This is a genomic window from Parerythrobacter aurantius (assembly GCF_045291475.1).
In the GTDB taxonomy this organism is placed as follows: Bacteria; Pseudomonadota; Alphaproteobacteria; order Sphingomonadales; family Sphingomonadaceae; genus Parerythrobacter; species Parerythrobacter aurantius.
On record NZ_CP147985.1, the window covers coordinates 1,007,584 to 1,061,309 of the forward strand.

Consider the following 53,726-nt stretch of genomic DNA (forward strand, 5'->3'; position numbering starts at 1 on the left):
TCGAAAAGCTGAAGGCCGAGGGCTTCGACCTCGCCCGGCGCACGGTGGCGAAGTACCGCGAGGCGATGGGGATTGGCTCGAGCGTGCAACGGCGCCGGGCGAAGAAGATCAAGGGGTTGTAGGCGAACTCGATCGCGGCCTTTGCCCGCCAGTCGAATACGGCGTCCTACAGACCAGCCTGCGGGTTAATACCGCGGCGGCTCTTTCCATCGTCGATCCCGCACGTGGCTTCGCACCTTCGTCTTCCTTCCAACGACGCGCAATCGAGGCACCCCGGTACTTCGCGCTGTTGGGTTTTGGTGTGAACTTAGTGTGACCTTCCGCGCGCCGGAGACCGCGCTTTCGCCGCCAACCAATGTCGCGCGCCCCCTGCGCCGCGCCTTAACCGACTTAAATCGCCGCCTTTTCCGGCGCGCCCATGTCGGACAACCCTCGGGAATCGTTACGTTTACACGATATTAACCTTTTCCGTTCAGATGTTTTGTGGTTAATCCGGGGCAACACTTCCGAACGGGGTGTTACCGCGCCCTCCGGGGCACGAGACTAGGGGTAAGGGGGACCAACCCGATGCGTGTACTGCTGATCGAAGACGAGCCGACCACCGCCAAGGCGATCGAGCTGATGCTGACGACGGAAGGCTTCAACGTCTATTCGACCGACCTGGGCGAGGAAGGCCTCGATCTGGGCAAGCTGTATGATTACGATATCATCCTGCTCGACCTCAACCTGCCGGACATGCACGGCTACGACGTGCTCAAGAAGCTGCGCGTCTCCAAGGTGCAGACTCCGGTCCTGATCCTGTCCGGCATCGCCGAGATGGACAGCAAGATCCGCTCGTTCGGCTTCGGGGCTGACGATTACGTGACCAAGCCCTTCCACCGCGAGGAACTGGTCGCCCGCATCCATGCCGTGGTGCGCCGTTCGAAGGGCCACAGCCAGTCGATCATCCGCACCGGCAAGCTGGCCGTCAACCTCGACACCAAGACCGTGGAAGTCGACGGTGCCCGCGTCCACCTGACGGGCAAGGAATACGCGATGCTCGAGCTGCTCAGCCTGCGCAAGGGCACCACGCTGACCAAGGAAATGTTCCTCAACCATCTCTACGGCGGGATGGACGAGCCCGAACTCAAGATCATCGACGTCTTCATCTGCAAGCTGCGCAAGAAACTGAGCCTCGCTTGCGGCGGCGACAACTACATCGAAACCGTCTGGGGCCGCGGCTATGTGCTGCGCGATCCGGACGACCAGGCCGAAGCCGCCTGACGCAACACTGCTTTACCTTGGATGGGGGATGCGCCCGGAGCCCTTGGTTCCGGGCGTTTTTCTTTGCAGGGTGAAACGCGAACTGCATAACGCGGTCGAGCCTCCGCTTGTAGATACGCGTCATAGTCCCCGCAAGGAAAGCGCGCGAGATGGAGTGGCTTGGTATCGATCTCGCGGCGCTCGTGCCGTTCATTGCCATCGGCTTTGCCGCGCAGCTTGTGGACGGCGCGCTGGGCATGGCCTTCGGGGTGATCACCAATACCCTGCTGGTGGGTGTGCTGGGGATCCCGCCCGCGCAAGCCTCGCAGCGGGTGCATGTGGTCGAGTGCTTTACCACAGCGACTTCCGGCCTCAGCCATCTCTACCATCGCAACATAGACGGCAAGCTGTTCGCCCGGCTGGTCATCCCGGGGGTGATCGGCGGCGTCACCGGGGCCTACCTGTTGTCGAACATCGATGGTTCGGTCATCAAGCCCTATGTCCTGCTCTATCTCGCGGGCATGGGCGTCTACCTACTGGTGCGCGGGCTGCTTTATCCGCCCAAGATGCGCGAGGCGAAACATGTCGCGCCGCTCGGGCTGGTCGGGGGTTTCCTCGATGCAGCGGGCGGCGGCGGGTGGGGGCCGGTTGTGACGTCCAACCTTTTGGTGCAGGGGGCGGAGCCGCGCAAGGTCGTGGGCACCGTCAATGCGGCGGAGTTCTTCCTCACCGTCAGCATCTCGGCGACATTCATCTATCACCTGGGGCTGGCCGATCTCGCCGGCGCGACGCTCGGCCTGCTGATCGGAGGCGTCATCGCGGCCCCTTTCGCCGCCATTGCCGCCAAGCACTTCAGCCCCAAGCTGATGCTGGTAATGGTCGGCGTCGCGCTGGTCGTAACCAGCGCCTACGGCATCTGGACGGCCTGGGGCTGACCCGCTACGCGCCCGCGCCATGAGTGCATTCAAGGAAGGCGACCCGACCACGCTGAACCGGCTGTACGGCCGCAGCCAGGGCAAGCCGCTGCGCAAGCACCAGCAGTCGCTGGTCGACAATCTGCTGCCGCAGATCGCAGTGCCCGCGGAAGGGCCGGTGACGGCGCAATCGCTGTTCGGCGAGGATTGCCCGCTGCATTTCGAGATCGGCTTCGGCGGGGGCGAGCATCTCGCCTACCGCGCCGACCTCTTGCCCAACCATGGCTTCATCGGCGCCGAGCCCTTCGTCAACGGCGTGGCGCAGGCGCTGACGCATGTGGAGGACCAGCGGCTCGCCAATGTCCGGCTGCATATGGGCGATGCGCTGGAGGTGCTGCGCCGGATACCCGACGGGGCGCTCACCATGGTCTACCTGCTCCACCCCGATCCCTGGCCGAAGAACAAGCACGCCAAGCGGCGGATGATGAACGACGGCCCGGTGCGGATGATCGCCGAAAAGCTCAAGCCCGGCGGCGAGTTCCGCTTCGGCACGGACCATGCGGTGTACCTGCGCCACGCGCTGATGGTGATGCGGCGCCACACCGATGTGTTCGAATGGGTCGTTGAAGGCCCGCACAACTGGCAGAACCGCCCCAGCGGCTGGCCGGAGACGCGTTACGAACACAAGGCCCGCACGGTCTACGGGCACGAGGTCTGGTACTTCCGTTTCCGGCGGAAGGGTTGACGTGTGATCGGTCCCAAAGGCCTGGTCGGCGCCATCTTCGCGCTCGGCGGCGGGTTGTTCCTCATACTTCCGGTCTGGCAGATCGTCGGTATTCAGATCGACAGAATGACGGGTGTAACCGTGTCCGGGGAAGTGGTCGGGGTTAGTATCGACGGAAGTATGCGCGCCGCCCGTCGACCGGTCGCTGCCTTTCGCGACGAGGATGGCGTCAGGCGCGAAGCGCTCGGATGGATCGGAGTACGGCAAGGAATTAGGACATCCCCGAGGCTGACCCACGCGATCGGCTCGCAAGTATCGCTAAGCTATCCCGAGGGACGACCGCAGGACGCGAGATTCTCTGATGCCAAGTCGCAATTGATGCTGGGACTGATCGCGGCGGCGGGCTTGCTCTTTGCCAGTCTGGGTGCCTGGCTGATACGGGCGGATCGGCGCGAAATGCGAGAGGATGGCTGGATCCGGTGAGACTGCGGCTACCGCCGTTGATACCCAGCATCGAGAGCGGCGGGCTGTCAATCGACCGCCCGCCGCACCCGTTTTCAATGATATCAGGTCAGAACCGCAGGCCGATGCCCGCGACCACCTGGTCGGTCGTCACATCGCCGAAGTCGCTGTCGAGCACGTCGTTGTAGCGCGAGCGGCGGTATTCGATCCGGCCTTCGAGCGGGCCGGGCAGCTGCACCTGGAGGCCGCCGCCGAAGCGCAGGCCACCAGCGTTGTCCTCCAGCTCGCCCAGCGATCCGGCGCTTGTAAAGGCTTCGGTGTCGAGGGCGGTGTAGCCGATCTTGCCGTAGGCCGCGATGCCCGGGGTGACGGCGAAACCGGCGCGGGCGCCGATGTAGTACTGGCCGTTGGCCTCCAGCCCGTCGCGCGCGCCGGTGAAGCTCGACGGGAACTCGGTGGAGCCGCCGCTGGTCGACAGCTCGCCTTCGACGCCGACAAAGGCGCTGCCGAGGGACAGGTCGTAGCCGCCCGAGATGCCGTAGACGGCGGAATCGGCTTCGGCAGACACGCTGCCGTCGCCCGATTCCACGTTGAGCCCTTCATAGCCGGCAACGCCGCCGACGTAGAAACCGCCGGGGGCGGCATTCTGCGCCTGGGCCAGCGCCGGGGTCGCGAGCATGCCAAGGGCGATGGCGATGGTAATCCTGTTCATTTCAAGTCCTTTCATGCGCAGGGGGTTGCGCAGGCGAGGGGCCTTCGGTCAGCATCGCTTGCCGCCTGATGAACCGGTCGCGTGCCGATGATGACGCCAGCGTCAGCCGGTGGCGGAACTGCGCCGGGAAGTTAGCGCGAAGGCTGCGCCAGCCGCCGGTCGATCGCGGCGACGTGCCGGCGATAGGCCTTGGCGTCGAGCGCGCCGAACCGGTCCGTGAAGCCCTCTTCGGATAGACCCTCCGGTGCCCGGAGCAGGTCGCGGGGCAGCAGCGTTGCGGCGTCGGCCTCGCTCAGCTCCGCCGCGACGGCAGCTGCCTCGCCTCCTTCGGTAGCACGGCGGGCGAAGGATACACCCGCCCTGTCGGCGGCAAGGTCGACGAAGGAGAAGCCCGAACCGGCCGGCAGGCTGTCGTCCAATTCCTTCCACTCCCCCATGTTCCCGGCGGCGCGGCTGCCATAGGCGGCGGTCAGGCCGGCAGAGAGCGCCCAGTGCTGGGCGAGATCCGCTCTGCCATGCAAGGCCAGGGATGGCTTGAGCCTGCGGCAGGCGCTGCCGGGGAAGCCGGGGTCTGCCAGCAACAGGCGTTCCGCCCGTTCGCCCGCCGTCAGCACGGCGAGTGCCACGAAAGTCGCCCGCGCGCGACCGGCATTCCATGGCCTGGGGCCGGAGAAAGCGCGACGTGCAACGTCCTCGAGGCGCGTCGCGGGCGTGGCGCGCTCGCGCAGGACCAGCGCACAATAGGCTTGCCGCACGGCGAGTCGATCGACCGGATGGTGCTGGCGGGAGATAAGCCGCCGGAGCAGTTCGCTGTCCGACCCGCTGCCAATCGCCAGCACGATCGAGTTCGCTCGCACGTCGAGGCGTCGGACAAGCGAACCCAGGGGTGGCGGCTCGCCCTTACCGCGATGGACAAGGCCCCGCGCCCGCTCGACGGCCCAGCGACAGGCCGCAGGCGGCATTGTCAGGCGGCCGATTTCGCATTCGATGGCGGGAAATCCATCCGCGCCGCCGCGCGTGCGACCGGCCAGATTGACCCAGAGTGCCGGGGCAACGGGAATGCTGGCGCGCGCTTCGAGCACCCCGCCTGCAACCTGTACGCCGATTCGGTCGATCCCCCACCCGTCCGCCACCAGCCGGGCAAGACCCCGCAGGGCGCGATTGTCCAGCTCGGTCCCCGCACCCCTGCTTCGGCGCAACTCGTCATAGGCTGTGCGGGTTGCGGCGACGTCCGCCGCGGCCGGGCGCGGCAGCTCGGCGGTATGGGGCGAGAGATCGAGCAGCAGGACCCCCGCCAGCACGAGCGCGGCGGCGCAGCCGAGTGCCAGCCTCTTCGCCCAGCGCATGGGGTGCGGCTTCGTGTCGACAGGTGCTGTTGCCTCCGGTTGCATATCGGCGCGTTGGCCCGGCCTTCCTTGCCCGGTCGTGAATTCCGGACAACGCGAATCCCCTTTGCCGCGATCAGCGCGCCGGCGCCGTGGAGCCCGCACCATCTTGCGGGACGACCCGGATCTCGATCGGGCTCTCGCCGAAATAGCCGCGCGCGGCCTTCTGGATGTCCTGCGGAGTGATGGCACGCAGCAGGGCGGCGCGGGTACGGCGGCGATCGAGAATGTCCGGATTGCTCTGCGTATCCGAGACGATGAAGGTCCAGCCCATGTTGGTCCCTTCCTGCCGCTCGTACCCTTCTAGGATAGGCAGCCGCGCCCGCAGCATCGCATCGGCGGTCGGGGCCTCGTCGACGAACTCCTGCGCCAGTTCGCGCATGGCAGCCGCGAGAGGCACCATGTTCTTCGGTTCGGCAGAGGCCAGCACTGTCAGGTGGCCATAGCCCTTGAATGCCAGCGAATCCGCAGCGAAGGCGAAGGGCGAGTAGGTCGCCCCGAGTTCCTCGCGCAGTTTCTCTACCGAGCGCAATTCCATCAGCTTGGCCAGCAGCTCGAGCGCGAGCGACGTCCGCAGGTCGGACGCATCCCCCGTCGGCCACGAAAGCGAGACGACGCCCTGGTCCGGCGCGCCGCGGTGGTACAAGGTCCGCGCGCGACGGTCGGCAGAGAATGCCATGGGTGCCACGTTTGCCCGGGTGGCAGTGCGATCCATGGCGCCGAGCGTCCGCGCCGCGGCGGCAATCATCGCCTCTTCGTCGAAATCGCCGACCAGAGCGAGTTCCATCTGGCCGCCCCCCAGTTGTGCGCCCAGCGCGGATTTGAGTTCCGCCACGGTCCGCTGGGTCAACACGGCGGGATCGGTAAAGCCCAGACGGGTGTCGCCATCGGTCAGCAGGGAGTCGAGGGCATTGAAATAGAGGTCCATCGGACTGGCCGCGATATCGGTGGCGATGACCGGCGCGTAACCGTCCCACTGCCGCTCGGTCTGCGGGCCGAACGCCTTGTCGGACACTTCGGCAGCGAGCAGGCCGAGCTGGAAATCGGCATTGTCGCGCGTGGTATTGCCTTCCAGCACGACCGCGTCCTGCTCGACGATGAAGCCGTAGCCCAGCTTCTGCCCCGCCATGATCCGGCGCAATTCGTCGATATCGTGCGCGCCCAGCCCGTCGATGGGCGAGACCACCTGTGTCATCAGCGCAAGCCCCGGCAGGCCCTGCGTGAAGGCAGAGGAACCGCCGCCCAGCTCCAGCCGGTACGAAACTGTCCCCGGCTCGTAGCGGGTGCGCATCAGGTTGAGCATGAAGCCATTGTCGAAAGTGATGGCGCGAATGCCGAGGTCGGCAATGAACTTGTCCGACACCACTTTGCCCGGCTTGCCGAAGTCGGTGTAGGCGAAGGCCACATCGGCCAGTTCGGCAGGGGCCGCGACGGCCACCTTGCGGCTCTGTTCCATCGCCGCGGGGATCGCGGTGGAGGGGCTTGCAAGCGGCGTCTTGCTCGCCACCATGACATAGTTCGGTGCGGCCTCCCACCGCTCCCTGACACGCCGGGCGAGGGCATCGACGGTCAGGCCGGGCTCGAGCGACTTGTACAGTTCGAGCTTGCGGGCGGGCGAGAGGTAGACCGACCCGTTGAGGGAACTGAGTGCGATCTCCTGCGCCAAATCGCCGATGTTCATGGAGGGGGCCTGCTTGGCCAGCGCAGCGTACTCGGTCGCAAGGATGCGCTTGGCCTCGGCCAGTTCGCTTTCGGTTATCCCGTGCTCGTACAGCCGGCGCCATTCCTGTTCGCCCAGATCCAGGGCGCGGCGCCATTCACCGTCCTTGGCGAGTAACACGAAGCCATAGGTCCGCGCCGCCTTGAAGTAGTCCCAGCTGGCCGCGCTGCCACCGAGGGAGAACGTGTTCTCTTGCTTGGCATAGACGTTGATGCGGTTGCTGAGCGAAGTCGCAACGACATAGTCAAGCAGTTCGTCCCTGAAACCGGCGACGGTGTTGGCGGGCGGAGCATAGGGGATGACCCGCTGCATCTCGACGATCTCGGGTACGGTGGGATCGAAAAAGGTGCCGGTGGCCAGCGATGTACGGGCCGGCACGCTGGCGTCGTAGGTCGCACGTGCCGCCCCCTTGCCCTGCCAGTCGCCGAACAGCGCAGCGATTTTTTCCTCCATCCGAGTGGGATTCATGTCCCCGACCACTACCAGCGTCGCCCGTTCGGGTCGGTAATAGGCGTCGTAGAATGCGCGCAGTTTGCCCGCATCGAGCGCCGACAGTTGTGCCGGTGTCGCGCCCGTCCGCTCGCCGATGCGGGGATTGGCGAAAGCGCTGCGGAAGAATTCGGTGCTGCGGCGGGCGGGCGGCGTGTTGCGCAATTGCGCCTCGGATCGCATGATGCCCTTTTCCCGGTCGACCGAGGATAGCGGGAAGGTCAGCTCGCCGGCGATATCCCGCAGGATACGAAGCGATGTGTCCACGACCTCGGCCCGCGCACTCGGCAGCTCGAGCTTGTAGACGGTGTATTCCATCGCGGTTTCGGCATTGGTGTCGGGCCCGAAGGCCAGCCCCAGCCGTTCCAGCGTCGGGACGAGCGTGCCCTCCGGAATATTGGTCGATCCGTTGAAGGCCATGTGCTCGACGAAGTGGGCGGCGCCTTCTTCGCCGTCGGCCTCGGACAATGCGCCGACATCGAGCATCAGCCGCATGGAAATCTCGCCCGAGCCGCGCACATGCGGCTTGATGGCATAGCGCATCCCGTTGGCGAGGACGCCGTACACGATCGTGCTGTCGGGCTTCAGGTCCGGGCTCTCGATCCCCCAGGCCGGTACGCCGGTAACCGGCTGCGGCGGCCGGGACGCGGCGATGGCATCGGTGGCTTTCCTGCCTTCGCCATTGTTGTGCTGGGCCGACGCGGACGTGCCTGACACCAGAGCGCCCATGATGAGCGCGAAAGCGAATAGAGGCCCCGCAAAGGGCCGCAGCAAAGTTCCGCCAGTCACCGATTTCCCGTCCCGTTCGACCCTGTTAGCGCGACGGTATGTGCCACAGCTGCGGCAAATTGCAAAAGCCTATTGCGCGAGTCTCGGAGCTATCCGACGACCCCCGCCGCCGCCAGCACCGCCAGCGTCAGAATATCGGGCGCGATCGACGTCATCGGCGCGATCTGGACCGGCTTTTCCATGCCGATCAGCATCGGCCCGATGGTGGCATTGCCTGCCAGTTCGCGCAGCAGCTTGGCCGAGAGGTTGGCCGATTGCAGCCCCGGCATGACCAGCACATTGGCCGGGCCCGAGAGGCGGCTGAAGGGATAAAGCTTCATCACCTTGGGGTTGAGCGCGGCGTCGGGGGCCATCTCGCCCTCATATTCGAAGTTCACGCTGGGATCGGCATCGAGGATGGCGACCGCATCGCGGATGTTGCCGAGCCACTGGCCCGACGGATTGCCGAAGGTCGAATAGCTGAGGAAGGCCACGCGCGGCTCGTGGCCCATGCGGCGGGCGACGGCGGCGGTTTCCTTGGCGATATGCGCCAGCAGTTCGGAACTCGGCCGTTCGTTGATCGTGGTGTCGGCGAGGAAGGTGGTGTGGTTCTTGCCCACCATCATGTGGATGCCGAAGGGCACCGCGCCGGGCTTGGGATCGAGCACCCGGTTCACCTCGCGCGCGGTCTGGGCGAAGGTGCGGGTGAGGCCCGAAATCATCGCATCGCCATGGCCCAAAGCCACCAGCAGCGCGGCGAAGACGTTGCGTTCCTGGTTGACCATGCGGCGCACGTCGCGCTCGGTATATCCCTTGCGCTGCAGACGCTTGTAGAGGAATTCGACCATTTCGGGGACATGCGCGGAATCGGCCGAATTCTGGATCTCGAAGCTGCCGGGGTCGGGCACGCCCAGCATGTGCAACCGGTCGACGACCTGCTTGGTCCGCCCGACGAGGATGGGCTGACCATAGCCGAAATCGCGGTACTGGATCGCGGCGCGCAGCACGACGTCTTCCTCGGCTTCGGCAAAGACCATCCGCTTGGGATTGGCCTTGCAGACCTCGTAGACATTGGTCAGCGCGGCGGTGGTCGGGTTGAGCCGCGCTTTCAGCGACTGGCGGTATTCCTGGAAATCGGCGATCGGCGCCTTGGCCACGCCGCTGTCCATCGCCGCCTTGGCGACGGCGGAAGACACCACCTCGATCAGCCGCGGATCGAACGGGGCGGGGATGATGTAGTCGGTGCCGAACTTCTGGTTGATGCCATAGGCGGCGGCGACCTCGTCGGGCACGCGTTCGCGGGCGAGATCGGCGATCGCCTTGGCGGCGGCGATCTTCATCTCCTCGTTGATCGCGGTCGCCTGCACGTCGAGCGCGCCGCGGAAGATGAAGGGGAAGCCGAGGACGTTGTTGACCTGGTTGGGAAAGTCGCTGCGCCCGGTGGCGATGATGGCATCGGGCCGCACCGCCTTGGCCTCGTCGGGCATGATTTCGGGCGTCGGATTGGCCATGGCGAAGATGATCGGGCTGTCGGCCATCTTGCGCACCCATTCGGGCTTGAGCGCGCCTGCGGCGGACAGGCCGAGGAAAATATCCGCGCCCACCAGCGCTTCCTCGAGGCTTCGCGCTTCGGTTGGCACGGCATGAGCGCTCTTCCACTGGTCGACCCCGTCGCGGCCGGGATAGATCGGGCCGGAGCGGTCGCAGACGATGACGTTCTCGTGCGGCACGCCGAGCGCCTTGATCAGCGCGGTGCAGGCGAGCGCCGAAGCCCCGGCCCCGTTAACCACCATGCGGCAGTCCTTGAGGCTGCGGCCGGTCAGGTGGCAGGCGTTGATGAGGCCGGCGGCGGCGATGATCGCGGTGCCGTGCTGGTCGTCATGCATCACAGGGATGTTCATCCGCTCGCGCAGGGCCTGCTCGATGATGAAGCATTCTGGCGCGGCGATGTCTTCGAGATTGATGCCGCCGAAGCTCGGCTCCATCAGCGCCACCGCATTGATGAAGGCCTCCGGATCCTCGGTATCGAGTTCAAGGTCGATCGAGTCGACGTCGGCAAAGCGCTTGAACAGCACCGCCTTGCCTTCCATTACCGGCTTCGACGCCAGCGCGCCCAGATTGCCGAGGCCGAGAATGGCCGTGCCGTTGGAGATGACGGCAACGAGGTTGGAGCGCGCGGTATATTTCGCTGCGAGCGAGGGATCGCGGGCGATGGCCTCCACCGGCGCGGCGACGCCCGGCGAATAGGCGAGGCTGAGGTCGCGCTGGGTCGCCATCGGCTTGCTGGCAATGATCTCGATCTTACCCGGACGGATCGTCTCGTGATAGAACAGCGCCTCGCGCTCCGTGAAACCCGTCTGCTTGTCGTCGGCCAAGGCTGGCTCCTGTCATCTTCTGCGGGCCCGATACAAAAGAGTACCGCCTAGCGATAGGGGGAAAGCCCGTGCCCGTCGCTTCCCGAATCGGCTGCGCCACCGCTACGGCATCGGTCATGTCGGGCAAGCCCTCCCCCATGATGGAACAGTACCTCGGCCTCAAGGCGGAGGCGGACGGGTGCCTGCTGTTCTACCGCATGGGCGATTTCTTCGAACTGTTCTTCGACGATGCGCGGGAAGCCGCAGCGATCCTCGACATTGCGCTGACCAGCCGAGGAGAGCACGGCGGCGAGCCGATCCCGATGTGCGGCGTGCCGGTGCATTCGGCGGAAGGATACCTCGCCAGGCTGATCAAGGCCGGATGCCGGGTCGCTATCGCCGAGCAGGTCGAGACGCCCGACCAAGCCAAGGTGCGGGCGAAGCGCGAAGGCACGCCCTCGTCCAAGGCGCTGGTCAAGCGCGACATCGTACGCTTCGTCACGGCCGGCACGCTGACCGAGGATGCGCTGCTCGAACCGCGCCGCGCCAATGTGCTGGCGGCGGTGTGCGAGGTGCGCGGCACGATCGGCATCGCGCACTGCGACATCTCGACCGGGCGGATGGAGCTGGAGGAATGCCCGCCCGACGGGCTCGGCGCGGCCCTGGCGCGGCTCGGCGCGAGCGAAGTCGTGGCCCCCGAAGGCTGGGACGACGCCCCCGGCGATGCCATCCCCCGCGCACGCAGCCAGTTCGCCAGCGACGAAGGCGAGTCGCGGCTGAAGGCCATCCACCAGGTTGCCACACTGGAAGGCTTCGGCGATTTCTCCCGCGCCATGCTGGCGGCCGCCGGAGGCCTTATCGGCTATCTCGACCACGCCGGGCGCGGCACGCTGCCGTTCCTGTTGCCGCCGGTCGCGGCCAATGGTGCGGCGCGGCTGGCAATGGATGCCGCGACGCGCAGCTCGCTCGAAATCCTCGCCAGCCAGCAGGGCGGGCGCGCGGGAAGCCTGGTCGCGGCGGTCGATCGCTGCGTCACCGGAGCAGGCGCACGGCAGCTGGCGGAGGACCTCTCCGCACCGCTGACCGACAAGCCCGTCATTGAGGCCCGCCTGGCGCTGGTAACCTTCTTCCACGCCGATCCGCTCTTGCGCGCCGACCTGCGCGATGTGCTGCGCAGCGTGCCCGACCTCGCCCGCGCGCTGGGCCGGATCGTCGCCGGACGCGGCAGCCCGCGCGACATGGGGCAAGTGCGCGACGGCCTCGCCGAAGCACGGCGTATTCGCGACCACTTGGCGGCCAAGCCGGACAGGCCCCAGCTGCTCGAACTGTTGCTCCCGGCGATGGCCGGCCACGGCGCACTGGTCGATCACCTGCAGCGCGCGGTGGTGCCCTCGCCCCCGACCACCCGCGATCAGGGCGGTTACATCGCGCAGGGGCACGATGCCGCGCTCGACGAGCTACGCGCCATCAGCGGCAACGCCCGCCGCGCTATCGCCGCGCTCGAAGCGCGCTATCGCGACGACACCGGCATCGCTGCGCTCAAGATCAAGCATAACGGCGTGCTCGGCTATTTCATCGAAGTGCCCGCGAAGCACGGCGATGCCCTGATGGCGCCCGACAGCGGCTTCACCCACCGCCAGACCATGGCCGGAGCGGTGCGTTTCAACTCGCTGCAATTGCACGAGGAAGCGAGCCGCATCAGCGAGGCGGGCGGGCGGGCACTCGCCGCAGAAGCCGCTCATTTCGAAGAGCTGGTCGAGATGGTTTGCGCCGCGCGCGAAGCAATCGCCGCCACCGCCGCAGCGCTAGCACGGATCGATGTTGCCGCCGGTCTCGCCGAGCGCGCCGCAGAGGGCGACTGGTGCCGCCCGCACATCACCGAAGACCGTGCACTGGATATCCGCGCAGGCCGCCACCCGGTGGTCGAGGCCGCGCTGCGCCAGACCAGCGAACGCTTCGTCCCCAACGACTGCCATCTCGCCCCCGATGACCGGCTGTGGCTGATCGGCGGCCCGAATATGGGCGGCAAGTCGACTTTTCTGCGCCAGAACGCGCTGATCGTGCTGCTGGCGCAGGCGGGCAGCTATGTTCCCGCCGCCGAAGCTACTGTCGGTCTCGTCGACCGCCTGTTCAGCCGCGTCGGCGCATCCGACAACCTCGCCCGCGGCCGCTCGACCTTCATGGTCGAGATGGTCGAAACCGCGGCCATCCTCTCGCAGGCGACCGAACGCAGCTTCGTCATCCTTGACGAGGTCGGGCGCGGTACCTCGACATACGACGGCCTGGCGCTGGCCTGGGCGGTTGTCGAGGCCGTGCACGAGACGATCCGCTGCCGCTGCCTGTTCGCAACGCATTACCACGAGTTGTCCCGGCTCGCAGAAACGTGCGACGCGCTCTCGCTGCACCACGTGAGGGCGAAAGAGTGGAAGGGCGATCTCGTCCTGTTGCACGAACTGGCCGAGGGCGCGGCGGACCGCAGCTACGGCCTTGCCGTGGCCAAGCTGGCGGGCGTGCCGCAGCCTGTGGTCAAGCGGGCCCGCGCAGTCCTGGACAAGCTTGAGAAGGGCCGGGCGGAAACTGGCGGGCTCGCTGCGGGCTTGGGCGAACTGCCGCTTTTTGCGGCGATGTCGGCCGAGCCGCCCGAGCCGGCGGCAGATCCGGTCCGAACGGCCCTGCAGGCGCTCGACGTCGATGCGCTGACCCCGCGCGAGGCGCTCGAACTGCTGTACCGCCTGAAGAAAGATGTCGCAGGCGAGGCTTAGTCACACCAAAATTTAACGTAGCCCTGCGATCGTCGGCCCCATGAAGGGGTATATGTTCCAGAGCAAGACGGGCGCGCTGTTCTTCGTGGCAGTGACGATGTTCGGCGTCGCGAGCCTGGTCGGCACCGGCAAGGAAGACGGCGCACTGACTGCGGCGACAAAGCAAATTCAGCAGCAGGGCGTGCAGTTCAGGGCCGAGGCCGACGGTGTAGCCAATCCAGCCCCGCCCAGTCCGCAAGCTGCGCCGTCAGCGCCGGCTGACAAGCCGACAGGGTTTACGCCACCGCAGGATCTCGTTCTCGACCCGGCAGGACTTGACCCTGCCGGGATCGATCCGACCCCGAAGGGCGGGGATGCGGAAGAGATCAAGCCCGACGTCGTGCTGGTGGAATCGAGCAGCGAGATAATTACGGAATAGGGTCGCCGGGGACGGCGTTTATTTGTCGTCCCCGGCGGCCAGTTCATCGTCGGCCGGCTCATCGTCGGGACGCGCCGCGTTGCCGTAGGCGTCCTCGTCGTCGTCGTGATTGGGCTCGCCCTTATACGCCGACATGTCGATTACGCCGCTCCGGTCCATCTGCTTCATGTGATCGACGAGGTCCTGCGCGTCGGCCGCGTCGAAGTTGCTGCGCACATGGGTACTGTCCGTCCCGAGCACGCTGGTCGCACGGGTTATGGCATCTTCTGCCACGGTCTGGGCCTGCGCGCCCTCGTCGGACTGTTCGGCATTCGTGTTCTCGGGCGCAAGGGTATCGGTCTGGTCCTTATCGCCTGCGATCGCACCTGGGCTGCTGTCAGTATCGGACATGGTCTTTCTCCTTCTGTCCAAAGAACGACCGCAACCTCGCCGATGTTCCGCAAGTCAGCGCGTCGGGACCGGCATCTCGCCCGAATAGTCGTAGAAACCCTTGCCGGTCTTGCGCCCGAGCCAGCCGGCCTCGACATATTTCACCAGCAGCGGAGCCGGCCGGTACTTGCTGTCGCGGGTGGTCTTGTAGAGCACCCTGATAATGTCGAGGCAGGTGTCGAGCCCGACGAAATCGGCCAGTTCGAGCGGCCCCATCGGGTGATTGAGGCCGAGGCGGCAGCCCTTGTCGATATCGGCGATGCTGGCGGTCGACTGGCCGAGCACGAACACGGCCTCGTTGATCATCGGGAGCAGTATGCGATTGACAACGAAACCGGGTTCGTCCTGGCTGAGGACCACCTGCTTGCCCAGCCCTTCGGCAAAGGCGACCGTGCGGGCTTCCACGTCCTTGGACGTGGCGAGGCCCGGAATCACCTCGATCAGGCCCATCACCGGCACGGGGTTGAAGAAGTGCAGCCCGATGAAGCGCGCCGGATCACTGGTGTAATTGGCCATGCGGGTGATCGGGATCGAGCTGGTGTTGGAAGCCATGATCGCGCCCTGCCCCAGCACTTCGCTCGCCCTCTCGAAGATCGCCTTCTTGATCTCCTCGCGCTCGGTTGCGGCTTCGATGATCATGTCGGCCTCGGCCATCGGCGCGTAATCGGCGACCGGGGTGATGCGGGCGAGTGCCGCCTCGGCATCGGCGATCTCGATCTTGCCGCGCCCGACCAGCTTGGCGAGCGACCTCTCGATCCCTGCCTTGGACTTTTCGGCCACCTCCAGCGAGACGTCTGCCAGCAGCACGTTCATCGCGTTCTGGGCAATCGTCTGGCTGATGCCTGAGCCCATCTGGCCCGCGCCGATTACGCCGATCGTCTTCATGGTGTCCGCTCTCTTCGCAGTTGCAGCAAAGAGGCGCTGTTAGCGGGGCGCGTTGCCGCTGGCTAGCGGTTTGCTCCCGGTACCCACTTCACATCGCCCCGGCCGTCATCGTTGGCGACGCGGGCAAGGACGAACAGCAGGTCGGACAAGCGGTTCACGTAGGCGAGCGCCGCCGGATTGACCGGCTCCTCCGCTGCCAGCGCAACCATCGCCCGTTCCGCCGCGCGGGTGGTGGCGCGTGCGACATGGACCCGCGCCGCTGCCTCGCTGCCGCCGGGCAGGACGAAGCTGGTCAGCGGCTGGAGCCGCTCGTTCAGCCCATCGATCTGCGCTTCGAGCCAGTCGACCTGCGACGGGACGATGCGCAGCACCATTTCCGACGGAGCGAAATCCTCACCAGGAGTCGCCAGGTCCGCACCGAGATCGAACATGTCGTTCTGGATGCGGAACAGAGTCGCGGCATGATCGGTGCCCTGCAGCGCAACCGCCGCCAGCCCGATCGCCGAGTTCGCCTCGTCGACCACGCCGATTGCGGTCATCCGCGCATCGTGCTTGGCACGGCGCGAGCCGTCGACGAGGCCAGTGGTTCCGTCGTCGCCGGTGCGGGTATAGATCTTGGTGAGCTTGACCATGCGCCGCCCGCTAGCGGCTTTACTGCGCAACCGCCAGCAGGATGGCGACGACCACGATGGCCAGCGCCTGATATTTGATGCGGTTGAACATCATCTTGTTCTGCAGCAGCTGCATCTCGGTGACGTTCTCTCCCTCGCCCGTCTCGAGATCGATCTTGGTGCTCTGGAGGAATGCGACGATCCCGCGAACGAGCGAATAGAGCACGAGGCCCATGAGGATCACGAGGGCGATGATGAGTATCCAGGTCATGGCCTCTATCTAGGCATTCTGCAGCGATATGCCAGACGGCCATTCGCCCGTACGCAGCCGGTCCGCCCATGTGCGCCCGTCCTCGCCTGCCAGCCGGTGGTCCGAGAGCGCCGGCGAACCGCGACGCTTTGCCAGTTTCTGCCCGCTTTCGTCGAACAGCAGCGCATGGTGGTGCCAGCGCGGCACCGGCAGGTCGAGCAGCGCTTGCAGCAGCCGGTGTACATGCGTCGCCGCAAACAGGTCGCGCCCGCGCGTCACCAGCGTCACGCCGTCGGTCGCATCGTCGAGCGTGGCGGCGAGGTGATAGCTCGCCGGCAGGTCCTTGCGCACCAGCACAACGTCGCCAAGCGCCAGCGGATCGGCCGGCTGCACCCCGGCAAGATCGTCTTCCCAGCTGAGCGGCCCGGTCAGTGCCAGCGCCCGGGCGACATCGAGCCTCATGGCGGCCTGCTGTGCGGGATCGACCGCCTTGCCCTTGCAGGTGCCGGGATAGACCAGCCCCTCCGTCCCCGGCTTGGCTCCGGCGGCCTCGATATCCTTGCGGGTGCAGGTGCAGGCATAGAGCAACGCCATCGCCTCCAGCCGGCTTGCAGCGTCGCGATAGCTGTCGAGACGGGTGGACTGCGCAGGCACCTCGTCCCATTCCAGCCCGAGCCATTCGAGATCGCGGCGGAATTCGTCGGCGAGCTCAGGGCGGCTGCGAGGACCGTCGATATCCTCGATCCGCAGCAGGAAGCGACCACCTTCCCCATGGGCGAGATCGTGAGCGACGATGGCACTGTAGGCGTGGCCCCAGTGGAGCGGCCCGTTCGGGCTGGGGGCGAAGCGGGTGACGGTCATATGCCGATATGTGAGTCCAAAATGCCGCAGGGGGGCAGGATATCCCTGTGGAAAGCCTGTCTGTAACCGTCTTGACGCCTTTCTGCGCAAATGCACACTCGGCATCAATCGGGGAGAACAAGCAAAATGTTCACGGCCGAACTGATCGAACGGACCGCACGGCTGCGAAGTAGCATGGAGGATCCGACGCGCAACCTCGCGTCGTGCCCCTCCCTCGTCCTCAATGCGGACTATACCCCGCTCTCCTACTACCCGCTCAGCCTTTGGCCGTGGCAGACGGCGATCAAGGCGATCTTCCTCGACCGGGTCGATGTGATCGAGACCTACGACCGCGAGGTCCATTCCCCCAATCTCGACATGAAGATCCCCAGTGTCATCGCGCTCAAGCAATATGTCCGGCCGAGCGAATTTCCCGCCTTCACCCGCTTCAACCTGTTCCTGCGCGACCGCTTCGCCTGCCAGTATTGCGGCGATACCCATCACCTGACCTTCGACCACGTCATCCCCCGCCGGCTCGGCGGGCGCACGACGTGGGAGAACATCGCCACCGCCTGCGCCCCCTGCAACATGAAGAAGGGTGGGCGCACCCCCAAGCAAGCCGGGATGCACCTCTACAACGCCCCGATCCGCCCGACCCACTGGCAGCTGCAGCAACACGGCAAGCAGTTCCCGCCGAACTATTTGCACGAGACGTGGAGGGACTGGCTCTATTGGGACATCGAACTGGAAGGGTGAGCCCCTTCTCCTCAGCCTGGTGAGAGTTCGATCAACCTCGCAGTGTCACCATCCTGCAGCACCCAGATACGGCCATCTGGAGCCTCCTCGACTTCGCGGATGCGGGCCCCGAGCGACAGCCGCGCCACTTCGGCAGCGGTGCTGCCCGTAACCCGGACCCGCACCAATCCTTGCGCCGCAAGCCCGGCAAGGAGGAAATCGTTGGTCCAGCCGACAAAGCGGGTGCCCCGGTACTGGATCATCCCGCCCGGTGCGATCGACGGACTCCACGCCACCAGCGGCGAGGTGTAGGCGGTATTGGTCGAATGGCGCGGGATCGGCGTCCCGTTGTATTCGTCTCCTTCAGACACGGCAGGCCAGCCGTAATTGTTCCCGGCCGTGATCAGATTGAATTCGTCTCCCCCCAAGGGGCCCATTTCGCTCGCAAAAAGCCGCCCGTCTGCCGCGAAAACCAGGCCATAGGGATTGCGGTGCCCCAGCGACCAGATCTCGGCCCGGACCCCGGTCGTTCCGGCGAAGGGATTGCCTGCCGCCGCCGAGCCGTCGAGGTTGATACGGACCATCTTGCCCAGCGTGCCGCCCAGGTCCTGCGACGGCGTGCCCTGCTGGCGCTCGCCGGTGCTGATGAAGAGCCGCTGCCCGTCGGGTGAAAAGGCGAGCCGCGCGCCGGGATGGCCCCCGGTGGTGACCGGAGTTGCGCGCCACACAACCGTCAGGCCCTGCAATTGCGGCGTTGCTCCGGTGTCGAGCGTGGCACACGCCACCACCACACGCTGCCCACCGGCGGCCGCTTCGGCATAGCTCAACCAGACGCGAGCGTTGGTGGCGAAGGCGGGATCCAGTACAATATCGTGAAGACCCAGTTGCCCGCTGAAGGCCACCGACGGTGCACCCGCGACTGCGGTTTTGGCGCCGGCGCTGGTGACCAGGAACAGCCGCCCCGGCTTCTCCGTCACCAGGAGGCGCCCATCGGGCAGAAACACCATTGCCCAGGGATTGTCGAAGGTCGCCACTTCGCGCTGCACCACGGCGGAAGTGGTCGGGGCAGGGGTCGGAGTAGGAGTAGGGGAGGGTGTCGGGGTCGGCGTCCCCAGCGTCGGGGGAGGACTTCCGTTTTCATCGCCACCGCATCCCGTCACCAACAAGGCAAGCGTGAGTGATATCGACCGTGCCAAGACCTTCATCATCGTGACCCCGCGACTAAGGCTACCCTTCGCAACGATAGGCCACCGTGCGTCGAAAGCGACAGCCACGGCGCTCGGCTGGCCTCAAATCCGATACGGCCTGTCGGCAGGTGCCCCAGACTAGCACGATGCAGTGATGAAAGCGCAGGTCATGTCACCGCTGCCCGCTGCCTGAACTCGGGCCTGTCCCATGCCTCGGTCGCCAGAATATCCGCCAGCTCCTGCGCCGTGCGGGCCATGTCCTCGAAGCGCAGATAGGCCGGGGCAAAGCCGAGCCGCAGGATATCGGGCGCGCGGAAGTCGCCGATGAACCCGCGGGCAATCAACGCTTGGCACAGGGCGTAGGTCTCGGGATGGCGGAAGGAGAGCTGGCTCCCGCGCCGGGCGGGGTCGGTGGGGGACACGAGGTCAAGACTCCCCCTCCCCTTCAGGGGAGGGGGTTGGGGGGTGGGGGCTGTTGATGAGCAGGCCACAGAGATTACGGGCCCCACTCCCTCCGCGCCTGCGGCGCTCCTCCCTCTCCCCTGAAGGGGAGAGGGGTTTTTGATGACACCCGCCTCCGCCAGGCACTCCAGTAGGAACCCGCTCAGTGCCTGCGATTTCGCATAGAGCGGCCCGACGCCGATCTCGGCGATCAGCTGCACGCCTACCTCCAGCGCGCTCATGGCAAGGATCGATGGCGTGCCGCACAACAGGCGGTCGACACCGGGCGCTGGCGTATAGTCGTCCGAGAAGGCGAAAGGCGCCGCATGACCCATCCAGCCCGACAGCGGCTGCTGGAGCGCGTCATGGTGCCGTTCGGCCACGAAGGCATAGGCTGGCGCGCCGGGTCCGCCATTGAGATACTTGTAGCCGCAACCCACCGCGAAATCCGCCCCGCTGGCGTTCAGGTCCACCGGCATCGCCCCGCCGGTGTGCGACAAATCCCACAGCACCAGCGCGCCTGCCTCATGCGCCGCGCGGGTCAGCGCCGCCATGTCGAACAGCGCGCCCGACTTGTAATGCACATGGGTCAGCAGCAGCAGCGCGACATCCTTGTCCAGTGCCTCGGCGATTGCCTCGCGATCCGCCAGCCGCCGCTCGGCCAGACCCTGAGCTTCCAGCCCCTGGATCATGTAGAGATCGGTCGGAAAATTGCCCGGTTCGCTGAGGATCACCTTGCGTCCGGGCCGCATGGTGAGCGCGGCACTGATCAACTTGAACAAATTGACCGAGACACTGTCGGCCACGATCACCTCGTGCGCCTGCGCGCCCACCAGCGGCGCGATCTTCGCCCCGACGCGTTGCGGCAGGGTGATCCAGTCGGCGCTGTTCCAGCTCTTGATCAGGTCGCCGCCCCATTCCTCGCGCACCACCTGCTCCAGCCGCGCCGGTGTGGCCTTGGGCAAGGCACCGAGCGAATTTCCGTCGAGATAGATCACGCCCTCGGGCAGGTCGAAGCGGCTGCGATACTCGCTCAGCGGATCGGCGGCATCCAGTTCGCGGGCGCGGTCGAGCGGACTCATATCGCCGTCCGCACGCTCAGCAGCTCAGGGAAAAAGGCCTGCTTCAGCACGCCCTCCAGATAGGGCACGCCCTGCGTCCCGCCGGTGCCGCGCTTGAAGCCGATGATGCGTTCGACCGTTTTCAAATGGCCGAAGCGCCAGCGCTGGAAATGGTATTCCAGGTCGACCAGCTTCTCGGCGAGTTCGTAGAGATCCCAGTGCGCCTGCGGGTCGCGGTAGATTTCGGCCCAGGCCGCCTCGACCGCTTCGGAGCGAACCCAGACCTCCGCCAGCGGGCGGTCCAGCACCTCGTCGGGAATGGCAAAGCCGCGCCGTGCCAGCAGGCGAACTGCTTCGTCATAGATACTCGGGCGCGCAAGTTCCGCCTCCAGCGCCGCGACGACATCGGGCAGCGACTTGTGCAGGCTGACCATGTCGCGATTCCGGCCACCCAGCAGGAATTCCATCATCCGGTACTGCGGCGACTGGAACCCGCTCGAGCGGCCCAGATGCGGGCGGATCGCGGAATAATCGTGCGGAGTCATGGTGCTGAGCACGTCCCAGCTCTGGATCAGCTGGGTCTGGGCCCGGGCCACGCGGGCGAGCATCTTGAAGGCGGGGCGGAGGTTGTCGGCAGCGATGCACTCGCGCGCCGCCACCAGCTCGTGCAGGCACAGCTTGAGCCACAGCTCGCTCGCCTGGTGGACGATGATGAACAGCATCTCGTCATGCGCGTCGGATGACGGGTGTTGCGCCGCGAGGATGCGGTCGAGATCGAGATAGCTCGAATAGGTAACGTCTTGCGCCATGGCCGCAGCCCTAGCGCGGCTCGGTGGCGTTTGAAACTACTGCTCGATCACCCGGGTATGCGGGTGGTGCTTGTCGAGGTGCTTCTTGACGATCCGCAGGTTGCGGGTGTTCGAGCGGTAGATGAAGTCCATCGCATCGCCCAGCAGCGGCACTGCGCCGACAGCGGTATCGATGGCGATGTTGCCCGCCATCCGCGCCAGTTTCCATTTCGGCAGGCCTAGGTTCTTCGCTTCCCAGATGAGGTATCCGCCCATCGCCGCAGCAATCAGGTCGCCCACGACCGGGATCAGCCCGACGACGGAGTCTAGACCGACCGGCATATTGACGCCGGGAATGCGGAAGCTGCGTTCGAGCAATTGCTCCATCGCCTCGATCCGCTTGCGCACGGAGACGGGATCGGTGCCAGTCGGCAATTGCCACCCCATCGTCTGCAAACGCGGCCCATCGTTCATAAAAGGCGCTCCTTTGCTTAAGATATGGGCGCGACTGCGAAGGGAAACAAGGGATGCCTGGCCCAGCGGTTGACCGCAAAACCGCCGACACCGCCGCGCACCAGCGACCAGCGCAGCGGCGCGCCCAGTGGAATGAAAACCTCCGCTTCGGTCAGGGCTCCTTCCGCTTCGGCCAACAGGTTGGCCTTTTCCGCGCCAGAACCGGCCAGCATTGCCTGGTCGACCAGAACATCGGCGTCGGGCGAACACAGCGGGCGCGAGATATCGCAGTTGAACTGGTTCAGGAACCAGCGGGCATCGGCATAGCGCGCCAGCCGGTCCACCAGTACCAGATCGGCGGCATCGCCATCGCGCGCCCTCTGGAGCCTGACGCCGACTGCGGCAAAGTCTTCCGCCAGGCGGGCCAGCAACAGGTCGGATCCGGGGCCAGGGGGAAGGTCGATTGTCAATTGCGCCTCGCCGCCGAACCCTGCCAGCCGCCGGGCCGCGACAGCGCGCCGCTGTTCGAGCGACTGGCTTCCCCAACGTTCCCCGCGCAGGCCGGGGTCGCCAGGCAGGCCGGACGTCACCAACCTCGAAGTCGGAGCCCATCCGGCCACATTGAAACCTTCGATCAGTCGCGCCCGGTCGATCGCCATCGAAAGCGCCTCGCGACGCGCGGGATCCTCCAGCAAGCCATCGCGGTTACGGAAAGCCAGGCCGAACAGGCCGATCCCCGAATCAAGCCGGAACGTGCCAGCCGAAAGCGGGCCGACATCGGCAAGCGGCAGGGTGGCGAGATCGCCGTTGAGCACGACCTCGACCTCGTTCGCCTTGAACGCCGCGACGGCGGGCGCTGCAGGAAGGCCGCGCACCACCACGTCGAGCACGTTGCCGTCCCAGTCGCGCCGTTGGGGTTGGCCACGGTCCTGCGGTGCCAAAGGCTGCAGGCGAAGCAGTTCGTCCCCTTCCTCCAGCCGCACCATCGGTCCGGTGCCCTTGCCGGACCTCGTCCGCAGGGCAAGTTCGGGCTGCGAAAGCAGCTGCAGGAATTCCGGCATCGGGCTCTTCAGCCTGACCTCGATAACCCGTTCCGCCATCACCCTGATCTCGGCGACGATCTGCAGGTCGAGTCCCAGCGTGGTTCCCTGGTAAGCGCGGATCGCGCGGCCGAGCGAGTCGCGCACCGACGCAGCATCGAGGTCGCCGCCATCGGGCCAGTCGGAGCCGCGGATGCGGAAGAAATAGCTCTTGCCGTCTTCCGTTACTATCCACCGTTCAGCGATCGCCGGAATCACCTCGCCCTGTTCGTCGAGTGCAACGAGGCCTTCAGCCGTCGCTTCGCGGACGAGCTGGCCGGCGTAGGACAAGCGGGTACCCGTTTCCGCCGGATCGTCGGTCTGCCCGATGACCGCAACGGTCACCGCGCCTTCATTGGCGCGCGACGAACAGCTTGCGAGCGCAAGCGCAACAAGGGGCAGGACGACGGGAAACAGCCGCATCGCGCGTGACTAGCAGCGATACAGCGTCAGGTCAGCGAAAACCGGTCAGATTTTCCGCAGCGGGCTGCCTGTAGCGTTGCCGGAGCCCGGAGCGATGGTCGACGGACGGGTATAGCGGGGAGCGGAGAAATCGTCGCCGGAGCTGCCGACCGGTGCGCGCGCCTGGGCCGGGTCGATTTCGTGATCGAAGGCAATACCGAACCGGTTGTCCTGCACCCAGGCGACGGAGCCTTCGACCCAGTCGATGTTGCGCAGCTTGATCGCCAGGCGCGACCCGCGCAGCACCCGCATCGGTCCCTCCGCCATCATCCCGCCGGCGGAAAGATTGCGTACCTTGACTCGCTCCACAGCCGTCGCGCCCTCAAGCCGCAATTCGGCCATCAGGAACAGGCTGTCTCGCGAGATATGGCGTGTATCGACGGCAGGCATCGGCAGATGTGGTCCTTTGTTGGCGACCCTTCAGCCCCGCTTTTGAGCGCTGATTGACTCGCGAATAGCCCAGTTACCTTACCGAAGCTTTAAGCGTGTTACGTACCCGGTCGCAGGATCAGTCGTCGCGGGAAATTTTCTCGCGCCGCTCGTGCGCCTCCTGCGCCTCGACCGTCATGGTCGCCACCGGGCGGGCGATCAGCCGCTTCAGGCCGATCGGGTCGCCGGTGACCTCGCAATAGCCGTATTCGCCCTGGTCGATCCGGCGCAGTGCGGCGTCGATCTTGGAGATGAGCTTGCGCTGCCGGTCGCGGGTCCGCAACTCGATGCCCCAGTCGGTTTCGCTCGATGCGCGGTCGTTGAGATCGGGTTCGCGGATCGGCCCGTCCTGGAGCGATTGCAGCGTCGCCCCCGCAGAGGTGTGGATGGATTTCTTCCATTCGAGCAGCAGCATGCGGAAATAGTCCTGCTGCATTTCGTTCATGTAGGGCTCGTCTTCGGACGGAACGTAATCCGCGCCCAGATTGCCCTTGACCTGCTTCAGGAATTCGCTGTCGTCACGTGCCGAAACGGCCATGAGGGTCCTCTCAAACCAGTGTGCCCGGTCCGGTCCGCCGTTCCTGCGTGCCCCGGTTTTCCGGTAGCGCGGCCGACCCGATGAGCGCGCCTATAGGGATGGGGCGAAGGCGCCGCAAGCGGCAATGCGGCGACAGGCCCGACTATGCACAGAACGCCGGTCCCGCGCTATCTGCCCGCTGGCGCGCGATAATTCCCGCCACATCGTTAACCGGTTCTTTACCATAAACCGCTTGAACTGCGTCCTGTGAGGCCGGCGGCACGTTTGCCGGTCGAAACAGGGGGAATGCGACATGAAACTCACTTCGTTCGATGGGGGACTGCCCGCCGCAAGAGTTACCGGCGCCGAAAGCATGATCATCGCACAGTGCCTGGCCTCTGCTGCCGCCGGCGAGATCGATGCGCTCTACGACCTCGGGGTCATCTATTCGACCGGTAGCCACGGCGCCGGCTACGACTTGGTCGAGGCGCATAAGTGGTTCAACCTTGCCGCCTCGCGCGGGCACGAGGAAGCCGCGTGGTGCCGGGCAGACATTTCGGACGAAATGACCGCCCGCGAAATCGCCGAAGCCCAGCGCCGTGCGCGCGACTGGCTGCTGGCCGAACGCCGCGTCGCCTGATCCGGCCTACCCGCCCTTCCGGAAGGGGGTGCGGGTATCGAGATAGTTGCGGTCGGCTTCGACCCCGCGGCGTTCGCGGTCGAGGAAGTCGGCGATCGCTTCGCGAAATCCCGGATCGGCGACCCAGTGCGCCGACCATGTGCGGACCGGTTCATAGCCCCGGGCGAGCTTGTGCCCGCCCTGCGCGCCGGCCTCGACCCGTGCGAGACCCCGGGCGATGGCGGCATCGATAGCCTGATAGTAGCACAGCTCGAAATGCAGGAACGGGACCTGCTCGGTGCAGCCCCAGTAGCGGCCGTAGAGCGCATCGGGACCGATCACGTTCATCGCGCCCGCTATCGGCCGCCCTTCCCAATAGGCGAAGATCAGCAGCAGTTTCTCCGCCATCCGTTCGCCCAGCAGGCTGAAAGCCTCGCGGGTCAGGTAGGGCGAACCCCATTTGCGCGCGCCGGTATCCTGGTAGAACACCCAGAACGCATCCCATTCCGCTTCGGTGATCTCTGCCCCGGTGAGGTGCCGGATCTCCACGGCTTCCTGTGCCTTGACGCGTTCCTTGCGCAGCGCCCGGCGCTTGCGGCTGGCGAGTTCGTCGAGGAAATCGTCGAAGCTGCCATAGCCGCGGTTCTCCCAGTGGAACTGGATGTCGCTGCGCAGCATCCAGCCGGCCGCCTCGAAGATCGGCAGCTGCGCCGGGTCGATGAAGGTCGCATGGGCACTGGAAAACCGGTTCTGCTCGCACAATTGCTCGGCCGCCTTGAGCAGGGGCAACCCCAGCGCCTCGTCTGCCAGCAGCAGGCGCGGCCCCGTTGCGGGAGTAAAGGGCGCGGCGATCTGGAGCTTGGGGTAATAGCGCCCCCCGGCGCGCTGGTAAGCTTCGGCCCAGCTGTGGTCGAAGACGAACTCGCCCTGGCTATGGCCCTTGAGATAGGAGGGGAGCGCCGCCAGCGGCACGCCTGCATCGCTCTCGATCACGATTGGCGCCGCCTGCCAGCCTGTGCCCGGCCCGACGCTGCCCGAATCCTCCATCGCGCTGAGGAAACCATGCGACATGAACGGATTGTCCGCCCCGCCCAGCGCATCCCATTGCTCCGCCGGGATATCGGCTAACCCGCCTAGGATGCGCGCAGTGAACGAAGTCTCGCTCACGCGTCTCCTGCCGGCGGCAGGCCCGCCCCTTCGGAGATGAACGCATCAGCGTGAATCAGCGCCCGGGCGCGGGTCTCGGGCGAATTGACCGTCCAGGTCAGCACCGGCAGGCCCTTCGCCCGCAGGCCGGCGACCCACGCGTTGGGCAGCGCGGCAATATGATAGGCGAGGAAATCGGGCCGCGCTGTGGCGAAGGCCAGCCGCCGCTGCCACCGCTTCTGGGTGTAGCCATGCTCGTCCTCGCGCATCACCAGGCCGACGCATGTTGCGGGCGCGTGGTGGCGGAACCAGCGGGCGACACGCGGGTCGAAGCTCATGACCGCATAGGGGCCGTCGTAGGCGGCGAGGGCATCACGGACGCGGACGCAGCTTGCGACAACGTCATAGCCGCGCTTCGACTTGATCTCGATCAGCAATGGCACACGGCCTGCAACCAATGCGAGCAGATCGGCCAGGCTGGCCGGGCCCTCTTCGCTGCCCGGATAGCGCAGCTCGCGCAGGTCCATCGCGGTCCTGCCGCTCGTCGGCCCCTCGCTGCCGGTCAGCCGGGCGAGATCCCAGTCGTGGAACACCATCGGCAGATTGTCGGCGCTGCGCTGGATATCGCATTCGATGCCCATCCCCGCCTCGATCGCCAGCCGCGCGGCGGCGAGCGAGTTTTCGGGCACGCCGTTTCCGTGCAGCCCGCGATGGGCGTATTCCCATTCGGTCAGCCAGGCCGGAACCGGGCGGCTAGCCATCGCTCACCGCGATTACCGCATCGACTTCCACCGCCGCCCCGCGCGGCAGGGCTGGCACGCCGACAGCTGCACGGGCATGGCGACCGGCATCGCCGAACACGTCGAGCATGAGGTCCGACGCGCCGTTGGCCACTTCCGGCTGGTCGGTGAAATCGCCGGTCGAATTGACGAATGCCCCCAGCTTCACGACCCGTTCGACCCGGTCGAGCAACCCCGCCGCCTGCAACTGGGCGAGGATCATGAGCCCGCAGGCCCGTGCCGCAGCGATACCCTCGGCGTTCGAGACATCCTCGCCCAACCGGCCCTTGACCAGCACGCCTTCGACGAACGGAAGCTGGCCGGAGACATGGGCGAGGCCGTTTGCCACTACCACGGGGGTGTAGCTCGCCACCGGGGCGGCAGCTTCGGGCAGGGTGATGCCGAGTTCGTCGAGGCGGGCGGTAAAGCTCATTCTTCTTCCTCCAGTCGGGCGAGGATCCACGGCAGCGCATGCTCCCACTCGTCGATCCTCGCATGGGCGTGCCCGGCCTTCTCGCCGCAGGCGATATGCGGCGCAATTGCCGGTTCGCCGCACAGATGCAGCCGGGTGACATCCGGCACGGTTTCCGCTGCCGAGCCGTGATGCTGGGCAAGGTCGTCGATGAAGACCGCTTTCGACGGATTGTATTCGGCGAGGATCTTGGCCAGCGCCGGGCCCTTCGGCCCCTGGTTGGTATAGACCGGCACATCGATGCCGTAGCGCAGCAGCTGCTCGGCTCGGCGGTCGCGCCGATCGTCGAGCAGGTTGGTCAGGATCACCACATCGGCCTTTTCGGCCAGCGTGCCCATGGCCTCCACCGCGCCCTTGATCGGCAGCTGGCTGTCCATCTCGGTGTCGAAGAAAAGGTTGAGGTACTTCCAGATATCGACGGGCTCCACCTGCTCGCCGCTCGCCTGCCAGGTCAGCGCCGTGCCCCAGTCGCCGTTGTCGAGCGCGAAGTCGATGCCGTGCCGTTCGTCCAGGAAATCGCGGAAATGCGCGACCATGTGCAGCAGCACTTCGTCGCAGTCGGAGATGATGAGGGGTCGGTTCATCGGGACAGGCTTTCGCGGGCGGCGAGCAGCACCTGCGGCTCGATGCTCAGGGCATCGGCGGCAAGCAGCAGGTCGGGTTCGTGGTTGGCAAGAAAATCGAGCACGGCGGCCAGCACCGCGCGGTCGGTCAGCCGGTCGCGCAGGATCTCGGGCGTGAGGCCCGTCAGCGACAGCAGCCGTTCGGCCCGTTCGTCGTCCGTCAGCACCCAGCCGAGCGCATTGAGCGCCAGTGCGTCGGCATCGGCGGGATCGTGCGCGGCGGATTTGGGGGGGAACGAGATTGGCAAGGCTCCACAATCTGGCCTAGGGGAAGGCGGTAAAGGAGCGTCCCCAGTGGCAAAGAGAATACTGGTTGTCGAGGACAACGACCTCAACCGGAAATTGTTCTGCGACGTGCTGCGGTCAAGGGGGCACGAGGTACTGGGCTGCGACGACGGCCAGCGGGTGATCGCCGCCGCGCGCGAATTCTCACCCGATCTCGCCATCATGGACATCCAGTTGCCCAATATTTCCGGCGTCGAGCTGATCGCGGCGATGAAGAAGGATCCGGGTCTGGCGACCATTCCCGTGCTCGCTGTCACCGCCTACGCCGGCAAGGGCGACGAGGAGAAGATCCGCGATGCCGGCGCAGCCGACTACCTTTCGAAGCCCGTCTCCATCGGCCCCTTCATGGCGGCAGTAGACCGGCTGCTCTGACCCACCTGCCCTTTCGCCGCGCTTGACAATCGCGCCGCAAAGCCGCTTTCCCCGCGCTGATATTCGTTTCCAGCAAGGATACCCCGCATGGACCGCGCCGCAGTCGACAGCCAGATCCGCGAGATCATCGAACCCTTCAACAAGAAAGGGATCGAGATCACCGATGCCAGCACCTTCCAGAACGATCTCGAATTCGACAGCCTGACGGTGATGGATTTCGTCGCCGAGATCGAGGACGCCTTCGACATCATCATCAGCATGAACCAGCAGGCCGAGATCGAGAATTACGGCCAGCTTGTGGACGCCGTCACGAAAATGGCGGGCGACGCCTGATGAGCGAGGGTATCTCCCAGGCCGACCGGCCCGAAGCGCTGGAGGGCGAAGGCGGGGACCTGTTCTCCAAGTTCGACGAGCTGATCGCCATGCGCGCCGGCCTGCTCGCCGGCGGGCAAGAGGACCCCTTCAGCCTGGTGATGGAAAAGGTGCTCAGCCCGACGCAGGCGATCTGTAACGGGCGCGATACCATCCTGCTCGGCACCTACAACTACATGGGCATGACCTTCGACGACGACGTGATCGCCGCGGGCAAGCAGGCCTATGACGATTTCGGCGCCGGCACCACCGGCAGCCGCGTCTTGAACGGCACCTTCTTCCATCACCGCGACGTGGAGGATGCGCTGAAGGAATTCTACGCCATGGATCACGCCATGGTGTTCTCGACCGGCTACCAGGCCAATCTCGGCATCATCAGCACCATCGCCGGCAAGGGCGACTATATCGTGCTCGACATCGACAGCCACGCCAGCATCTGGGACGGCTGCAAGATGGGCGACGCCGAAGTCGTGCCGTTCAAGCACAACGATATCGAGGCGCTCGACAAGCGGCTGGGTCGCATTCCCGAAGGCGCGGGCAAGCTGGTCGTGCTGGAAGGCGTCTATTCGATGCTCGGCGACATCGCCCCGCTGGCGGAGATGGTCGCGGTGGCCAAGAAGCACGGCGCCATGGTGCTGGTCGACGAAGCGCATTCGATGGGCTTCATCGGCGAACATGGCCGCGGCGTGTGCGAGGCGGCGGGCGTGATCGACGACTGCGATTTCATCATCGGGACCTTCTCCAAGAGCGTCGGCACGGTTGGCGGCTTCTGCGTCTCCAACCATCCCAAGTTCGAGATCATGCGGCTGGTGTGTCGCCCCTATGTCTTCACCGCCGCGCTTCCGCCCGCGGTGATGGCCTCGAGCGCGGCCTCGATCCGCAAGCTCATGCACAATGGCAACAAGCGGGCGCATCTGTGGGAGAATTCGCGCACGCTCCACGCGGGCCTGCGCGCGCTCGGCTTCGAGCTCGGGACCGAGGAGCCGCAGAGCGCGATCATCGCCGTGGTCATGCCCGACCTGGAACGCGGCGCGGCCATGTGGGAGGCGCTGCTGAAGGAAGGCCTCTACGTCAACCTTGCCCGTCCGCCGGCGACACCTGCCAACATGACGCTGCTGCGCTGCTCGCTCTGCGCCGAACATACCAGCGAGCAGGTCCAGACCATCCTCGGCATGTTCGAACGCGCCGGCAAGGTGGTGGGGATCGTCTGATCCCTTCGCCTGCGGGCGTGCGGGTCAGTTGATCGAGATCACCCCGTCGACCGCGCGCCATTCGCTCGGGCCGATCAGATGCTGGTGGGCCACCCTGACCGAATGCAGCACCGCCTCGATTTCCCGCCGCCAGAAGGCGAGGAAACGGTCGAGTTCCGGGAAGCGCGGGGCGATGTCGTACTGCTGCATGACGAACATCTGCAGCAGGCTGGGATGGTCCGGCATGTAGTAGTGGATCTGCACGGTCGCGAGACCGTACCCCTCGAGCTGGCGGGCTAAATCGCTGCTGGCCATCGGTGCTTCCCTCCCTTTTTGGCGGACCAGAGAAAAGGCTTGGCGGAATATTTCGCCAAACCGATTCTGCCGTCAAGAGGGGGTCGGGGCGCTTTCCTCCAGCAGCCAGCGCGCAACGAAGACGGCGCACAATGCGCCGGCCATCTGCGCGGCGATGAACAGCGGCGCGTCGGCCGCGGCAATCCCGGCGAAGGTGTCGCTGAGCGAGCGGATCACGGTGATCGCCGGATTGGCGAAGCTGGTCGAGGAGGTGAACCAGTAGGCGCTGACGATATAGAGGGCGACCCCCGCCGGGATCGCCTCGGCGCGGTTTCGCAGCAGGGTCAGAATCACAAGCACCAGCCCGAAGGTGGCGACGAATTCGCCGCTCCACTGGCCGATGCCGGCGCGCGCCTTGGTGCTCAGCTGCAGGATCGGCAGGTCGAACATGAGATGCACCGCCCATGCGCCCAGCGCCCCGGCGGCGATCTGGGCCAGCACATAGAGGATCGCGTGACGCGCCCCGATCTCGCGCCGCATCAGGAAGGCGAAGGTCACCGCAGGGTTGAAATGCGCGCCCGAGATCGGCCCCAGCATGGCAATGAGGACGTAGAGGATCGCCCCGGTCGCGATGGTATTGGCGAGCAACGCGATGGCGATATTCCCGCCCGCCAGGTTCTCCGCCATCACGCCCGAGCCGATCACGGCGGCGAACAGAAAGAAGCTGCCGAGCGCTTCGGCGGCGAGTTTTTGCGCAAGTGCAGGGTGTGCCATCGTCATGGCGTTCGCTTAGCGTGGCCGGCGCGTTACGCGAAGCGGGGATTCGAACAGGTGACGCAGCCTTCTCGAGACTGCGCCACCTGCCTGGTCAGGCGGCTCTTGCGGCCGCTTCCTCTCCGACCGTGATTGCGTCGGGCTCGGCCTTGTTCTCGGGAAAGATCGGCCACAGCAGTTGCTGGCCGAGCGTCGCTGGGGCGAGGTTCTCGACGCCGTAGCTCTGCGGATAGCTGCGGGTGATCTTCGCGGTGCCGAACAGCACGTCCCAGAAGAACAGGAGGTTCCCGTAATTGCCCTTGTAGTGGGTCGCCGGATCGTCGGCATGGCGGCCGTGGTGGGCGTGGTGCGTGGCCGGGGTGGAGATGGTTCGCTCGACCAGCCACATGAGGGGGCTGAGCCACTTGATCCGGTACAGCGGCCGGTCCCAGGCGACGTCGGAGTGCGCGCCGATGATCACCGCCATCTTGACCACCAGATATCCGGCATAGACCCAGCCGAGTCCGAGGTAGACCAGCACCCCGGCGCTCCACAGGCCGGGCATAAGCATATAATATATAACGTTATTTCTGTAGACTAGTCGCACGCTCATGTACTTCGCGTTGTGATGCGCGCGGTGAAGATTGTACAGCCAGGGGAAGGTGTGGCTGGCACGGTGCCACCAATACTGGGTCATGTCCTCCAGCAGCAGGAAAAGTGCTACGCCAGCGAAGACGTTCAGATCCGCCAGCGCCCCTTCCCACTGCGGTGCCACCGCGCCCATGATCGCAGCGGAGAGGAAGACGATGCCCGGCTGGGTCACCGCCAGCAGCATGGTCATGCTCACGCCCTCGACGACGCCGTCGTCGCGGGTCTGCTCGCCCTTGGCAAACAGCTGCGTCCGCCACAGTTCGAGCAGGCCGAAGCCGATGTAGATCGCCAGCACGGCGACGGTCGATCCGGGCATTTCCCTCTCCCCAAACAAGTTGGCGATTCGCTTGCTAGCGTTTACCTGAGCGAAAGAATGTCAAAAGCCTTACATTCCGATGCGACTCGGCGCTCGCTCGTCACGCCCATGCTGTTCGAGGTGCTCGACCCGGCGCTGCGGGCGCACCTCGTTCGCGGGGCGACGCTGCATGCCTTCGAAGACGGCCAGATCATCCAGCAGCGCGGCGATGCGGCGGACGGGTTCTGGCTGATCGAGGAAGGCGCGGTCACCGTGGGCCAGTTCCTGCCCGAGGGCGAGTTTCGCGCGGTAGCCCTGCTCGGCCCTGGCGATTCCTACGGCGAGCTGGCGGTGTTCTCCGGCCAGCCGCGCATCGTCGATGCGGTGTCGCGCGGCCCCAGCACGGCCCGGCTGATCCGGGCGCGGCCCTTCCTCGATGCGCTGGGCAACTATCCCGGCTCGACCCGCGCGCTGATCGGGGCGCTGTCGGCGCAATTGCAGGAGACGCTGTCGTTGCTGGCGGGGCTGCGGCGCGGGACAAACCCGGCGCGGATGGCGGGCCTGCTCGCGACCATGGCCGGCGAACTGCCGGGTCCGGCCCGGATCAGGGTGACGCAGCAGGAACTGGCCGACCTGCTCGGCGTCACCCGCGTCACCGCCAATGCCGCGCTGGGGGTGCTGGAAAAGCGCCGCCTGATCGAGCGCGGTTACGGCACCATCGCCATTCCCGACCGCGACCGGCTGTTGACGGCCACGCTCGACTAGCTGACGCGGGCCGCCTGCTCCATCGTCGCCGCGGAGCATTTGTCCGCCGCCTTCTCGCCCCCGCCGCCCAGCAGGGTGATGGCGAGGAAACCGCCGATCACGAGCGCGATGAAGCCCGCGGTGACGAGGCCCAGGTACTTGTCGATGAAGCGCTTGATTGGCGCGCCGAAGAACCGGAACAGCACGCCGACGATCATGAAGCTGATCGCCCGGCTGACGAGGCTGCCGACCAGGAACAGCGCCAGGTTCATGCCCATGAAGCCCGCGGTGATGGTCAGCAGCTTGAACGGGATCGGCGTCGCGCCCTTGGCGACGAACAGCCAGAAACCGTACTGGTTGAGATAGCACACCGCTTGCGGGAAGCTCTCGGTCAGCCCAAGCGCCTCGAGCAGCTGGGTGCCGACCGTGTCGTAGAGTCCCCAGCCGATGGCATAGCCGAGCACCCCGCCCGCTACCGACGCCAGCGTCGCCACCGCGGCGAAGCGGATCGCCTTCTTCGGTTCGGCAAGGCACATCAGGCCGAGCAGCGGGTGCGGCGGGATGGGGAAGAAGCTCGCCTCGACGAAGCTGAATAGCGCCAGCCACCACACGGCGTGCGGATGCGCGGCCTTGTCGAGCGTCCAGTCGTAAATCCCGCGCAGCGGTTTCATGATCATGTGAGGCAGCGTCCCGTCGAAGTTCGCGCGGCCTTAGGATACCGGCCTCAACCGCGCAACCGAAGACGATTAACCTATTTGGCACTTTTTTGTTGACATCGTCACGCTCTTTGGTTAGATATACGGAACATCGCGATGAACCGAGTCGAGACGGGCGGCCCTGCACCTTGCAGCGCCGCCCGTCGGCGTTTCGGTGCTCTGCAGGAGAATCGCGCAGGACAGGATGACTTTTATGGCGATCAAGACACTGCGTGCGAGCACCAAGCGTCGCAAATCGGTTCGCATCACGCCAGAGCAGCGGGCGGCAGCCGGCGAGGGCAGGATCAGCAAGCACTGGCGCACCTATTTCCTCCAGGAACTCGCCGCCACTTCCAACGTGACCCGCTCGGCGGAATCAGCCGGTGTTTCGCCCAGCCGGGCCTACAAGGCGCGGCGGGAGCATGGCGACTTTGCGGCCGCCTGGCGGGCTGCGCTGGCAGAAGGATACGAACATCTCGAAATGGAGGTTCTGGCCTACCTGCGCGGGACATTGACCGACCGCAAGCTCGACGTGGCCAATGCGCTGCGCCTGCTGACCGCGCACCGCAAGACCGTGGCCGAAACACGCGCCCTGGCAGAGGACGAGGATGAGGAAGCGGTGCTCGAATCGCTCGACGCCTTCATCGAGGACATGCGCCAACGCCGGCTTGCCAACGAAGCCTTGCTGGCAGAAACCGCCGAAGCGATCGACAGGTCATGACCGCTTCGCGTGACGCCGAAGAACTGCTTCAGCTCGAGCCCGCAAAGCGTGCCGCCGTCCTGAAGCAGATGACCGTGCGCCAGCGACTGGCACTACGCCGGTGCTGGCGGGTGTGGGCCCGCCCCGAACAACTCCCTCCACCGGGGCCGTGGCTGCTATGGTTGATCATGGCAGGGCGCGGGTTCGGCAAGACCCGTGCCGGGGCCGAATGGGTTCGCATGGTAGCAGAGGCGAACGGCGCCGCCCGGATCGCGCTGGTGGGATCGTCACTGGGCGAAGTGCGGCGGGTGATGGTAGAGGGCGAGAGCGGCCTGCTGGCGATCGCACCGTCCCGCAGCCGCCCCCGCTTCGAACCTTCGCTGCGGCGCCTGATCTGGCCCGGCGGGGCCACGGCGACGCTCTATTCCGCAGGCGAACCGGAGAGCCTGCGCGGGCCGCAGCACAGCCATGGCTGGTGCGACGAAATCGCCAAATGGGATGTGAGCGGCGGACGCGCCGAAGCGGCATGGGACAATCTGCTGCTCGGCCTTCGGCTCGGTCCGGCACCGCAGCTGGTCGCCACCACCACGCCGCGCCAGGTTCCCCTGGTTCGGCGACTGCTGGCGCAGCAAGACGCCGTGATTGCCCGGGGGACGACCGCCAACAACGCGGCCAACCTTCCGCCCTCCTTCTTGCGGGCGATCCGCCGCGAATACGCCGGGACGACGCTGGGGCGGCAGGAACTGGGCGGCGAACTGATCGAAGAGGTCGAAGGCGCGCTGTGGAGCCGGGCCTTGCTGGAACGGTGCCGTGGCACGGTGGACGACAGGACACATCGCCGCGTCGTCATCGGCGTCGATCCACCGGCGTCATCGAACGGCGATGCCTGCGGGATCATCGTCGCCGCGCAGCTGGAGGACGGCAGCGCGGTAGTGCTGGCCGATTGCTCGATCGAGAAGGCCAGCCCCGAACGCTGGGCCCGCGCTGTCGCGGGTGCCGCCGCCGCGTGGCACGCCGACCGCGTGGTGGCCGAGGCCAACCAAGGCGGCGCCATGGTCGCCAGCGTGCTGCGCGCGGCGGACATTTCGCTGCCGGTCAAGCTGGTCCACGCCGCCCGCGGCAAAGCCGCCCGCGCCGAGCCGGTCGCCGCGCTTTACGAAGCGGGCAGGGTCAAGCACGCGGGCCTGTTCGCGAAGCTCGAGGACGAGCTGTGCGGGCTGATGGCAGGCGGCGGCTACGAAGGGCCGGGCCGCTCGCCGGACCGGGCCGATGCGCTGGTGTGGGCGCTCAGTGAGTTGATGCTGGGGCCGAGTCCGGAGCCTCGAATCTCGAAACTTTGACAAGCCAATAACCCACTCCCCTTGCGGGAGAGGGTTGGGAGAGGGGTCCGTCGCGCCAGCGGCGGTTCACACCACTGCCCCCTCTTCCTCCGCCCCGGATCAAGTCCGGGGCTCCTCCCTCTCCCGCCCTAAGCAAAAGGGGGGAGAGGGGTTTTTCGGAGAACCCCATGTCATTCCTCACCTCCCTGACCTCCGCCTTCAAGGGCGGGGGGCAGCCGCGCGTGCCTGTTTCGCGTGGCTTTGTATCCCCTTGGGCGACGGCCTTTGACGGCGGTGCGCGCCGCCCGTTCGATTATGGCGCGGCACTGCGCGAGGCCTTTGTCGAGAACCCGGTGGCGCAGCGGGCGGTGCGGATCGTTGCCGAGGGGGTGGGCAGCGCGCCGCTGGCCGAGGCGGACGAGCGGCTGCTCGTCCTGATCCGCGCGCCCAGCGCGGGTCAGTCGCTGGTCGAGACCCTGGCGCTGCACCTGTCGCTTCACGGCAATGCCTATGTGCAGGTCGCCAAGGATGCCGCTGGCCAGCCGGTCGAGCTGTTCGCCTTGCGGCCCGAGCGGGTCTCGGTCGTGCCCGGCCCGGACGGCTGGCCGCGCGCCTATGACTATCGGCTGGCCGACCGCACGCTGACCATCCCGCTTGAGGACGAGGACGGCTGGCCCAATATGCTCCACCTGAAGAGCGTCCATCCGGGCGACGACCATTATGGCGCGGGGTGCCTGTCCGCCGCGCGGGCGGCGGTGGCGATCCACAATGCCGCGAGCGAATGGAACCGCGCGCTGCTGGCCAATTCGGCGCGGCCCAGCGGCGCGCTGATCCACGCCAATGCCGACGGCGGCACGCTCAGCCCCGACCAGTTCGAGCGGCTGCGCACCGAGCTGGAGCAGGCCTTCAGCGGGCAGGCGCAGGCCGGGCGCCCGATGCTGCTCGAAGGCGGGCTCAGCTGGCAATCGATGGCGATGAGCCCGGCGGACATGGACTTCGCCACGCTGAAGGAAGCCGCCGCCCGCGACATCGCGCTCGCCTTCGGCGTACCGCCGATGCTGCTCGGCCTGCCGGGGGACAACACCTACGCCAATTACCGCGAGGCCAACCGCGCGCTGTGGCGGCTGACGCTGCTGCCGCTGGCGGGGAAGATCCTCGGCGGGATCGCGGACGGGCTTTCGCCCTGGTTCGCGGATGCATCGCTGGCCGTCGATCTCGACCGCGTCCCGGCGCTCTCCGAGGACCGCGAGAGGCTGTGGGCGCAGGTCAGCGCCGCCGCCTTCCTCACCGACGACGAGAAACGCCGGATGCTCGGCATCACAGGAGAACGCCAATGACCCGCGAAGACATGCTGGCGCGGCTGATCGCGCAGGCGACCCACGAAGGGGGCGATCTCGTCACCCTGCGCGCCATGGTCGAGGAAGCGAGCGAGGTGGGGGCCGAGCGCGCGCTCCACCGGCTCGGCCTGTCCGACGAGAGCGCGCAGGACGATATCGACGAGCTGCGTGAGCTGCTGCAGGCCTGGCGCGACGCCAAGGCGAGCGCGTGGAAGGCGGCGGTCGCGTGGATCGCGCGCGGCATCTTCGCGCTGCTGCTGATCGGCATCGCCGTGCGGCTGGGCGTCGGGGAGATGCTGAAGTGACCCCCGATCAAGTCCGGGGCAGGATCGGCGCGATGCGCCTCGCCGGATATGCAGCGCTGTTCGGTACACCCGATGCCGCGCGCGATACCATCGTCGCCGGGGCGTTTGCGGAGACGCTGAGTTCCCGCCGCGACCCGCTGCCGCTCTACTGGCAGCACCGCCCCGACCAGCGCATCGGCTGGGTCGAACGCGCCGAGGAGGACGCGCGCGGCCTGCGGGTGATCGCCAGCATCGACAACCCCCAAGGCCGCGCCGCGACGCTGCTCGCCCGCCGCGCGGTCGACGGCCTGAGCTTCGGCTACCGCGCACGCGGCTATCGCCACGAACCCACGGGCCGCGTGCTCGAGGAGATCGACCTGTTCGAAGTCAGCCTCGTCACCCACCCGCTCCAACACGGCGCGCGGGTGCATTTTGTCTCGCCCTCAAACGCCGGGCGCGAGCCGTCCGGCTCGCTTGGCTTCCTCGCATAAGCTCGGGCGCGCAGTCGCGCTTGCGGTCGCTGCGCGACCGGGAATTTCTGCCCACCCTCCCCCACGAAAGGTGAACTGCCCCATGGATACCGAAATCCCCGACACCGCTACCCAGAGCTTCGATATCGTCGCCCGCCAGGACCGGATCGACAGCGAGGTCGCATCCCTGCGCTCCGACGTCGACGAGGTGAAGGCCCGCGTCGATCGCATCGGCCGCGCAGCCGCCCGCCCCGCCATCGGCGGCGCCGACAGCCCGGAAGTGAAGGGCTTCGTCGACGGCTACCTCCGCCGCGGCTCCACGTCCGAGATCAAGTCGATCAGCGGCGCAGTGCCGGCCGACGGCGGCTACGCAGTGCCGCGCGAGATCGATGCGGCGATCGCCCGCGCGCTGACCGAGATCAGCCCGATCCGCGCCATCGCCCAGGTCGTCCAGACCGGCACCAGCGGCTATCGCAAGCTCGTCAGCCTCGGCGGCACCGCCAGCGGCTGGGTCAGCGAGACCGCTGCCCGGCCCGAGACCGACACGCCGCAGTTCAGCGAAATCGCCCCGCCGACGGGCGAGCTCTACGCCAACCCCGCCGCCTCGCAGGCTATGCTCGACGATGCCGGGTTCGACCTCGAAGCATGGCTCGCCAGCGAGATCGCGACCGAGTTCGCCCGCGCCGAAGGGGCCGCCTTCGTCCACGGCAACGGCGTGAACCAGCCGCGCGGGTTCCTGAGCGCGCCGACCAGCGAGGACTTCGACGGCGACCGCCCCTTCGGTACGCTGCAATACATCGGCACCGGCGATGCGGCGGGCTTCGGCAGCAATCCCGACGCCAAGCTGATCGACCTCGTCCACACGATGAAGGCCGGCCACCGCCAGGGCGCGAGCTTCGTGATGAACTCCGCGACGCTGGCCGAGGTGCGCAAGCTCAAGACCGCCGACGGCGCGTTCCTGTGGCAGCCGGGCCTGGTCGAAGGCCAGCCCGACCGCTTGCTCGGCTATCCGGTGGTCGAGGCCGAGGACATGCCCGACATCGCCAACGGCGCTTTCCCCGTCGCCTTCGGCAATTTCCGCCACGGTTACCTCATCGCCGAACGGACCGCGACGCAGATCCTGCGCGATCCCTTCACCAACAAGCCCTTCGTCCACTTCTACGCCACCAAGCGCGTGGGCGGGCAGGTGCTCGATTCGAACGCGATCAAGCTGCTGAAGATCGAAGTGTAGTTTGTTTTCCGCACGCCATCCGGCGCGCGAAATCCTCGCTCATGCGACCCGAAGGTCGCGTCGCTGCGGGCGGGCAGTTGCCCTTGCCCTCGCCTACGGCTCGCGTTTCCCCCGCTTGTAAGCCAAGTCGAGGCCTGGACGCGGAGCACGGTCGGCGAGAAGCCGTCCGCAAGCCCGACCGGGCGCCCGCAGCACCGAAGGTGCGAGGATATCGCGAGCGCGGACGCGCTTGCGGAAAACAATAACGTGCCCGCATCGCTGCGCACCTCTCCTCCTGGCGAGCGGTGCGGGCACACCCCTATTCACATCCGGGAGACCGCCATGCAGCGGACACTGATCACGCCGCCCGACATCGGCGGCGCGCTGGCCGAGCTCAAACACTGGCTCGCCATCACCACCACGCAGGACGATGCGTCGCTGGAGGCGCTGCTGCGCGCGGCGCTGGAGACCTGCGAGGCTTTCACCGGCACCATGCCGCTTGCCGCAAGGCTGGAGGAAATCCACGCCGCGACCTGCGAATGGCAAGGGCTCCATGCCTCGCCGGTCCACCTGATCGACGGGGTCGAAGCGATCGCCACCGACGGCACGCGCAGCGCCCTCGCGGTCGGCGACTACGAGATCGACATTACCGGCGACAGCCGCGGGCTCGTCCGCCTGCGCCATGCCGGGGTGATGCGGCGGGTCGCGGTGCGCTGCCTCGCCGGGCTGGTGCCCGAATGGGAGGCGCTACCCGACGGCCTGCGCCATGGCGTGTTGCGCCTCGCCGCGCACAACTACAGATCGCGCGACGGTGAGGGCGGCCCCAACCCGCCTGCCGCCATCGCGGCGCTGTGGCGGCCCTGGCGCCGGATGCGCCTCGCATGATCCGCGCCGAAGCCTCGCCCGCCCCGACGCAGCAGCAACGTTCGCTGACCGAGAAAGCCAGGGCGCTCGTCTTGGCCCACCTCGCCCGCACCCGCGACGCTCAGCGCGCGTGGCGCTCGCCCGCCGCTCTGTGGCCGTTGTTCGGAGGGAGATAGCCCATGGAAATCACCCTGCGCGCCGCGCTGCTCGACTGGCTGCGTGCCGCGCCTGCCCCCATTGCCGCGCTCAACCTCGTCGACGAGCAGGAAACCGGCCGCGCCAGCATGCCGTGGCTGGCGCTGGTCGCCAGCGCCTCGGCCGACTGGAGCGCCAAGGACCGGCAGGGCCGCGAGATCCGCGTCGCCTTCGAGCTCAACCATCGCGGCGATGCGGCGGGCGTGCTGGCCGATACCGTTGCCGCGATCGAGCAGCGTATCTTCGCGCTTCCTCCCGCGCTGCCCGGCTTCACCGTCATCACCACCCGCTTCCTGCGCGCCCGCAGCGAACGGCGGGCGAACAATGTCCGCGCAACGCTGGTGGAGTTCGCCTTCCGCTGCCTGGCGGCTGCTTGAAGCATCGTTTCCCAATCCCTCGTCACCCCGGCCACCGAGCCGGGGTCCCGCTTTCTGCAGGCCACGCGCCAAACTCAAGGAAAGCGGGACCCCGGATCAGGTCCGGGGTGACGGGTAATTTGAACCACCTGATCGGAGAAACCCCATGACCGCCCAGAAAGGCTCCGCCTTCCTCCTCAAGATTGCCGACGGGGCCCAACCGCCCGCATACGACACTGTCGCAGGGCTCCGCACGACGCAGATGTCGATCAATGGCGACTCTGTCGTCGTCACGCACAAGGATTCGGGCGGCTGGCGCGAGCTGCTTTCCGGTGCAGGCACCCGCTCGGTCAGCGTCAGCGCGGCGGGAATATTCCTCGGCAGCGCTGCCGAAGCGCGGGTCCAGGCCCATGCGCTGGCGGGCACGATCGATGATTACGAGCTGTCGTTCGAAGACGGCGCAAAGCTGCGCGGGCGGTTCCTCGTCCAGCGGCTCGACTATGCCGGCGATTTCAACGGCGAGCGCAATTACACCATGCAGCTGGAGAGTTCCGGTGCGGTGGTGCCGGCATGAACAGCCTGAGAGACGAAGCGAGCTTGCACATAAGCGGGCAGGATCGCGTCTTGCGCCCGACCTTCGCCGCCCTGATCGCGGCCGAGGACGAGATCGGCCCGCTGTTCGCGCTGATCGAACGGGCCGGGGCAGGCGGGCTTCGGCTGTCCGAGATCGCCGCGCTGTTCTGGCATTGCCTGGTACAGCGCGAAGGCCTGACGCGCGACGACGTGGGCGAGGCGGTCGCTTCCCAAGGCCTTGCCGCCTGCGCGAAGCCGCTGCGCGCCCTGCTTGGCGCGATCCTGAAGGGCAGCGGATGACTGCTCCCTCCCGCCTGCGGGAGGGGAGGCTTGCCGACACCGTGCCGCGCCTGCTCGCCATCGCTTCGCAGCGCCTGGGCTGGGCGCCCGACACCTTCTGGCACGCGACCCCCGCCGACCTGATGCTGGCGCTCGGCCCGACCGATCCCGGCGCCGCCCCGCTGACCCGCGGCGACATCGCCCGCATGATGGAGCACGACGCCCATGGATGACACCATCGACCAGTTGCTGATCGACGTGCGCGCCAGCACGCAGGGATTCAGCGACGATATCGCGCAGATGCGCAGCAGCTTCGACGGCACGCTCGTCGACGGCTTCGCCAGGGCAGGCGACGTGCTCGAGCGCGGTTTGCTGACCGCGATCCGCAAGGGCTCGCTCGGATTCGAGGACCTGCAACGCATCGCCGCGCGGATGCTCGACCAGATCGCCGCGCAGGCCCTGCAGCTCGGTCTCGACAAGCTGTTCAGTTCCGGGGCCGGAAGTGCGGGGGGCGGACTGGGCGACCTGTTCGGCGGCCTCCTCGGCGGCATTTTCGGCCTGCCCGGCCGTGCCACCGGCGGGCCGGTATCGCCCGGGCGCGGATACCTCGTCGGCGAACGCGGACCCGAACTGTTCGTGCCGACCAGCGCGGGCCGGGTCGAGCCGCCAAGCGCGGGCGGCGGACGCAGCGTCAGCGTCGCCATCCGCCTCAACGCTCCGCGCGGAGCCGATGCGCCGCGCGCCATGCAACGCTCCAGCCGCCAGCTCGCCAGCGCCGTGAGGCGCGCCCTGATCGAAGGATAAGGACATGACCTTCTGGCTGGCCCGGGAACGCAACGGGCAACACCACGACCACATCCAGCGTTTCGATCCGCGCTTCTGGACGGTCAATTTCCCGCGCCCGATGATGGCAAGTGTCGTGACGACGGGCCCGGACAGCCTGCGGGTCGACTGCGAGTTTCATCACGAAGGCGAGCTTGCCGGGCTGATCTGGGACAGCGTCGACAGGCTCGACCACCCGCTTTGCGCCTACGCGACCGACCGCAATTACGAACATACCGTGTTGCGTTTCCGCTGGCGCTCGTCTGGCGCAATCGCGCTCGATGCGGTCAACGGACCGACGCTGACGATTGAAGGTCGCGATGCGCAAGGCGCACCGCGCGCCTGGTATGTGCGCCTGTGGAACTATGCGGACGGCACGCCCGAAGATGCGCAGGTCGAACTGCGCTTCTCGGACCTCGAAAGCGGCTTCGTGCTGCCGGGGCAACCGGTCTGGCCGAAGGATATCGACCGGATGTTCGTCTCGCTGGTGCCGCCGGGCTATGTCGCGGGGAGCAGCGCGCCTTTGCCTCAGCGGGCCGACGGCTGGGTCGAGCTCACCGCCATCGCCTGCGAAGGCGAGCGCGCGATGCTGGAGATCGGCGACGTCCTGCTGCCCCCGCATGGCGAGCAGATCGCAACCGCCTATGACGACAGCTTCAACCAGACCCCGGCCCGTCTTCTCCGCCAGGCCCGCGCACTCGGCTATCGCGGGCGCATCCTTCATTACCTGGGCATGAGCCATTTTTTCCGGCTGGAAGAGAGTGGCGGGCGGCTGGTGGCGAGTTTCGACGGAGCACTCTGTACCCCGGCCGAAGCTTGGCACGCCGACTTTTTCTCGTGCGCCGAGGCGATGGGCTACAGCGTCATTGCCTCGCTTTCCTACGAGCTGTTTGCCGAGCATTGCCCGGATGCCTGGCAGCAGCGGGCGCATGACGGCACGCCGGCCCGCACGGGCTGGGAGCCGCCTTCGGCGCTGCTTTCCCCCGCCAACGCCGAGGCGATGGGCTGGCTGCAGGCGGTCGCCGCACGCATCGTCGCCCTGCTGGAAGCGGCGAGCCTGCCGGTGCTGTTCCAGATCGGCGAACCGTGGTGGTGGGTCGTCCCGTCCACACGCGCGCCATGCCTCTACGATGCGGCGGCAAAAGCCGCGCTGGGCGGGTCGCCGCCGGTCATCGCCGATATGCGCGGCACCATGACGGCAGCACAGACCGCGCTGCTCGATGCTGCCGGAGCCTTGCTGGCGCAATCGACCGCCGCGCTGGCCGATGCAGTACGCTCCGCAGCGGCGGGTCCGGCAGAAATCCTGCTGCTGGCCTTCACCCCTACGATCCTCGACGCCGAAATGCCCGAACTGAAGCGTGCCAACCTGCCGAGCGGCTGGGCCTGGCCAGCCTTCGACCGCCTGCAGCTGGAAGATTACGACTGGCTCACCGCGGGCGCACAGTCGCTGCGCCGTGCGGCCTATGCCGAGTTCGACGCCCGGCTCGGCTATCCGGTCGAGCGGCAGGATTACCTTTCCGGCTTCGTCCTGCGCGCGGAAGATGCCGAGCGGTTCTGGCCGCTGATCGACGCCGCGCTCGACGAGGCCGCCGCGCGCGGCGTCGCGCAGCGCTTTGTCTGGGCCAGCCCGCAGATCGCGCGCGACGGCTACACCCGCCTCGCTACCCCACAGGAGACCGACATGCACGCCTTCGACGATGTGCTCTACCCGCTCGCCCTAGGCCGCGACACCGGGGTCAGCCCCGAATTCTCGACCACCGTCGCGGTCACCGCCTCCGGTCACGAGCGGCGCAATTCGCTGTGGTCCGATGCGCGGCTCCATTTCGATGTCGGGCCGGGCATCCGGTCCGAAAACGAGCTCGGCACGCTGATCGCCTTCTTCCGCGCCCGGCGCGGGGCCGCGCGGGGGTTCCGTCTGGGCGACCCGTTCGATTTCAGCTCCAGCGGCATGACCGGCACCCCGACCGCCACCGACGAGCGATTGGGGAATGGCGACGGCCTGACCGCCGACTTCGCCCTGGTGAAACGCTACGGCAGCGGCGAGGAACCGCAATTGCGCCCGATCACCCGGCCGCGCGCGGGCACGGTCCTCGTCGCGATCGACGGACAGCCGGTCGACGGATGGGCCTTGCGGGACGGCGGCAAGATCGTGTTCGACAGCGCTCCGCCCGCCGGTGCCAAGATCACCGCCGGCTTCCTGTTCGACGTGCCGGTGCGCTTTGCTGAAGACCGGCTCGACGTCAGCGGCGCGACCTTTGCCGCGGGCGAGGCGCCCTCCGTGCCGCTGGTCGAAGTTCGCGAGGCGGTATGACCCACATCTTCTTCGCCACCGAACTCGAAGGCGTCGCGACCTGGTGGCGCATCGAGCGGTGCGACGGCGTGACGCTCGGCTTCACCAGCCACAACAGGGACCTCGCCTTCGACGGGGTGGTTCACCGTGCGGCGCCGGGCATCCTGCCGAGCGCGATCCGCAAGACTTCCGGCCTCGATGGCGACAGCGCCGAGATGCAGGGGCCGCTGTCGCATGACAGCATATCCGCCGGCGACCTCGCCCGCGGTCGCTTCGACGGCGCGCGGGTGCGGATCGGCGCGATCGACTGGGAAACTCTCGACCGCAGCCAGCTTTACGCCGGCTCCATCGGCACGGTCAGTGCCGAGGCAGGCGGGTTCACCGCCGAATTGCTCTCCGCCAAAGCGCAGCTTGCCGCCGATCCCGTCCCTCGGACAGCACCGAGCTGCCGCGCCAGCTTCTGCGGCCCCGGCTGCACGCTCTCGGCGGCGAGATTCATGCAAGAAGGGATGGTCGCAACCGTCGATCACGCCCGGGATGCCGTGACTTTCGCCGGCATCGATCCCGAGCCCTACACGTTCGGCTCGGTCCGCTGGCTGGAGGGGCCGCATATCGGCATGACCATGGAGATCGTTGCGGTCGAGGGCGGCGAAATCCTTCTCGACACCCCGCTCGACCCGGGCACGATGGCGGGAGATCGGGCGCTGCTCAGGCAGGGCTGCGACCATACGCTCGCCACCTGCCATGCCCGGTTTGGCAATGCCGCCAACTTCCAGGGCGAACCGTTCCTGCCCGGCAACGACCTGCTTGCCCGATACCCGAGCCCGCAATGAGCGAAGTCGGGGAACGAATCGCGGACCATGCCCGAGCACTCATCGGGACCCGCTTTCGCCTTCACGGGCGCGATTGCGCGACGGGGCTCGATTGTGTTGGCGTGGTGCTGGCATGCCTCGAGGCGGCGGGACGTCCCTTGTCGTTCCCCGCAGCCTACGGCCTCCGCAATGCCGACATCGCGCCATGGTTGGCCCTGGTCGAAGGAATTGAAGTGCCCTGCGCGACGCGGCCCCCGCTTGGCGGGGATATCCTCCTCGTGCGGCCGGGGCCTGCACAGCATCACCTGCTGGTCGCTCTCGGTTCGCACAGTTTCGTCCACGCGCACGCCTCGTTGCGGCGTGTCGTCGAGACCCCCTTTCCCGCGCCGTGGCCGTTGCTGCGCCACTGGCGCCTGACCTGATCGGAACATTGCCATGGCCACCCTTGTCCTTTCCGCTGTCGGCACTCTTGTCGGTGGCCCTGTCGGCGGCGCGGTCGGCGCGCTGATCGGCCGGCAGGTCGACGGGACACTCATCGGCAGCCCGGTCCGCGAGGGCCCGCGCCTGACCGAGCTGGCCGTGTCGACCTCCAGCTACGGCCAGCCGGTGCCGCGGATCTACGGAACCATGCGCGTTGCCGGTTCGATCATTTGGGCCACAGACCTGATCGAGCACCGCAGCACCAGCGGGGGCAAGGGACAGCCGCGGACCGCGAGCTACAGCTACTCCACCTCTTTCGCGGTCGCCCTGTCGAGCCGCCCCATCCAGCGGGTCGGGCGCATCTGGGCCGACGGCAATCTGCTACGCGGTGCGGCAGGCGACCTGAAGGCGGCGGTGACCGTGCGCATCCACACCGGTCGCGGCGACCAGTCGCCCGACCCTCTGATCGCGTCGGCGCAAGGCGGTGCATGCCCCGCCTTTCGCGGCACGGCTTATGCCGTATTCGAAGATCTCGACCTCAACGATTTCGGCAACCGGGTCCCGGCGCTCTCGTTCGAAGTGATTGCGGACGACGCCGAGGTCGGCCTGGCGTCGTTGCTGGACGGTGCCGATGCGTCGGTCGAGCTTGCCGGCCTGGCAGGCTTCGCGCTGGATGGCGGCTCGCTCGCCGACGGGCTGGCCACGATCGATGCGGTATATCCTCTGTCCTGCGAGGGCGGCGAAGCGCAGTTGCGCTTCATCGATCCCCAACGCATGGCCTCGCCCGTCGGCCTGCCGACTGCTGTTGCAGCATGGGATGACGGTGACTTCGGCGGACTTTCGGGCAGTCGCAGTGCCCGCCTGCCCCAGAGCGACGAAAGCCCGCGCGCGCTACGCCATTACGACCCGGAACGCGATTACCAACCCGGCATCCAGCGGGCGATCGGCCCGGCCCCTGCGTCGGGCCAGCAGACCATCGAGTTTCCCGGAGTGCTGCCTGCTGCACGGGCCAGGGACCTGGCCGAAGCCGCCAGCCAGCGAGCCCGCTGGAGCCGGGAACGGTTGGCCTGGCGTATGGCCGAACTGGACCCGGCGGTGGCACCGGGCAGTGTCGTTACCGTTCCCGGTCACGGCGGCGAGTGGCTGGTGACGGGATGGGAATGGCGCGAACGCGGCGTCGAGCTTGAACTGCTGCGCAGGCGACCGGGGGCAGCACGGACGGGTGGCGGTGCAGCAGGCAGCGCAGGATTGGCGCGGGATGTCGTGCAGGGCCCTTCGCTGCTGTCCTATTTCGAACTTCCGTGGGATGGCAACGGAAGTCCGCTGCAACGCCAGGCATGGGTCGCTGTCGCAACGACAGGAACCCCGAAAGCAACGCAACTCTTTGCCGTCGAGGGCGGACTGCTCACGCCGCTCCCGATCGCCCCGCGCGCCGATGCCACGATCGGCACGCTCGTCCAGGCGCTGGCACCATCGCCGGCCCTCGTCCTCGAGTGCAGCGCTATGGTGGAGGTCGATCTGACGGGTCCCGGCGACAGGCTGGCCGATGCGTCCGCAGATGCCATGACGAGCGGTGCCAACCGCCTGCTCATCGGGGCGGAAGTGGTGCAATTCGCGCGCGCCGTTTCCATAGGCGGCACGCGGTGGCGGCTGACCGGCCTGCTGCGCGGCCGGGGCGGCACCGAAACCGCTGCAGCAACAGGCCATGAGGCCGGAACCCGTGTCGTCCTGCTCGACGATGCGGTGACGGCATTGCCCCTTTCATCAGGCTCGCTGCAACCGCCGGAACAGCTTGCGGCCATCGGGTTGGGTGACACGGAGCCAGTGTTGGCACCCCTCTGGAACCCGATGGCAAGCATTGCCCCGCTTTGCCCTGTCCACCCGCGGAGCGAACGCGCCGGAGACGGTTCCCGGTCGTGGCGCTGGACGAGGCGAAGCAGGGGAAGCTGGGGGTGGCCATGGGTTACAGACCCGCCCCTTGTCGAAGAGCGCGAAAGCTGGCTCGTCGGGGTGGGAGAGACCGACGCACCGCTGCGCCAATGGCAAGCGGGAACGGCAAGCTTTGCCGTCGATGCAGGCGAGTGGGCCGAATTGCGCGCACTCGCCTCGGGGCAAGATCTTTGGGTCCGCCAGGTCGGAAGCCAGGCCCTGTCGCCCCCGCTGTTGCTGGAAACCATTGCCTAGAATTCCGCCAATTCGGCGCGGCTCTCGCCAGAAAAATAACCCCCGTCCAGATGATCTCGCCGACCCATAGGAGAAGATCCCATGTCCGAACCGATCCGCTACACCAGCCTGTCCGCGAGGCACTCCCTGCCCTTCCTCTTCCCGGCACAGGCCCAGAAGGAAGCCGTCATCAACGAAGCGCTGGCCCGACTGGATGCGCTGGCCCATCCCGCTGTCGAAGGCTCGGCCACATCGCCGCCCGAGGCGCCGGGTGAAGGAGAATGCTGGCTGGTCGCTGACGGCGCGAGCGGCCCATGGCTTGGGCGCGACAATGCCATTGCCACCTTTGGTGGCGGAAGCTGGCATTTTATCGCCCCTTGTCCCGGGATGACCTGCTGGTCGGTAGCGCAGCGCCAGTCGTTGCGGTACGATGATGCCTGGCTGGTCGCGGCGCCGATCGCTCCGCCGGATGGCGGGGCGACAATCGATACGGAATCGCGTGTCGTAATTGCCGCAATCCTCAACGCATTGACCATGGCTGGAATTTTTCCGCCCTCATGATGGAACCGGTGCGCATCGGGGACGTTGCGCACAGTATCGGAGTTCAGATTAGGGCAAGATTTTGTCCAGGCTTCGTAAATTGCGGCATTCTTGCAACAGGTTGGGGCGTTTGCCAGCTTGCCACTGTTGTGGGGAAAAGTTAGATGGGAGTCTCTTGGTGGCTCCAATTCGCTAAAAGGGGAATACTATAATGAGGAAACTCGTCATCGGAATGGCGCTGGCCTCCACTGCCATCGCATCGCCGGCCCTGGCTCGTGACGATGCCTGGTATGTCGAAGTCGACGGCGGTGTAATGATCGTCGAAGATCTCGAATTCGACGTCAACGGCGCGGCCAACGATCTCACTCTCGAAGCCGAAGAAGGCTACGACTTCGGCGGCTTGGTCGGTTACGACTTCGGCCCGTTCCGCCTCGAAGCGGAAGCCAGCTATCGCGAAGCCGACATCGATTCGGTGACGGCCGGTGTGGCCGGTTTCCCGGCACGCCAGACCCTGTTTGTCGCTCCTGCAGGCGCCTATCCTGCTAGCGGCGAAGCCAATGCGCTGAGCTTCATGGTCAATGGCCTGTTCGACTTCGGTCCGGACGATGGCCTGCAGGCCTTCGTTGGCGGCGGTGTCGGCGTTGCCCGCACTGCGATCAACGCCCGCATTACTGAATCCGGCCCGGCTGGTATCGACGATTCGGACAGCGGTTTCGCTTGGCAGATCCTTGCCGGTGTCCGCGCTCCGCTCAACGACCGTTGGGACGTGGGCGTGAAGTACCGTCTGTTCAACGCCGCAGGCGTCGAACTGGTCGACCGCGCCGGTCGCGACCTCGAAACCCGCTTCCGTTCGCACTCGCTGCTCGGCACGCTGACCTACAACTTCGGCGAGCCGCCCGCTCCGCCGCCGGTTGTTGTGCCGCCGCCGCCGCCGGTTGTCGTGACCCCGCCGCCTGCGCGTCCGGTCCCGCCGCCCCCGCCGCCGTGCAACACGGGTCCGTACATCGTGTTCTTCGAGTGGGACAAGTCGGACATCACGCCTGAGGGCGCGAACATCCTGAACAACGCTGTGGCTGCCTATGCCAACTGCGGTACGGCTGCTGTTATGCTCGCCGGTCACGCCGACCGTTCGGGTGCAGCGACCTACAACGTCGGCCTTTCGCAGCGCCGTAACGCCGCAGTTCGCCAGTACCTCGCCGGCCGCGGTATTCCGGATGCCCGGATTTCGACCGAAGCCTTCGGCGAAACCAAGAACCGCGTCCCGACCGCCGACGGCGTACGGGAACTGCAGAACCGCCGCGTGGAAATCACTTACGGTCCGGGTTCGGGCATGTAAGTTCGCTTCCTGCGAAGAAGTTCGAAAGGGGCCGGAGCAATCCGGCCCCTTTTTCGTTGTAACCTCATCAGCAGAGAATTGCCTTGGGGGTATATGATGAAAACGACGCTCAGCCTCTTGACCGCATCGCTTGCCCTCGCCGGCTGCCAGTCGATCGGGGAGCTACCGACGGAACAGCTAGCCTCCGGCAACTTCTTCCTTTCCAACGGGATTCCCGCCGGGACAGCTCGACTGCTGGGCGGAGGGGAAACGGTTACGCTGGCAGTTGCTGTAACGGGACTTGCCCCTGGACAGCGCGGATTTCATCTCCACACCACGGGAACCTGCACTCGCCCCGACTTCACATCGGCAGGCGGCCATCTCAACCCCGCCGGCAGGGGACACGGCCTCAATGATGCCGACGGGCCGCATCTGGGCGACCTGCCGAACCTTGTTGTCTCGGCGCAGGGCACCGCGACCGCAACAGTGGAATTGAGAGGCTCTACGGCAGAACTGATGCCGATCCTCTTCGACGCGGACGGCACAGCGGTTGTAATCCATGCCGACCCGGACGACGGCACCAGCGAACCAGCAGGCAATGCCGGAAGCCGCGTCGCCTGCGCAGTACTCACCCGTAGCTAGGCGAGAATGTTGAAGGGCAGTCCAAAAGTCAAATTGCCTCGCCCGCCGCGCGTGCACGCTCCACGACGCTGGCCGCTGCCTGCGGCACGAATTTGAGTGCGAGCAGCAGCAATACGAGCCCGATCGGTGCAACGATCAGTGTGCTCAATACGCCCAGCCCAAGGTCATCGCCGTTCAGCGCTGACACATAGCCTGCCATGAATGGCCCGAGGCCCAAGCCGACCAAGGTGGTGGAAAGGAAGAATGTCGCCGTTGCTACTCCCCGCATACGGGGCAGTACCAGCGCCTGGCTGCTAGCCGCAGCGGCGCCCAGTGCCGAGGCCGATGTCATCTGGGCAACGAAGCTGGCGACATAGAACACCGTGACGTCTCTCGTCGTGTAGGCCAGGGCCACAGGGGGAACAGTGGTCACAAGGCCGAACAGCACCACCCAGATCCGCCCATCGGCCCGCCGTTCCAGCAGGTAATCTGCCATCCGCCCACCAAGTATGACACCCAGGAAACCAGCGACGGCAGACGGCGCGCCCAGGAACCAACCGAGATCACTCTTGTCGGCGCCGAGAACACGTTCAGCATGCGGGGCACCCCAGTAGGACCCCGCATATGCGGTAAAGGCGACCATGCCGTAGCCGAGAATTACGGTCAGGAATGCAGGCGATCCCCATGTCAGCCGAAACGTCGGCAGATCGCGCCGACGAAGGGCAGCCGCCCAGCTGAAGACAGCGTAATAGCCGACACCCAGAAACAGCCACTGGTCGGCGATCCCGGGGATGATATTCGAACTCGCCGGCACGACTGCCGACAATCCGATCACCGATGCGGCAAAGAAAGCCAGCCCGCCGAGGTTGACTGCCAAGGCCCCCGCCCCCTGCATGGCAGCGCCGATAATGGTAAACGGCGGGATGACCTGGAACAGCTCTTCGAAGAAACCCTTGAAAGGCTGAGGATTGGCGGGCGTGGGCATGCCGTCGATGGCCCCGCGTTCGGGCTCCTTCAGGCTGAGTACCCACAGCGCCAGCAGGAGGCCCGGTACGCCTACGGCGAGAAACGCGGCCTGCCATCCGACAAGGCCGAAGGGTCCACCATCCGGAAAGGCCTCGTTCCAGTTCTCGACCACCAAGCCGCCGATCAGGAGCGAAATACCGCCGCCGATGTACAGCCCGGACGAATAGACTGCCAATGCAGTGGCTCTCAGTCGCTGGGGAAACCAGTCCGAGATCAGCGAATAGGCCGAAGGGCTGGCAGTTGCCTCCCCCACTCCGACCCCGATGCGGGCGACCGTCAGCATGGTCGCATTCTTCGCAAAGCCGGACAAGGCGGTCATGGCCGACCACAGGAACAGCCCGATAGTCATCAGTCGCACCCGGTGCCAGTTGTCCGCCAGCTTTCCGAGCGGGATCCCGAACAGGGCGTAGAAGACAGCAAAAGCCGTGCCGTACAGAAAGCCCAGATAGTCGTCGGGAACGCCGAGGTCAGCCTTGATATCGTTGGCAAGGATCGAGAGGATCTGCCGGTCGATGAAGTTGAGGATATAGACTACGACAAGCACGCCGAGCGCATACCAGCTGTAGGCGGGCACCGGCGCATCTGCAGCGGGTGCATTCGCCGGCTGGCTGCTTTCGTTGTGTCCGGTCAAAGTGTCTCTCCCTCGATCAATTCTATACTGGCGGCGCGTCTGTCGGATAGGCGAGGCCATCTGCAAGCCCCGCATCGGCAAATCCCTTGCGACGGAGGCGACAACTGTCGCACGCACCGCAGGGTCGCCCGTCCGGCAACGGGTCGTAGCACGACCAGCTCCAGGCGGAGTCGAGCCCAAGTCGTGCAGCCTCCCTCGCGATGTCCGCCTTGGTCATGTACTGCAACGGTGCGTGGATACGGAACGGCGCCCCTTCCTCGACCCCGGCTTTCGTAGCGAGGTTGGCGGTGTGCGCGAAGCTCTCGATGAACTCAGGTCGGCAATCGGGATAGCCCGAGTAATCGAGCGCATTGACACCGATGAAGATATCGCGCGCGCCGGAGGCTTCGGCGAAAGCCGTGGTCAATGACAGGAAAACGAGATTGCGAGCCGGCACATAGGTCACCGGAATATCGTCCCCGACGCCACCTTTGGGCACATCGATATCGGCGGTCAGGGCCGAACCGCCCAAGGCGCGCAGGTCCGCTGCAATCTCCACATGGCGCTCCACCCCCAGCTTCTCCGCAATCAGCTTCGCAGATTGCAACTCGATGCGGTGGCGTTGGCCATAATCGATCGTCAGCGCGTGGACGACGAATCCCTGTTCGCGGGCAATTCCGGCGGTGACCATGGAATCGAGGCCGCCGGACAACAAGATTGCCGCGGACCGTCTGGGCTCAACATGCATAGCCTCGGGCTAGCGCAAAGCGCTGCACCGCCCAAGCCCTAACTGTCGGAAGCCATACGGCTCAGGGGCAGGGCCGCATTCTCCGGCCTTCGCCGGTGGCGGAGAACGGTCGCCCGTCCGCAATGCCTTGCGTCTCGAGCTGGACCAGCACCGCGCTTTCCCGGCGGATATTGGTCCGGCCATAGCCGTCGCCGGGGCAGGTATATTGCACGGTCACCTCGCCCTGTGCGTCCTCCACCACGAAGCGATTGCAACCGGCCTGCCGGTGTTTCAGCTGGATCAGTTCCCTCCCCGTCCGCAAGCAGATACGCTGCGTGGGCTCACCGGTGCGGTAGCGAATTTCCCATTCGCCCTTCTGCAACCCGTCGAGCATGGCAAGCGACGGCGCCTGCGCCACTGTCGGGACGCCCAAAACTATCGAACTGGTCGCCAGCATGACGGCAAAGGACCGCATGCGGGCGCGAAAACGCGTCGCCATTCCTGTTCCTCCGTCTGCGACCTTTGCGGTAGATTTATGAATATATGCAGTCATGCCTCATTTGCGACAAGACTTCTCGTTCAAAGCATTATCGCGAACTGCCGCGAACAGAAGGCGCAATCGACCAAGATACTACCCTGTTCGTCGCGCATCTCGGCCCGTTCCTCTTCCGGAAAACGCCTTAGAACGTTTTCATAGTGCTCCGCCGAGCAGCGGCAGCCACGGCTCAACTGGCCGCCACGCTCCACACGCACTTCGGCCTCCTCATGGAAGAGCCGCCATACCAGCGCCTCCATGGTCAATGCACGGTCGAGCAACTCGTCATGCCGGATGCTGCCGGCCATGACGGCGACATGCTCCCACTCCGGGTGCTCCAGCCGCACATGAAGCCGCTCGCGCCCCTCTTCCCCGTCCGGCAGATGCTGCACCAGCAAGCCTGCCGCCTCGCACCCTTCGGGTCCGGACTTAACAGTGACACGGATAAGCGTCGGGACCTGTTCGGACTGGGCAAAATATGTCTCGCAAGCTTGCGCCAGGCTGTCGCCCTCCAGCGGCACGACCCCTTGGTAGCGTCCGTCGCCGGTCTGCATATCGAATGTGACCGCGAGATATCCCTCGCCGAACAGTGCCGCCAGCGTGGGATTTGCTCCGACACTCGCCAGTCGCTCCCTGTCGAAGTCGACGTAACCGCGAACAGCACCGGCCTTGAAATCGCACACCAGCAGGCTGACGATGCCGCCCTTGGTCTGCGCCTGCATGGTCATCTGGCCTTCGCCATCCTTGATCAGGCCGCCGACGAGCGTTGCCACCACCAATGCTTCGGCAAGCAGGTGGGTTATAGCAGGAGGGTAGTCGTGCGCGGCGAGGATTTCCCGCAGCACCGGACC

61 protein-coding genes (2 of these 61 only partly in view) are annotated in these 53,726 nt (G+C 66.5%); 32 read left to right on the plus strand and 29 right to left on the minus strand.

The window, feature by feature from the left end; translation table 11 throughout:
• From rpoN to WAB17_RS04975, 5 genes are all read left to right on the plus strand, one after another.
• Nucleotides 1–122: the end of an RNA polymerase factor sigma-54 gene (gene rpoN / locus WAB17_RS04955; protein ID WP_435418906.1), read on the plus strand. 1,327 nt of this gene lie to the left of the window's left edge; only the last 122 of its 1,449 coding nucleotides appear in the window; its start codon lies off the left edge, out of view; the stop codon is at nt 120–122.
• A 445-nt stretch (nt 123–567) separates the two neighbouring features.
• Nucleotides 568–1,263 (plus strand): response regulator transcription factor CtrA, encoded by a 696-nt coding sequence (gene ctrA, locus WAB17_RS04960; RefSeq protein WP_435418907.1) that lies wholly within the window; start codon nt 568–570, stop codon nt 1,261–1,263.
• A gap of 149 nt (nt 1,264–1,412) precedes the next feature.
• Entirely contained in the window at nt 1,413–2,177 is a 765-nt protein-coding gene (locus WAB17_RS04965; RefSeq protein ID WP_435418908.1) for a sulfite exporter TauE/SafE family protein, read from the plus strand.
• Nucleotides 2,178–2,196: 19 nt separating this feature from the next.
• Nucleotides 2,197–2,901, plus strand: a complete 705-nt coding sequence (gene trmB, locus WAB17_RS04970; protein WP_435418909.1) for a tRNA (guanine(46)-N(7))-methyltransferase TrmB — start codon at nt 2,197–2,199, stop codon at nt 2,899–2,901.
• 3 nt (nt 2,902–2,904) lie between these two features.
• Nucleotides 2,905–3,363, plus strand: a complete 459-nt coding sequence (locus tag WAB17_RS04975; protein ID WP_435418910.1) for a DUF3592 domain-containing protein — start codon at nt 2,905–2,907, stop codon at nt 3,361–3,363.
• 88 nt (nt 3,364–3,451) lie between these two features.
• Here the strand turns inward: WAB17_RS04975 and WAB17_RS04980 are convergent, their stop codons facing one another.
• The 4 genes from WAB17_RS04980 to WAB17_RS04995 all read right to left on the minus strand — a co-directional run bounded on the left by WAB17_RS04980 (nt 3,452) and on the right by WAB17_RS04995 (nt 10,791).
• On the minus strand, nt 3,452–4,054 hold the full coding sequence (locus WAB17_RS04980) for an outer membrane protein (protein WP_435418911.1): 603 nt from the start codon (nt 4,052–4,054) through the stop codon (nt 3,452–3,454).
• A 131-nt stretch (nt 4,055–4,185) separates the two neighbouring features.
• A complete protein-coding gene (locus tag WAB17_RS04985) occupies nt 4,186–5,400 on the minus strand; it encodes a hypothetical protein (RefSeq protein WP_435418912.1) in 1,215 nt (404 codons plus the stop codon).
• Nucleotides 5,401–5,515: 115 nt separating this feature from the next.
• Nucleotides 5,516–8,377 (minus strand): M16 family metallopeptidase, encoded by a 2,862-nt coding sequence (locus WAB17_RS04990; protein ID WP_435418913.1) that lies wholly within the window; start codon nt 8,375–8,377, stop codon nt 5,516–5,518.
• Between the two features lie 149 nt (nt 8,378–8,526).
• Complete coding sequence (locus tag WAB17_RS04995) at nt 8,527–10,791, minus strand: NADP-dependent malic enzyme (protein WP_435418914.1); 2,265 nt, start codon at nt 10,789–10,791, stop codon at nt 8,527–8,529.
• 116 nt (nt 10,792–10,907) lie between these two features.
• Here WAB17_RS04995 and mutS point away from each other — a divergent pair, with 116 nt between their 5' ends.
• Nucleotides 10,908–13,532: a DNA mismatch repair protein MutS gene (mutS, locus tag WAB17_RS05000; protein WP_435419334.1), complete on the plus strand. Its 2,625-nt coding sequence runs from the start codon at nt 10,908–10,910 to the stop codon at nt 13,530–13,532.
• Nucleotides 13,533–13,572: 40 nt separating this feature from the next.
• Nucleotides 13,573–13,950 carry a hypothetical protein gene (locus WAB17_RS05005; RefSeq protein WP_435418915.1) on the plus strand — a complete coding sequence of 126 codons (378 nt, stop codon included), beginning with the start codon at nt 13,573–13,575 and terminating at the stop codon, nt 13,948–13,950.
• An 18-nt stretch (nt 13,951–13,968) separates the two neighbouring features.
• Here WAB17_RS05005 and WAB17_RS05010 read toward each other — a convergent pair whose 3' ends face one another.
• From WAB17_RS05010 to gluQRS, 5 genes are all read right to left on the minus strand, one after another.
• Complete coding sequence (locus tag WAB17_RS05010; RefSeq protein ID WP_435418916.1) at nt 13,969–14,340, minus strand: hypothetical protein; 372 nt, start codon at nt 14,338–14,340, stop codon at nt 13,969–13,971.
• A gap of 54 nt (nt 14,341–14,394) precedes the next feature.
• On the minus strand, nt 14,395–15,264 hold the full coding sequence (locus tag WAB17_RS05015) for a 3-hydroxyacyl-CoA dehydrogenase NAD-binding domain-containing protein (protein WP_435418917.1): 870 nt from the start codon (nt 15,262–15,264) through the stop codon (nt 14,395–14,397).
• A 62-nt stretch (nt 15,265–15,326) separates the two neighbouring features.
• Nucleotides 15,327–15,896: a cob(I)yrinic acid a,c-diamide adenosyltransferase gene (locus WAB17_RS05020; protein ID WP_435418918.1), complete on the minus strand. Its 570-nt coding sequence runs from the start codon at nt 15,894–15,896 to the stop codon at nt 15,327–15,329.
• A gap of 19 nt (nt 15,897–15,915) precedes the next feature.
• A complete protein-coding gene (locus WAB17_RS05025) occupies nt 15,916–16,146 on the minus strand; it encodes a hypothetical protein (protein WP_435418919.1) in 231 nt (76 codons plus the stop codon).
• A gap of 9 nt (nt 16,147–16,155) precedes the next feature.
• Complete coding sequence (gene gluQRS / locus WAB17_RS05030; RefSeq protein WP_435418920.1) at nt 16,156–16,986, minus strand: tRNA glutamyl-Q(34) synthetase GluQRS; 831 nt, start codon at nt 16,984–16,986, stop codon at nt 16,156–16,158.
• Between the two features lie 126 nt (nt 16,987–17,112).
• Here gluQRS and WAB17_RS05035 point away from each other — a divergent pair, with 126 nt between their 5' ends.
• Nucleotides 17,113–17,721: an HNH endonuclease gene (locus WAB17_RS05035; RefSeq protein WP_435418921.1), complete on the plus strand. Its 609-nt coding sequence runs from the start codon at nt 17,113–17,115 to the stop codon at nt 17,719–17,721.
• An 11-nt stretch (nt 17,722–17,732) separates the two neighbouring features.
• On the opposite strand, the gene WAB17_RS05040 is transcribed toward WAB17_RS05035, so the two are convergent.
• From WAB17_RS05040 to dksA, 7 genes are all read right to left on the minus strand, one after another.
• Nucleotides 17,733–18,908 (minus strand): PQQ-dependent sugar dehydrogenase, encoded by a 1,176-nt coding sequence (locus WAB17_RS05040; protein WP_435418922.1) that lies wholly within the window; start codon nt 18,906–18,908, stop codon nt 17,733–17,735.
• A 146-nt stretch (nt 18,909–19,054) separates the two neighbouring features.
• On the minus strand, nt 19,055–20,410 hold the full coding sequence (gene kynU, locus WAB17_RS05045; protein ID WP_435418923.1) for a kynureninase: 1,356 nt from the start codon (nt 20,408–20,410) through the stop codon (nt 19,055–19,057).
• Nucleotides 20,407–21,198 (minus strand): tryptophan 2,3-dioxygenase, encoded by a 792-nt coding sequence (locus WAB17_RS05050; RefSeq protein WP_435418924.1) that lies wholly within the window; start codon nt 21,196–21,198, stop codon nt 20,407–20,409. Before WAB17_RS05050 ends, kynU begins: the two co-directional genes overlap by 4 nt.
• 36 nt (nt 21,199–21,234) lie before the next feature.
• The gene (locus WAB17_RS05055) at nt 21,235–21,651 is read right to left on the minus strand and encodes a DUF4112 domain-containing protein (protein ID WP_435418925.1); all 417 of its coding nucleotides are present in this window, start codon (nt 21,649–21,651) and stop codon (nt 21,235–21,237) included.
• Nucleotides 21,652–21,668: 17 nt separating this feature from the next.
• Nucleotides 21,669–23,132, minus strand: coding sequence for an ABC transporter substrate-binding protein (locus WAB17_RS05060; protein WP_435418926.1), 1,464 nt, complete (start codon nt 23,130–23,132; stop codon nt 21,669–21,671).
• Between the two features lie 45 nt (nt 23,133–23,177).
• Nucleotides 23,178–23,561, minus strand: a complete 384-nt coding sequence (locus WAB17_RS05065; RefSeq protein WP_435418927.1) for a PilZ domain-containing protein — start codon at nt 23,559–23,561, stop codon at nt 23,178–23,180.
• Between the two features lie 118 nt (nt 23,562–23,679).
• On the minus strand, nt 23,680–24,138 hold the full coding sequence (dksA, locus tag WAB17_RS05070; RefSeq protein ID WP_435418928.1) for an RNA polymerase-binding protein DksA: 459 nt from the start codon (nt 24,136–24,138) through the stop codon (nt 23,680–23,682).
• Nucleotides 24,139–24,430: 292 nt separating this feature from the next.
• On the opposite strand from dksA, the gene WAB17_RS05075 reads away from it, so the two are divergent.
• Nucleotides 24,431–24,757: a hypothetical protein gene (locus WAB17_RS05075; protein ID WP_435418929.1), complete on the plus strand. Its 327-nt coding sequence runs from the start codon at nt 24,431–24,433 to the stop codon at nt 24,755–24,757.
• 6 nt (nt 24,758–24,763) lie between these two features.
• Here the strand turns inward: WAB17_RS05075 and WAB17_RS05080 are convergent, their stop codons facing one another.
• The 5 genes from WAB17_RS05080 to WAB17_RS05100 are packed head-to-tail and all read right to left on the minus strand — an operon-like array spanning nt 24,764 to nt 28,004.
• Complete coding sequence (locus WAB17_RS05080; RefSeq protein ID WP_435418930.1) at nt 24,764–25,903, minus strand: GNAT family N-acetyltransferase; 1,140 nt, start codon at nt 25,901–25,903, stop codon at nt 24,764–24,766.
• On the minus strand, nt 25,900–26,643 hold the full coding sequence (locus WAB17_RS05085; protein ID WP_435418931.1) for a glycerophosphodiester phosphodiesterase family protein: 744 nt from the start codon (nt 26,641–26,643) through the stop codon (nt 25,900–25,902). Before WAB17_RS05085 ends, WAB17_RS05080 begins: the two co-directional genes overlap by 4 nt.
• The gene (locus WAB17_RS05090; RefSeq protein ID WP_435418932.1) at nt 26,636–27,094 is read right to left on the minus strand and encodes a RidA family protein; all 459 of its coding nucleotides are present in this window, start codon (nt 27,092–27,094) and stop codon (nt 26,636–26,638) included. The genes WAB17_RS05085 and WAB17_RS05090 overlap by 8 nt, the downstream gene beginning before the upstream one ends.
• Entirely contained in the window at nt 27,091–27,717 is a 627-nt protein-coding gene (locus WAB17_RS05095) for an HAD family hydrolase (protein WP_435418933.1), read from the minus strand. Before WAB17_RS05095 ends, WAB17_RS05090 begins: the two co-directional genes overlap by 4 nt.
• Entirely contained in the window at nt 27,714–28,004 is a 291-nt protein-coding gene (locus WAB17_RS05100) for a DUF3572 domain-containing protein (protein ID WP_435418934.1), read from the minus strand. The genes WAB17_RS05095 and WAB17_RS05100 overlap by 4 nt, the downstream gene beginning before the upstream one ends.
• 46 nt (nt 28,005–28,050) lie before the next feature.
• Here WAB17_RS05100 and WAB17_RS05105 point away from each other — a divergent pair, with 46 nt between their 5' ends.
• From WAB17_RS05105 to spt, 3 genes are all read left to right on the plus strand, one after another.
• Nucleotides 28,051–28,413 (plus strand): response regulator, encoded by a 363-nt coding sequence (locus WAB17_RS05105; RefSeq protein ID WP_435418935.1) that lies wholly within the window; start codon nt 28,051–28,053, stop codon nt 28,411–28,413.
• An 87-nt stretch (nt 28,414–28,500) separates the two neighbouring features.
• Nucleotides 28,501–28,746, plus strand: a complete 246-nt coding sequence (locus WAB17_RS05110) for an acyl carrier protein (protein ID WP_435418936.1) — start codon at nt 28,501–28,503, stop codon at nt 28,744–28,746.
• On the plus strand, nt 28,746–29,996 hold the full coding sequence (gene spt, locus WAB17_RS05115; RefSeq protein WP_435418937.1) for a serine palmitoyltransferase: 1,251 nt from the start codon (nt 28,746–28,748) through the stop codon (nt 29,994–29,996). Before WAB17_RS05110 ends, spt begins: the two co-directional genes overlap by 1 nt.
• 24 nt (nt 29,997–30,020) lie before the next feature.
• On the opposite strand, the gene WAB17_RS05120 is transcribed toward spt, so the two are convergent.
• The 3 genes from WAB17_RS05120 to WAB17_RS05130 all read right to left on the minus strand — a co-directional run bounded on the left by WAB17_RS05120 (nt 30,021) and on the right by WAB17_RS05130 (nt 31,989).
• Entirely contained in the window at nt 30,021–30,290 is a 270-nt protein-coding gene (locus WAB17_RS05120; protein ID WP_435418938.1) for an usg protein, read from the minus strand.
• A gap of 72 nt (nt 30,291–30,362) precedes the next feature.
• On the minus strand, nt 30,363–31,049 hold the full coding sequence (locus WAB17_RS05125; protein ID WP_435418939.1) for an aquaporin: 687 nt from the start codon (nt 31,047–31,049) through the stop codon (nt 30,363–30,365).
• Nucleotides 31,050–31,137: 88 nt separating this feature from the next.
• A complete protein-coding gene (locus WAB17_RS05130) occupies nt 31,138–31,989 on the minus strand; it encodes a sterol desaturase family protein (RefSeq protein ID WP_435418940.1) in 852 nt (283 codons plus the stop codon).
• Nucleotides 31,990–32,046: 57 nt separating this feature from the next.
• On the opposite strand from WAB17_RS05130, the gene WAB17_RS05135 reads away from it, so the two are divergent.
• Nucleotides 32,047–32,733: a Crp/Fnr family transcriptional regulator gene (locus tag WAB17_RS05135; RefSeq protein WP_435418941.1), complete on the plus strand. Its 687-nt coding sequence runs from the start codon at nt 32,047–32,049 to the stop codon at nt 32,731–32,733.
• On the opposite strand, the gene WAB17_RS05140 is transcribed toward WAB17_RS05135, so the two are convergent.
• On the minus strand, nt 32,730–33,389 hold the full coding sequence (locus tag WAB17_RS05140; protein ID WP_435418942.1) for a YqaA family protein: 660 nt from the start codon (nt 33,387–33,389) through the stop codon (nt 32,730–32,732). The genes WAB17_RS05135 and WAB17_RS05140 overlap by 4 nt on opposite strands.
• A gap of 232 nt (nt 33,390–33,621) precedes the next feature.
• Between WAB17_RS05140 and WAB17_RS05145 the strand changes: the two genes are divergently transcribed.
• The 19 genes from WAB17_RS05145 to WAB17_RS05235 all read left to right on the plus strand — a co-directional run bounded on the left by WAB17_RS05145 (nt 33,622) and on the right by WAB17_RS05235 (nt 49,998).
• Nucleotides 33,622–34,128 carry a hypothetical protein gene (locus WAB17_RS05145; protein ID WP_435418943.1) on the plus strand — a complete coding sequence of 169 codons (507 nt, stop codon included), beginning with the start codon at nt 33,622–33,624 and terminating at the stop codon, nt 34,126–34,128.
• Entirely contained in the window at nt 34,125–35,447 is a 1,323-nt protein-coding gene (locus tag WAB17_RS05150) for a DNA-packaging protein (protein WP_435418944.1), read from the plus strand. The genes WAB17_RS05145 and WAB17_RS05150 overlap by 4 nt, the downstream gene beginning before the upstream one ends.
• A 167-nt stretch (nt 35,448–35,614) precedes the next feature.
• Nucleotides 35,615–36,763 carry a phage portal protein gene (locus WAB17_RS05155; RefSeq protein ID WP_435418945.1) on the plus strand — a complete coding sequence of 383 codons (1,149 nt, stop codon included), beginning with the start codon at nt 35,615–35,617 and terminating at the stop codon, nt 36,761–36,763.
• A complete protein-coding gene (locus WAB17_RS05160) occupies nt 36,760–37,068 on the plus strand; it encodes a DUF6127 family protein (RefSeq protein WP_435418946.1) in 309 nt (102 codons plus the stop codon). Before WAB17_RS05155 ends, WAB17_RS05160 begins: the two co-directional genes overlap by 4 nt.
• Before the next feature lie 32 nt (nt 37,069–37,100).
• Nucleotides 37,101–37,538: an HK97 family phage prohead protease gene (locus WAB17_RS05165; protein ID WP_435419335.1), complete on the plus strand. Its 438-nt coding sequence runs from the start codon at nt 37,101–37,103 to the stop codon at nt 37,536–37,538.
• A gap of 82 nt (nt 37,539–37,620) precedes the next feature.
• Complete coding sequence (locus WAB17_RS05170; RefSeq protein ID WP_435418947.1) at nt 37,621–38,748, plus strand: phage major capsid protein; 1,128 nt, start codon at nt 37,621–37,623, stop codon at nt 38,746–38,748.
• Between the two features lie 321 nt (nt 38,749–39,069).
• A complete protein-coding gene (locus WAB17_RS05175; RefSeq protein ID WP_435418948.1) occupies nt 39,070–39,612 on the plus strand; it encodes a head-tail connector protein in 543 nt (180 codons plus the stop codon).
• Between the two features lie 158 nt (nt 39,613–39,770).
• On the plus strand, nt 39,771–40,163 hold the full coding sequence (gene gp17 / locus WAB17_RS05180) for a tail completion protein gp17 (RefSeq protein WP_435418949.1): 393 nt from the start codon (nt 39,771–39,773) through the stop codon (nt 40,161–40,163).
• Between the two features lie 145 nt (nt 40,164–40,308).
• Complete coding sequence (locus WAB17_RS05185) at nt 40,309–40,716, plus strand: phage major tail protein, TP901-1 family (protein ID WP_435418950.1); 408 nt, start codon at nt 40,309–40,311, stop codon at nt 40,714–40,716.
• On the plus strand, nt 40,713–41,015 hold the full coding sequence (locus tag WAB17_RS05190) for a gene transfer agent family protein (RefSeq protein WP_435418951.1): 303 nt from the start codon (nt 40,713–40,715) through the stop codon (nt 41,013–41,015). Before WAB17_RS05185 ends, WAB17_RS05190 begins: the two co-directional genes overlap by 4 nt.
• On the plus strand, nt 41,012–41,227 hold the full coding sequence (locus WAB17_RS05195; RefSeq protein ID WP_435418952.1) for a phage tail assembly chaperone: 216 nt from the start codon (nt 41,012–41,014) through the stop codon (nt 41,225–41,227). The genes WAB17_RS05190 and WAB17_RS05195 overlap by 4 nt, the downstream gene beginning before the upstream one ends.
• Nucleotides 41,220–41,798 (plus strand): tail tape measure protein, encoded by a 579-nt coding sequence (locus WAB17_RS05200; protein WP_435418953.1) that lies wholly within the window; start codon nt 41,220–41,222, stop codon nt 41,796–41,798. Before WAB17_RS05195 ends, WAB17_RS05200 begins: the two co-directional genes overlap by 8 nt.
• A 4-nt stretch (nt 41,799–41,802) precedes the next feature.
• Nucleotides 41,803–44,127, plus strand: a complete 2,325-nt coding sequence (locus WAB17_RS05205; protein WP_435418954.1) for a DUF2460 domain-containing protein — start codon at nt 41,803–41,805, stop codon at nt 44,125–44,127.
• A complete protein-coding gene (locus tag WAB17_RS05210) occupies nt 44,124–44,939 on the plus strand; it encodes a DUF2163 domain-containing protein (protein WP_435418955.1) in 816 nt (271 codons plus the stop codon). The genes WAB17_RS05205 and WAB17_RS05210 overlap by 4 nt, the downstream gene beginning before the upstream one ends.
• On the plus strand, nt 44,936–45,340 hold the full coding sequence (locus WAB17_RS05215; protein WP_435418956.1) for a peptidoglycan endopeptidase: 405 nt from the start codon (nt 44,936–44,938) through the stop codon (nt 45,338–45,340). The genes WAB17_RS05210 and WAB17_RS05215 overlap by 4 nt, the downstream gene beginning before the upstream one ends.
• A 13-nt stretch (nt 45,341–45,353) precedes the next feature.
• Entirely contained in the window at nt 45,354–47,522 is a 2,169-nt protein-coding gene (locus WAB17_RS05220) for a phage tail protein (RefSeq protein ID WP_435418957.1), read from the plus strand.
• Nucleotides 47,523–47,603: 81 nt separating this feature from the next.
• Nucleotides 47,604–48,062, plus strand: a complete 459-nt coding sequence (locus WAB17_RS05225; protein ID WP_435418958.1) for a DUF2793 domain-containing protein — start codon at nt 47,604–47,606, stop codon at nt 48,060–48,062.
• Nucleotides 48,063–48,252: 190 nt separating this feature from the next.
• Nucleotides 48,253–49,377 (plus strand): OmpA family protein, encoded by a 1,125-nt coding sequence (locus WAB17_RS05230; protein WP_435418959.1) that lies wholly within the window; start codon nt 48,253–48,255, stop codon nt 49,375–49,377.
• A 93-nt stretch (nt 49,378–49,470) separates the two neighbouring features.
• Nucleotides 49,471–49,998: a superoxide dismutase family protein gene (locus tag WAB17_RS05235; protein ID WP_435418960.1), complete on the plus strand. Its 528-nt coding sequence runs from the start codon at nt 49,471–49,473 to the stop codon at nt 49,996–49,998.
• A 28-nt stretch (nt 49,999–50,026) separates the two neighbouring features.
• On the opposite strand, the gene WAB17_RS05240 is transcribed toward WAB17_RS05235, so the two are convergent.
• The 4 genes from WAB17_RS05240 to WAB17_RS05255 all read right to left on the minus strand — a co-directional run.
• Entirely contained in the window at nt 50,027–51,694 is a 1,668-nt protein-coding gene (locus tag WAB17_RS05240) for an MFS transporter (protein ID WP_435418962.1), read from the minus strand.
• On the minus strand, nt 51,657–52,361 hold the full coding sequence (gene queC / locus WAB17_RS05245; protein WP_435418963.1) for a 7-cyano-7-deazaguanine synthase QueC: 705 nt from the start codon (nt 52,359–52,361) through the stop codon (nt 51,657–51,659). The genes WAB17_RS05240 and queC overlap by 38 nt, the downstream gene beginning before the upstream one ends.
• A 61-nt stretch (nt 52,362–52,422) precedes the next feature.
• Nucleotides 52,423–52,839 carry a DUF3617 domain-containing protein gene (locus WAB17_RS05250; protein ID WP_435418964.1) on the minus strand — a complete coding sequence of 139 codons (417 nt, stop codon included), beginning with the start codon at nt 52,837–52,839 and terminating at the stop codon, nt 52,423–52,425.
• An 80-nt stretch (nt 52,840–52,919) separates the two neighbouring features.
• Nucleotides 52,920–53,726: the 3' portion of an Hsp33 family molecular chaperone HslO gene (locus WAB17_RS05255; RefSeq protein ID WP_435418965.1), read on the minus strand. 99 nt of this gene lie beyond the right edge of the window; the window shows 807 of its 906 coding nt (coding positions 100–906); its start codon lies beyond the right edge, outside the window — the gene reads right to left on this strand; the stop codon is at nt 52,920–52,922.

Excerpts from the sequence above, each read along its gene's own strand:
- ctrA (WP_435418907.1), top strand. The coding sequence starts at position 568 with ATGCGTGTACTGCTGATCGAAGACGAGCCGACCACCGCCAAGGCGATC.
- WAB17_RS04965 (WP_435418908.1), top strand. The coding sequence starts at position 1,413 with ATGGAGTGGCTTGGTATCGATCTCGCGGCGCTCGTGCCGTTCATTGCC.
- trmB (WP_435418909.1), top strand. The coding sequence starts at position 2,197 with ATGAGTGCATTCAAGGAAGGCGACCCGACCACGCTGAACCGGCTGTAC.
- WAB17_RS04980 (WP_435418911.1), bottom strand. The coding sequence starts at position 4,054 with ATGAACAGGATTACCATCGCCATCGCCCTTGGCATGCTCGCGACCCCG.
- WAB17_RS04985 (WP_435418912.1), bottom strand. The coding sequence starts at position 5,400 with ATGCGCTGGGCGAAGAGGCTGGCACTCGGCTGCGCCGCCGCGCTCGTG.
- WAB17_RS04990 (WP_435418913.1), bottom strand. The coding sequence starts at position 8,377 with ATGGGCGCTCTGGTGTCAGGCACGTCCGCGTCGGCCCAGCACAACAAT.
- mutS (WP_435419334.1), top strand. The coding sequence starts at position 10,908 with ATGTCGGGCAAGCCCTCCCCCATGATGGAACAGTACCTCGGCCTCAAG.
- WAB17_RS05005 (WP_435418915.1), top strand. The coding sequence starts at position 13,573 with ATGAAGGGGTATATGTTCCAGAGCAAGACGGGCGCGCTGTTCTTCGTG.
- WAB17_RS05010 (WP_435418916.1), bottom strand. The coding sequence starts at position 14,340 with ATGTCCGATACTGACAGCAGCCCAGGTGCGATCGCAGGCGATAAGGAC.
- WAB17_RS05015 (WP_435418917.1), bottom strand. The coding sequence starts at position 15,264 with ATGAAGACGATCGGCGTAATCGGCGCGGGCCAGATGGGCTCAGGCATC.
- WAB17_RS05020 (WP_435418918.1), bottom strand. The coding sequence starts at position 15,896 with ATGGTCAAGCTCACCAAGATCTATACCCGCACCGGCGACGACGGAACC.
- WAB17_RS05025 (WP_435418919.1), bottom strand. The coding sequence starts at position 16,146 with ATGACCTGGATACTCATCATCGCCCTCGTGATCCTCATGGGCCTCGTG.
- gluQRS (WP_435418920.1), bottom strand. The coding sequence starts at position 16,986 with ATGACCGTCACCCGCTTCGCCCCCAGCCCGAACGGGCCGCTCCACTGG.
- WAB17_RS05035 (WP_435418921.1), top strand. The coding sequence starts at position 17,113 with ATGTTCACGGCCGAACTGATCGAACGGACCGCACGGCTGCGAAGTAGC.
- WAB17_RS05040 (WP_435418922.1), bottom strand. The coding sequence starts at position 18,908 with ATGATGAAGGTCTTGGCACGGTCGATATCACTCACGCTTGCCTTGTTG.
- kynU (WP_435418923.1), bottom strand. The coding sequence starts at position 20,410 with ATGAGTCCGCTCGACCGCGCCCGCGAACTGGATGCCGCCGATCCGCTG.
- WAB17_RS05050 (WP_435418924.1), bottom strand. The coding sequence starts at position 21,198 with ATGGCGCAAGACGTTACCTATTCGAGCTATCTCGATCTCGACCGCATC.
- WAB17_RS05055 (WP_435418925.1), bottom strand. The coding sequence starts at position 21,651 with ATGAACGATGGGCCGCGTTTGCAGACGATGGGGTGGCAATTGCCGACT.
- WAB17_RS05060 (WP_435418926.1), bottom strand. The coding sequence starts at position 23,132 with ATGCGGCTGTTTCCCGTCGTCCTGCCCCTTGTTGCGCTTGCGCTCGCA.
- WAB17_RS05065 (WP_435418927.1), bottom strand. The coding sequence starts at position 23,561 with ATGCCTGCCGTCGATACACGCCATATCTCGCGAGACAGCCTGTTCCTG.
- dksA (WP_435418928.1), bottom strand. The coding sequence starts at position 24,138 with ATGGCCGTTTCGGCACGTGACGACAGCGAATTCCTGAAGCAGGTCAAG.
- WAB17_RS05075 (WP_435418929.1), top strand. The coding sequence starts at position 24,431 with ATGAAACTCACTTCGTTCGATGGGGGACTGCCCGCCGCAAGAGTTACC.
- WAB17_RS05085 (WP_435418931.1), bottom strand. The coding sequence starts at position 26,643 with ATGGCTAGCCGCCCGGTTCCGGCCTGGCTGACCGAATGGGAATACGCC.
- WAB17_RS05090 (WP_435418932.1), bottom strand. The coding sequence starts at position 27,094 with ATGAGCTTTACCGCCCGCCTCGACGAACTCGGCATCACCCTGCCCGAA.
- WAB17_RS05095 (WP_435418933.1), bottom strand. The coding sequence starts at position 27,717 with ATGAACCGACCCCTCATCATCTCCGACTGCGACGAAGTGCTGCTGCAC.
- WAB17_RS05110 (WP_435418936.1), top strand. The coding sequence starts at position 28,501 with ATGGACCGCGCCGCAGTCGACAGCCAGATCCGCGAGATCATCGAACCC.
- spt (WP_435418937.1), top strand. The coding sequence starts at position 28,746 with ATGAGCGAGGGTATCTCCCAGGCCGACCGGCCCGAAGCGCTGGAGGGC.
- WAB17_RS05120 (WP_435418938.1), bottom strand. The coding sequence starts at position 30,290 with ATGGCCAGCAGCGATTTAGCCCGCCAGCTCGAGGGGTACGGTCTCGCG.
- WAB17_RS05125 (WP_435418939.1), bottom strand. The coding sequence starts at position 31,049 with ATGACGATGGCACACCCTGCACTTGCGCAAAAACTCGCCGCCGAAGCG.
- WAB17_RS05130 (WP_435418940.1), bottom strand. The coding sequence starts at position 31,989 with ATGCCCGGATCGACCGTCGCCGTGCTGGCGATCTACATCGGCTTCGGC.
- WAB17_RS05135 (WP_435418941.1), top strand. The coding sequence starts at position 32,047 with ATGTCAAAAGCCTTACATTCCGATGCGACTCGGCGCTCGCTCGTCACG.
- WAB17_RS05140 (WP_435418942.1), bottom strand. The coding sequence starts at position 33,389 with ATGATCATGAAACCGCTGCGCGGGATTTACGACTGGACGCTCGACAAG.
- WAB17_RS05145 (WP_435418943.1), top strand. The coding sequence starts at position 33,622 with ATGGCGATCAAGACACTGCGTGCGAGCACCAAGCGTCGCAAATCGGTT.
- WAB17_RS05150 (WP_435418944.1), top strand. The coding sequence starts at position 34,125 with ATGACCGCTTCGCGTGACGCCGAAGAACTGCTTCAGCTCGAGCCCGCA.
- WAB17_RS05155 (WP_435418945.1), top strand. The coding sequence starts at position 35,615 with ATGTCATTCCTCACCTCCCTGACCTCCGCCTTCAAGGGCGGGGGGCAG.
- WAB17_RS05160 (WP_435418946.1), top strand. The coding sequence starts at position 36,760 with ATGACCCGCGAAGACATGCTGGCGCGGCTGATCGCGCAGGCGACCCAC.
- WAB17_RS05165 (WP_435419335.1), top strand. The coding sequence starts at position 37,101 with ATGCGCCTCGCCGGATATGCAGCGCTGTTCGGTACACCCGATGCCGCG.
- WAB17_RS05170 (WP_435418947.1), top strand. The coding sequence starts at position 37,621 with ATGGATACCGAAATCCCCGACACCGCTACCCAGAGCTTCGATATCGTC.
- WAB17_RS05175 (WP_435418948.1), top strand. The coding sequence starts at position 39,070 with ATGCAGCGGACACTGATCACGCCGCCCGACATCGGCGGCGCGCTGGCC.
- gp17 (WP_435418949.1), top strand. The coding sequence starts at position 39,771 with ATGGAAATCACCCTGCGCGCCGCGCTGCTCGACTGGCTGCGTGCCGCG.
- WAB17_RS05185 (WP_435418950.1), top strand. The coding sequence starts at position 40,309 with ATGACCGCCCAGAAAGGCTCCGCCTTCCTCCTCAAGATTGCCGACGGG.
- WAB17_RS05190 (WP_435418951.1), top strand. The coding sequence starts at position 40,713 with ATGAACAGCCTGAGAGACGAAGCGAGCTTGCACATAAGCGGGCAGGAT.
- WAB17_RS05195 (WP_435418952.1), top strand. The coding sequence starts at position 41,012 with ATGACTGCTCCCTCCCGCCTGCGGGAGGGGAGGCTTGCCGACACCGTG.
- WAB17_RS05200 (WP_435418953.1), top strand. The coding sequence starts at position 41,220 with ATGGATGACACCATCGACCAGTTGCTGATCGACGTGCGCGCCAGCACG.
- WAB17_RS05205 (WP_435418954.1), top strand. The coding sequence starts at position 41,803 with ATGACCTTCTGGCTGGCCCGGGAACGCAACGGGCAACACCACGACCAC.
- WAB17_RS05210 (WP_435418955.1), top strand. The coding sequence starts at position 44,124 with ATGACCCACATCTTCTTCGCCACCGAACTCGAAGGCGTCGCGACCTGG.
- WAB17_RS05215 (WP_435418956.1), top strand. The coding sequence starts at position 44,936 with ATGAGCGAAGTCGGGGAACGAATCGCGGACCATGCCCGAGCACTCATC.
- WAB17_RS05220 (WP_435418957.1), top strand. The coding sequence starts at position 45,354 with ATGGCCACCCTTGTCCTTTCCGCTGTCGGCACTCTTGTCGGTGGCCCT.
- WAB17_RS05225 (WP_435418958.1), top strand. The coding sequence starts at position 47,604 with ATGTCCGAACCGATCCGCTACACCAGCCTGTCCGCGAGGCACTCCCTG.
- WAB17_RS05230 (WP_435418959.1), top strand. The coding sequence starts at position 48,253 with ATGAGGAAACTCGTCATCGGAATGGCGCTGGCCTCCACTGCCATCGCA.
- WAB17_RS05235 (WP_435418960.1), top strand. The coding sequence starts at position 49,471 with ATGATGAAAACGACGCTCAGCCTCTTGACCGCATCGCTTGCCCTCGCC.
- WAB17_RS05240 (WP_435418962.1), bottom strand. The coding sequence starts at position 51,694 with ATGGCCTCGCCTATCCGACAGACGCGCCGCCAGTATAGAATTGATCGA.
- queC (WP_435418963.1), bottom strand. The coding sequence starts at position 52,361 with ATGCATGTTGAGCCCAGACGGTCCGCGGCAATCTTGTTGTCCGGCGGC.
- WAB17_RS05250 (WP_435418964.1), bottom strand. The coding sequence starts at position 52,839 with ATGGCGACGCGTTTTCGCGCCCGCATGCGGTCCTTTGCCGTCATGCTG.